This is a genomic window from Pseudonocardia spirodelae (assembly GCF_037727765.1).
Lineage (GTDB): Bacteria > Actinomycetota > Actinomycetes > Mycobacteriales > Pseudonocardiaceae > Pseudonocardia > Pseudonocardia spirodelae.
The window spans coordinates 112,891-166,509 of the sequence record NZ_JBBJUP010000008.1; the positions used below are offsets into that span (position 1 = coordinate 112,891).

66 protein-coding genes (2 of these 66 cut by a window edge) are annotated in these 53,619 nt (G+C 75.3%); 39 read left to right on the forward strand and 27 right to left on the reverse strand.

What is annotated here, in order from left to right; genetic code table 11:
* Positions 1–696, reverse strand: the 5' portion of a protein-coding gene (locus WJX68_RS11835) for an SDR family oxidoreductase (RefSeq protein WP_340289591.1). Its footprint begins 48 nt before the window's first position; only the first 696 of its 744 coding nucleotides appear in the window; it begins with the start codon at positions 694–696; its stop codon lies off the left edge, out of view.
* A 63-nt stretch (positions 697–759) separates the two neighbouring features.
* Here WJX68_RS11835 and WJX68_RS11840 point away from each other — a divergent pair, with 63 nt between their 5' ends.
* A complete protein-coding gene (locus WJX68_RS11840; protein ID WP_340289594.1) occupies positions 760–1,539 on the forward strand; it encodes a phosphotransferase in 780 nt (259 codons plus the stop codon).
* A 364-nt stretch (positions 1,540–1,903) separates the two neighbouring features.
* Here WJX68_RS11840 and WJX68_RS11845 read toward each other — a convergent pair whose 3' ends face one another.
* Complete coding sequence (locus WJX68_RS11845) at positions 1,904–2,884, reverse strand: AraC family transcriptional regulator (protein ID WP_340289600.1); 981 nt, start codon at positions 2,882–2,884, stop codon at positions 1,904–1,906.
* A gap of 134 nt (positions 2,885–3,018) precedes the next feature.
* On the opposite strand from WJX68_RS11845, the gene WJX68_RS11850 reads away from it, so the two are divergent.
* The 3 genes from WJX68_RS11850 to WJX68_RS11860 all read left to right on the forward strand — a co-directional run bounded on the left by WJX68_RS11850 (position 3,019) and on the right by WJX68_RS11860 (position 4,724).
* On the forward strand, positions 3,019–3,882 hold the full coding sequence (locus WJX68_RS11850; protein WP_340289603.1) for an NmrA family NAD(P)-binding protein: 864 nt from the start codon (positions 3,019–3,021) through the stop codon (positions 3,880–3,882).
* Positions 3,879–4,310, forward strand: coding sequence for an anthrone oxygenase family protein (locus WJX68_RS11855; protein WP_340289606.1), 432 nt, complete (start codon positions 3,879–3,881; stop codon positions 4,308–4,310). The genes WJX68_RS11850 and WJX68_RS11855 overlap by 4 nt, the downstream gene beginning before the upstream one ends.
* Positions 4,311–4,445: 135 nt before the next feature.
* On the forward strand, positions 4,446–4,724 hold the full coding sequence (locus WJX68_RS11860) for a hypothetical protein (RefSeq protein ID WP_340289609.1): 279 nt from the start codon (positions 4,446–4,448) through the stop codon (positions 4,722–4,724).
* A 65-nt stretch (positions 4,725–4,789) separates the two neighbouring features.
* On the opposite strand, the gene WJX68_RS11865 is transcribed toward WJX68_RS11860, so the two are convergent.
* Entirely contained in the window at positions 4,790–6,253 is a 1,464-nt protein-coding gene (locus WJX68_RS11865) for a peptide MFS transporter (RefSeq protein WP_340289612.1), read from the reverse strand.
* Between the two features lie 86 nt (positions 6,254–6,339).
* Complete coding sequence (locus WJX68_RS11870; RefSeq protein WP_340289615.1) at positions 6,340–7,329, reverse strand: Gfo/Idh/MocA family protein; 990 nt, start codon at positions 7,327–7,329, stop codon at positions 6,340–6,342.
* 125 nt (positions 7,330–7,454) lie between these two features.
* Between WJX68_RS11870 and WJX68_RS11875 the strand changes: the two genes are divergently transcribed.
* The gene (locus tag WJX68_RS11875; protein WP_340289618.1) at positions 7,455–7,862 is read left to right on the forward strand and encodes a VOC family protein; all 408 of its coding nucleotides are present in this window, start codon (positions 7,455–7,457) and stop codon (positions 7,860–7,862) included.
* Between the two features lie 46 nt (positions 7,863–7,908).
* Here the strand turns inward: WJX68_RS11875 and aroQ are convergent, their stop codons facing one another.
* From aroQ to WJX68_RS11890, 3 genes are read right to left on the reverse strand one after another with little or no spacing between them, the layout of a single operon-like run.
* A complete protein-coding gene (gene aroQ, locus WJX68_RS11880) occupies positions 7,909–8,382 on the reverse strand; it encodes a type II 3-dehydroquinate dehydratase (protein WP_340289950.1) in 474 nt (157 codons plus the stop codon).
* 23 nt (positions 8,383–8,405) lie between these two features.
* The gene (locus WJX68_RS11885; RefSeq protein ID WP_340289621.1) at positions 8,406–9,074 is read right to left on the reverse strand and encodes a response regulator transcription factor; all 669 of its coding nucleotides are present in this window, start codon (positions 9,072–9,074) and stop codon (positions 8,406–8,408) included.
* Positions 9,071–10,303 (reverse strand): sensor histidine kinase, encoded by a 1,233-nt coding sequence (locus WJX68_RS11890; protein ID WP_340289623.1) that lies wholly within the window; start codon positions 10,301–10,303, stop codon positions 9,071–9,073. The genes WJX68_RS11885 and WJX68_RS11890 overlap by 4 nt, the downstream gene beginning before the upstream one ends.
* 166 nt (positions 10,304–10,469) lie before the next feature.
* Between WJX68_RS11890 and WJX68_RS11895 the strand changes: the two genes are divergently transcribed.
* Genes WJX68_RS11895 through WJX68_RS11910 form a run of 4 tightly spaced genes read left to right on the forward strand, consistent with a single transcriptional unit; the run spans position 10,470 to position 12,259 of the window.
* On the forward strand, positions 10,470–10,955 hold the full coding sequence (locus tag WJX68_RS11895) for a DUF1707 SHOCT-like domain-containing protein (protein ID WP_340289626.1): 486 nt from the start codon (positions 10,470–10,472) through the stop codon (positions 10,953–10,955).
* Positions 10,952–11,455 (forward strand): hypothetical protein, encoded by a 504-nt coding sequence (locus WJX68_RS11900; RefSeq protein WP_340289629.1) that lies wholly within the window; start codon positions 10,952–10,954, stop codon positions 11,453–11,455. Before WJX68_RS11895 ends, WJX68_RS11900 begins: the two co-directional genes overlap by 4 nt.
* Before the next feature lie 8 nt (positions 11,456–11,463).
* Positions 11,464–11,787 (forward strand): ArsR/SmtB family transcription factor, encoded by a 324-nt coding sequence (locus WJX68_RS11905; RefSeq protein ID WP_340289631.1) that lies wholly within the window; start codon positions 11,464–11,466, stop codon positions 11,785–11,787.
* Positions 11,780–12,259, forward strand: coding sequence for an SRPBCC domain-containing protein (locus WJX68_RS11910; protein ID WP_340289634.1), 480 nt, complete (start codon positions 11,780–11,782; stop codon positions 12,257–12,259). The genes WJX68_RS11905 and WJX68_RS11910 overlap by 8 nt, the downstream gene beginning before the upstream one ends.
* Positions 12,260–12,281: 22 nt before the next feature.
* On the opposite strand, the gene WJX68_RS11915 is transcribed toward WJX68_RS11910, so the two are convergent.
* Positions 12,282–12,770: a DnaJ family domain-containing protein gene (locus WJX68_RS11915; protein WP_340289637.1), complete on the reverse strand. Its 489-nt coding sequence runs from the start codon at positions 12,768–12,770 to the stop codon at positions 12,282–12,284.
* 63 nt (positions 12,771–12,833) lie between these two features.
* Here WJX68_RS11915 and WJX68_RS11920 point away from each other — a divergent pair, with 63 nt between their 5' ends.
* The 3 genes from WJX68_RS11920 to WJX68_RS11930 are packed head-to-tail and all read left to right on the forward strand — an operon-like array spanning position 12,834 to position 16,555.
* Complete coding sequence (locus WJX68_RS11920) at positions 12,834–13,487, forward strand: nuclease-related domain-containing protein (RefSeq protein ID WP_340289640.1); 654 nt, start codon at positions 12,834–12,836, stop codon at positions 13,485–13,487.
* Between the two features lie 58 nt (positions 13,488–13,545).
* Positions 13,546–15,618 (forward strand): chorismate-binding protein, encoded by a 2,073-nt coding sequence (locus WJX68_RS11925; RefSeq protein ID WP_340289643.1) that lies wholly within the window; start codon positions 13,546–13,548, stop codon positions 15,616–15,618.
* A 25-nt stretch (positions 15,619–15,643) separates the two neighbouring features.
* Entirely contained in the window at positions 15,644–16,555 is a 912-nt protein-coding gene (locus WJX68_RS11930; RefSeq protein ID WP_340289646.1) for an alpha/beta hydrolase, read from the forward strand.
* Between the two features lie 25 nt (positions 16,556–16,580).
* Here the strand turns inward: WJX68_RS11930 and WJX68_RS11935 are convergent, their stop codons facing one another.
* Positions 16,581–17,294: an alpha/beta hydrolase gene (locus tag WJX68_RS11935; protein WP_340289649.1), complete on the reverse strand. Its 714-nt coding sequence runs from the start codon at positions 17,292–17,294 to the stop codon at positions 16,581–16,583.
* A gap of 20 nt (positions 17,295–17,314) precedes the next feature.
* Between WJX68_RS11935 and WJX68_RS11940 the strand changes: the two genes are divergently transcribed.
* The 4 genes from WJX68_RS11940 to WJX68_RS11955 all read left to right on the forward strand — a co-directional run bounded on the left by WJX68_RS11940 (position 17,315) and on the right by WJX68_RS11955 (position 21,062).
* Positions 17,315–17,923: a class I SAM-dependent methyltransferase gene (locus WJX68_RS11940; RefSeq protein WP_340289651.1), complete on the forward strand. Its 609-nt coding sequence runs from the start codon at positions 17,315–17,317 to the stop codon at positions 17,921–17,923.
* A 104-nt stretch (positions 17,924–18,027) separates the two neighbouring features.
* Complete coding sequence (locus WJX68_RS11945) at positions 18,028–18,906, forward strand: alpha/beta fold hydrolase (RefSeq protein ID WP_340289654.1); 879 nt, start codon at positions 18,028–18,030, stop codon at positions 18,904–18,906.
* Positions 18,907–19,917: a TIGR03617 family F420-dependent LLM class oxidoreductase gene (locus WJX68_RS11950; protein WP_340289658.1), complete on the forward strand. Its 1,011-nt coding sequence runs from the start codon at positions 18,907–18,909 to the stop codon at positions 19,915–19,917.
* Positions 19,914–21,062: an acyl-CoA dehydrogenase family protein gene (locus WJX68_RS11955; protein ID WP_340289661.1), complete on the forward strand. Its 1,149-nt coding sequence runs from the start codon at positions 19,914–19,916 to the stop codon at positions 21,060–21,062. The genes WJX68_RS11950 and WJX68_RS11955 overlap by 4 nt, the downstream gene beginning before the upstream one ends.
* Before the next feature lie 90 nt (positions 21,063–21,152).
* Here WJX68_RS11955 and WJX68_RS11960 read toward each other — a convergent pair whose 3' ends face one another.
* The 7 genes from WJX68_RS11960 to WJX68_RS11990 all read right to left on the reverse strand — a co-directional run bounded on the left by WJX68_RS11960 (position 21,153) and on the right by WJX68_RS11990 (position 25,471).
* The gene (locus WJX68_RS11960; protein WP_340289664.1) at positions 21,153–21,557 is read right to left on the reverse strand and encodes a transglycosylase family protein; all 405 of its coding nucleotides are present in this window, start codon (positions 21,555–21,557) and stop codon (positions 21,153–21,155) included.
* 376 nt (positions 21,558–21,933) lie between these two features.
* Positions 21,934–22,329 (reverse strand): hypothetical protein, encoded by a 396-nt coding sequence (locus WJX68_RS11965; RefSeq protein ID WP_340289667.1) that lies wholly within the window; start codon positions 22,327–22,329, stop codon positions 21,934–21,936.
* A gap of 14 nt (positions 22,330–22,343) precedes the next feature.
* The gene (locus WJX68_RS11970; protein WP_340289670.1) at positions 22,344–22,976 is read right to left on the reverse strand and encodes a class I SAM-dependent DNA methyltransferase; all 633 of its coding nucleotides are present in this window, start codon (positions 22,974–22,976) and stop codon (positions 22,344–22,346) included.
* A gap of 31 nt (positions 22,977–23,007) precedes the next feature.
* A complete protein-coding gene (locus WJX68_RS11975) occupies positions 23,008–23,415 on the reverse strand; it encodes a hypothetical protein (RefSeq protein WP_340289673.1) in 408 nt (135 codons plus the stop codon).
* The gene (locus tag WJX68_RS11980) at positions 23,402–23,833 is read right to left on the reverse strand and encodes a DUF1707 SHOCT-like domain-containing protein (protein ID WP_340289953.1); all 432 of its coding nucleotides are present in this window, start codon (positions 23,831–23,833) and stop codon (positions 23,402–23,404) included. The genes WJX68_RS11975 and WJX68_RS11980 overlap by 14 nt, the downstream gene beginning before the upstream one ends.
* Positions 23,834–23,901: 68 nt before the next feature.
* Positions 23,902–24,411 carry a PadR family transcriptional regulator gene (locus tag WJX68_RS11985; RefSeq protein ID WP_340289675.1) on the reverse strand — a complete coding sequence of 170 codons (510 nt, stop codon included), beginning with the start codon at positions 24,409–24,411 and terminating at the stop codon, positions 23,902–23,904.
* A gap of 16 nt (positions 24,412–24,427) precedes the next feature.
* Positions 24,428–25,471, reverse strand: coding sequence for a hypothetical protein (locus tag WJX68_RS11990; protein ID WP_340289678.1), 1,044 nt, complete (start codon positions 25,469–25,471; stop codon positions 24,428–24,430).
* A 271-nt stretch (positions 25,472–25,742) separates the two neighbouring features.
* Between WJX68_RS11990 and WJX68_RS11995 the strand changes: the two genes are divergently transcribed.
* Complete coding sequence (locus WJX68_RS11995) at positions 25,743–26,768, forward strand: NAD(P)-dependent alcohol dehydrogenase (RefSeq protein WP_340289681.1); 1,026 nt, start codon at positions 25,743–25,745, stop codon at positions 26,766–26,768.
* A gap of 89 nt (positions 26,769–26,857) precedes the next feature.
* Complete coding sequence (locus WJX68_RS12000) at positions 26,858–27,184, forward strand: putative quinol monooxygenase (protein WP_340289684.1); 327 nt, start codon at positions 26,858–26,860, stop codon at positions 27,182–27,184.
* A gap of 70 nt (positions 27,185–27,254) precedes the next feature.
* On the opposite strand, the gene WJX68_RS12005 is transcribed toward WJX68_RS12000, so the two are convergent.
* Complete coding sequence (locus tag WJX68_RS12005; RefSeq protein WP_340289687.1) at positions 27,255–27,728, reverse strand: hypothetical protein; 474 nt, start codon at positions 27,726–27,728, stop codon at positions 27,255–27,257.
* Positions 27,729–28,085: 357 nt separating this feature from the next.
* Here WJX68_RS12005 and WJX68_RS12010 point away from each other — a divergent pair, with 357 nt between their 5' ends.
* The 9 genes from WJX68_RS12010 to WJX68_RS12050 all read left to right on the forward strand — a co-directional run bounded on the left by WJX68_RS12010 (position 28,086) and on the right by WJX68_RS12050 (position 33,176).
* The gene (locus WJX68_RS12010; RefSeq protein WP_340289690.1) at positions 28,086–28,631 is read left to right on the forward strand and encodes a L,D-transpeptidase; all 546 of its coding nucleotides are present in this window, start codon (positions 28,086–28,088) and stop codon (positions 28,629–28,631) included.
* Positions 28,632–28,738: 107 nt separating this feature from the next.
* Positions 28,739–29,551: a class I SAM-dependent methyltransferase gene (locus tag WJX68_RS12015; RefSeq protein WP_340289693.1), complete on the forward strand. Its 813-nt coding sequence runs from the start codon at positions 28,739–28,741 to the stop codon at positions 29,549–29,551.
* Positions 29,552–29,659: 108 nt separating this feature from the next.
* The gene (locus tag WJX68_RS12020; protein WP_340289696.1) at positions 29,660–30,133 is read left to right on the forward strand and encodes a hypothetical protein; all 474 of its coding nucleotides are present in this window, start codon (positions 29,660–29,662) and stop codon (positions 30,131–30,133) included.
* 280 nt (positions 30,134–30,413) lie between these two features.
* A complete protein-coding gene (locus WJX68_RS12025) occupies positions 30,414–30,875 on the forward strand; it encodes an Asp23/Gls24 family envelope stress response protein (RefSeq protein ID WP_340289699.1) in 462 nt (153 codons plus the stop codon).
* Entirely contained in the window at positions 30,872–31,270 is a 399-nt protein-coding gene (locus WJX68_RS12030; RefSeq protein WP_340289703.1) for an Asp23/Gls24 family envelope stress response protein, read from the forward strand. Before WJX68_RS12025 ends, WJX68_RS12030 begins: the two co-directional genes overlap by 4 nt.
* A gap of 70 nt (positions 31,271–31,340) precedes the next feature.
* Entirely contained in the window at positions 31,341–31,553 is a 213-nt protein-coding gene (locus WJX68_RS12035; protein ID WP_340289706.1) for a hypothetical protein, read from the forward strand.
* The gene (locus WJX68_RS12040) at positions 31,550–32,038 is read left to right on the forward strand and encodes an Asp23/Gls24 family envelope stress response protein (RefSeq protein WP_340289709.1); all 489 of its coding nucleotides are present in this window, start codon (positions 31,550–31,552) and stop codon (positions 32,036–32,038) included. Before WJX68_RS12035 ends, WJX68_RS12040 begins: the two co-directional genes overlap by 4 nt.
* Positions 32,035–32,577, forward strand: a complete 543-nt coding sequence (locus tag WJX68_RS12045) for a DUF6286 domain-containing protein (protein WP_340289712.1) — start codon at positions 32,035–32,037, stop codon at positions 32,575–32,577. The genes WJX68_RS12040 and WJX68_RS12045 overlap by 4 nt, the downstream gene beginning before the upstream one ends.
* A complete protein-coding gene (locus WJX68_RS12050; protein ID WP_340289715.1) occupies positions 32,577–33,176 on the forward strand; it encodes an alkaline shock response membrane anchor protein AmaP in 600 nt (199 codons plus the stop codon). Before WJX68_RS12045 ends, WJX68_RS12050 begins: the two co-directional genes overlap by 1 nt.
* A 69-nt stretch (positions 33,177–33,245) precedes the next feature.
* Here the strand turns inward: WJX68_RS12050 and WJX68_RS12055 are convergent, their stop codons facing one another.
* Together WJX68_RS12055 and WJX68_RS12060 are read right to left on the reverse strand one after the other, a co-directional pair.
* Positions 33,246–34,103 (reverse strand): hypothetical protein, encoded by an 858-nt coding sequence (locus WJX68_RS12055; RefSeq protein ID WP_340289718.1) that lies wholly within the window; start codon positions 34,101–34,103, stop codon positions 33,246–33,248.
* Positions 34,104–34,196: 93 nt separating this feature from the next.
* Positions 34,197–35,159 (reverse strand): aldo/keto reductase, encoded by a 963-nt coding sequence (locus WJX68_RS12060; protein WP_340289721.1) that lies wholly within the window; start codon positions 35,157–35,159, stop codon positions 34,197–34,199.
* A gap of 86 nt (positions 35,160–35,245) precedes the next feature.
* On the opposite strand from WJX68_RS12060, the gene WJX68_RS12065 reads away from it, so the two are divergent.
* The 4 genes from WJX68_RS12065 to WJX68_RS12080 are packed head-to-tail and all read left to right on the forward strand — an operon-like array spanning position 35,246 to position 39,528.
* The gene (locus WJX68_RS12065; protein ID WP_340289724.1) at positions 35,246–35,818 is read left to right on the forward strand and encodes a Chromate resistance protein ChrB; all 573 of its coding nucleotides are present in this window, start codon (positions 35,246–35,248) and stop codon (positions 35,816–35,818) included.
* A 4-nt stretch (positions 35,819–35,822) separates the two neighbouring features.
* On the forward strand, positions 35,823–38,354 hold the full coding sequence (locus WJX68_RS12070) for a cation-translocating P-type ATPase (RefSeq protein ID WP_340289727.1): 2,532 nt from the start codon (positions 35,823–35,825) through the stop codon (positions 38,352–38,354).
* Positions 38,351–39,064: an alpha/beta hydrolase family protein gene (locus WJX68_RS12075; protein ID WP_340289730.1), complete on the forward strand. Its 714-nt coding sequence runs from the start codon at positions 38,351–38,353 to the stop codon at positions 39,062–39,064. The genes WJX68_RS12070 and WJX68_RS12075 overlap by 4 nt, the downstream gene beginning before the upstream one ends.
* A complete protein-coding gene (locus WJX68_RS12080; RefSeq protein ID WP_340289733.1) occupies positions 39,061–39,528 on the forward strand; it encodes an acyl-CoA thioesterase in 468 nt (155 codons plus the stop codon). Before WJX68_RS12075 ends, WJX68_RS12080 begins: the two co-directional genes overlap by 4 nt.
* A gap of 64 nt (positions 39,529–39,592) precedes the next feature.
* Here the strand turns inward: WJX68_RS12080 and WJX68_RS12085 are convergent, their stop codons facing one another.
* The 4 genes from WJX68_RS12085 to WJX68_RS12100 form a co-directional block, all read right to left on the reverse strand.
* Complete coding sequence (locus WJX68_RS12085; RefSeq protein WP_340289736.1) at positions 39,593–39,979, reverse strand: hypothetical protein; 387 nt, start codon at positions 39,977–39,979, stop codon at positions 39,593–39,595.
* A 326-nt stretch (positions 39,980–40,305) separates the two neighbouring features.
* Positions 40,306–40,653: a hypothetical protein gene (locus WJX68_RS12090; protein WP_340289739.1), complete on the reverse strand. Its 348-nt coding sequence runs from the start codon at positions 40,651–40,653 to the stop codon at positions 40,306–40,308.
* Positions 40,654–40,897: 244 nt separating this feature from the next.
* Entirely contained in the window at positions 40,898–41,299 is a 402-nt protein-coding gene (locus WJX68_RS12095; protein ID WP_340289742.1) for a YdhR family protein, read from the reverse strand.
* A 113-nt stretch (positions 41,300–41,412) separates the two neighbouring features.
* Positions 41,413–43,275, reverse strand: a complete 1,863-nt coding sequence (locus tag WJX68_RS12100) for a LuxR C-terminal-related transcriptional regulator (protein ID WP_340289745.1) — start codon at positions 43,273–43,275, stop codon at positions 41,413–41,415.
* A 204-nt stretch (positions 43,276–43,479) separates the two neighbouring features.
* Here WJX68_RS12100 and WJX68_RS12105 point away from each other — a divergent pair, with 204 nt between their 5' ends.
* Complete coding sequence (locus WJX68_RS12105; RefSeq protein WP_340289748.1) at positions 43,480–44,217, forward strand: SpoIIAA family protein; 738 nt, start codon at positions 43,480–43,482, stop codon at positions 44,215–44,217.
* A gap of 58 nt (positions 44,218–44,275) precedes the next feature.
* Here the strand turns inward: WJX68_RS12105 and WJX68_RS12110 are convergent, their stop codons facing one another.
* Positions 44,276–45,382 (reverse strand): sensor histidine kinase, encoded by a 1,107-nt coding sequence (locus WJX68_RS12110; RefSeq protein ID WP_340289751.1) that lies wholly within the window; start codon positions 45,380–45,382, stop codon positions 44,276–44,278.
* Entirely contained in the window at positions 45,376–46,071 is a 696-nt protein-coding gene (locus WJX68_RS12115) for a response regulator transcription factor (RefSeq protein ID WP_340289754.1), read from the reverse strand. The genes WJX68_RS12110 and WJX68_RS12115 overlap by 7 nt, the downstream gene beginning before the upstream one ends.
* A 165-nt stretch (positions 46,072–46,236) precedes the next feature.
* Here WJX68_RS12115 and WJX68_RS12120 point away from each other — a divergent pair, with 165 nt between their 5' ends.
* From WJX68_RS12120 to WJX68_RS12140, 5 genes are all read left to right on the forward strand, one after another.
* On the forward strand, positions 46,237–47,520 hold the full coding sequence (locus tag WJX68_RS12120; RefSeq protein WP_340289757.1) for a molybdopterin-dependent oxidoreductase: 1,284 nt from the start codon (positions 46,237–46,239) through the stop codon (positions 47,518–47,520).
* Entirely contained in the window at positions 47,520–47,984 is a 465-nt protein-coding gene (locus WJX68_RS12125) for a hypothetical protein (protein WP_340289760.1), read from the forward strand. Before WJX68_RS12120 ends, WJX68_RS12125 begins: the two co-directional genes overlap by 1 nt.
* Positions 47,984–48,655, forward strand: a complete 672-nt coding sequence (locus WJX68_RS12130) for a methyltransferase domain-containing protein (protein WP_340289763.1) — start codon at positions 47,984–47,986, stop codon at positions 48,653–48,655. Before WJX68_RS12125 ends, WJX68_RS12130 begins: the two co-directional genes overlap by 1 nt.
* Positions 48,656–48,744: 89 nt before the next feature.
* Positions 48,745–49,446, forward strand: a complete 702-nt coding sequence (locus tag WJX68_RS12135; protein WP_340289766.1) for a GAF and ANTAR domain-containing protein — start codon at positions 48,745–48,747, stop codon at positions 49,444–49,446.
* 340 nt (positions 49,447–49,786) lie between these two features.
* Positions 49,787–50,134 carry a hypothetical protein gene (locus WJX68_RS12140; protein ID WP_340289769.1) on the forward strand — a complete coding sequence of 116 codons (348 nt, stop codon included), beginning with the start codon at positions 49,787–49,789 and terminating at the stop codon, positions 50,132–50,134.
* A gap of 96 nt (positions 50,135–50,230) precedes the next feature.
* Here the strand turns inward: WJX68_RS12140 and WJX68_RS12145 are convergent, their stop codons facing one another.
* Together WJX68_RS12145 and WJX68_RS12150 are read right to left on the reverse strand one after the other, a co-directional pair.
* Complete coding sequence (locus WJX68_RS12145) at positions 50,231–51,214, reverse strand: ferritin-like domain-containing protein (RefSeq protein WP_340289772.1); 984 nt, start codon at positions 51,212–51,214, stop codon at positions 50,231–50,233.
* A gap of 123 nt (positions 51,215–51,337) precedes the next feature.
* A complete protein-coding gene (locus tag WJX68_RS12150; RefSeq protein ID WP_340289775.1) occupies positions 51,338–51,562 on the reverse strand; it encodes a hypothetical protein in 225 nt (74 codons plus the stop codon).
* 692 nt (positions 51,563–52,254) lie between these two features.
* Here WJX68_RS12150 and WJX68_RS12155 point away from each other — a divergent pair.
* Entirely contained in the window at positions 52,255–53,430 is a 1,176-nt protein-coding gene (locus tag WJX68_RS12155; RefSeq protein ID WP_340289777.1) for a serine hydrolase domain-containing protein, read from the forward strand.
* 82 nt (positions 53,431–53,512) lie between these two features.
* On the forward strand, positions 53,513–53,619 hold the 5' end (the start) of the coding sequence (locus tag WJX68_RS12160; protein ID WP_340289779.1) for an alpha/beta hydrolase. Its footprint extends 856 nt past the window's final position; the window shows 107 of its 963 coding nt (coding positions 1–107); its start codon is at positions 53,513–53,515; the stop codon falls past the right edge of the window.

The window sequence follows — 53,619 nt, forward strand, 5'->3', positions numbered from 1 at the left end:
CTGGACGTTGGCCTCCGGCGGCAGCCCGGCCATGTAGACGACGGCGTCCGCGACGTGGCGCACGTCGAACGTCGCCTCCGGCGCGACGGTGCCGTCGGCCTGCGTCGCCCCGGTCGCGATGCCCGCCGTCATCTCGGTGGCGGCGTTGCCGATGTCGATCTGCCCACAGGCGATGCCGAAGCGCCGGCCGTCGAGCGACAGCGACTTCGTCAGCCCGGTGACCGCGTGCTTGGTGGCGGTGTAGGGCGCGCTGCCCGGCCGCGGGACGTGCGCGGAGATCGACCCGTTGTTGATGATCCGCCCGCCCTGCGGGTCCTGCCGGCGCATCGCGCCGAACGCGGCGCGCGCGCAGAGGAACGAGCCGGTCAGGTTGACCGCGACCGCGGCCTGCCAGTCCTCGACGGAGATCTCGTCGACGGTGCCGCCCGCGCCGAAGGACCCGGCGTTGTTGACGAGCAGGTCCACCCGGCCCCAGCGGTCGCGGACCGCGTCGAACAGGGCGTCGACCGAGCCGGGGTCGGTGACGTCGGCGGCGACGGTCAGCACCGTGTCCGCGGGACGACCGGCGGCGACCTCGTCGAGCTTCGGGCGTCGGCGCCCGGCGAGGGCGACCCGCCAGCCGGCGTCGAGCAGCCCGCCGGTCACCGCCGCCCCGATGCCCGACCCGGCCCCGGTCACCACCGCCACACCGCTCATGGCCACCACCCTGTCACGGCCCGCCCCTCGACGACCCCACGTCGGCGCGGTTCGATCGTCGGTGTGGACGCGGCACGGGTCGACGCCGGGGGCGGCTGGGACAGCGCCGCCGTGCTGGTGGACGGGGTGTGGCTGGAACGCACCGCCCGCCGTCCCGACGTGGAGCCGTGGCTGCGGACCGAGACCCGGCTGCTGCCGTGGCTGGCGCCGCGGCTCCCGCTGCCCGTCCCCGTGCCGCACGTGGTGGGCGAGGACCCGCTGGTCGTGCGGCACCGGGTGCTGCCGGGCGAGCCGGTCACCGCGCCGGGCCCGGCCCTCGGGGCGGCGCTGGGCCGGTTCCTGCGGGCGCTGCACGCCGTCCCCGTCGCCGGCGCCGTCGCGCGTGGCGTCCCGGGGCCCGAGGACAACCGGGCGCTGCGGGCCGCGGCCCTGGCGCGGTTCCGCGGACCGGTCGCCGACCTGCTGCCCGGCCGGCTGCGCGGGCCGGTGGCGGCACTCTGCGACCGGCTGGCCGTGGCGCCGGTGGACACCCTGGTGCACGGCGACCTGAACCCCGACCACCTGCTCGTCGACGCCGCGGGCCGGCTGACCGGCGTCATCGACTGGAGCGACAGCCGCGCCGGGGACCCGGCCAAGGACCTGGCCTGGGCGCTGGTCGCGGCCCCGCGCGGGTGCGCCGACGCCGTGGCCGCCACCTACGGCGTCACCCCCGCGCTGCGGGCCCGGGCCGGGGACTGGCACCGGGCCGGGCCGCTGTTCGCCGTCGCGTTCGGCCTCGACACCGGCGACGACGGACTGGTCCGGGCCGGGTGCGCCGACGCCGCCCGGCTGCTCACCGCCTGAGCAGCGGGAGCCGGGGATGCCGTCGTCTGCGGCGGTCTAGGACGGGCACGAGACAGCCCGAGACAGTGCTCGACCGGGCTGCGGACGCACACGATCGCGCTCTCTACGGTTGTCTCGGATCAGCGCGAGACGACACCAGACAACGGCATCGTGCCGGCGATGCCGCCCTCTACTCTTCTCTCCGGACGCCGCTAGACAGCGCGATACGGAGCGAGGGGGCGCGGCCATACCGTCGACTACCGCTGTCTACGGTCGCCGCGATACACCCGGATACGCGGCGATCGATCCGCTCGACTCCCCTTCTCTCGGCCGCGTCGTCGCAGCGTAGCAGCCCTGCATCGAACGTGTGTGCGAGGGGTGCGGGTCAGTCGCCGAAGGCCGCGAACCCGGATCCGGCCCCGGTGCGGCCGCGCCGGCGCACCCGTCCGGCGGGCTCGCCGACCACCCGGGCGAAGGCCCGCGCGAACGCGGCCTCGGAGCGGTAGCCGAACCGGTGCGCCGCGTGCGCCACCGTGCCACGCCCCTCCGACAGGAACTCGGCGGCGGCGTGCATCCGCCAGCGCGTCACGTAGCCCATCGCGGGCTCGCCGACGAGCTCGGTGAAGCGGGCGGAGAACGCCGAGCGCGACATCGCCGCGGTCGCGGCGAGCACGGCGAGGCTCCACTCCCGTTCCGGCTCGCGGTGCACGGCGGCGAGCGCGCGGCCGATCCGGTCGTCGGCGAGCGCGCCGAGCCAGCCGGTGCGCGCCGCCCGACGCCCGGCCAGCACGCCGCGGACGGCCTGCAGCACGAGCACGTCGGCGAGGCGGGTGACCACCGCGTCGCTGCCGGGCCCGCCGTGCTCGATCTCGGCGGCCAGCAGCCGCAGCGTGTCCTGGACCCGGTCGCCCAGCGGCGAGGGCTCGACCCGGACGAGGTCGCCGAGACCGTCGACGAGGTCGGCCGCCGCCGGGTGGGAGAACCGCACGGCGCCGCACACCATGCGGGTGACCGGGCCGTCGCCGCCGTGCCGGAGCAGGGCGTAGCGCCCGTCGACCATCGGGTGCGGGATCGACCGGATGTCGGGTGCGGACACCCCCGGCGCGCTGCGCAGCACGTGCCCGGTCCCGCGCGGGACCAGGACGAGCTCGCCGGGGCGCAGCACGCGGTCGTCCTCGCCGTCGACGGTGAGCCGGCAGCCGCCGGAGGTCACGACGTGGAACCACAGGCAGCCCGGGGTCGCGGGCAGCGTCATCCCCCACGGCTCGCCGAGCTCGGAGCGGCAGTAGAAGACGCCGTCCATGCGCAGCACGTGCAGCGCCTCCCCGAGCGGGTCGGCGGCCGGGAACGGCGGCGCGGTGGACACGGTGCACAGCATGACAGTCCGTCCACAGCCCATCCCCACCTGTGGACGGATAAGCACCGAATGTGGATGAACGGCCATTCTGCGTCCGGTCCAACGCGGCGATCGTGGACGCACACCGACGAGAGGGGCTGGACATGATCACCGTTCTGGGAGCGACCGGGAACGTGGGCGCGCAGGTCGTCCGGGAGCTGACGGCGGCCGGGACGGAGGTCCGCGCCGTCGCCCGGCGGCCCGCCGCGGCCGCACCGGGCGTGCAGCCGTGGGCCGGCGACCTGGGCGACACCGCGTTCCTGCGCCGCGCGCTCGACGGCGCACGGGCCGCGTTCGTGCTGCTTCCGTTCGACGTCACCGCGGCCGGCCACGCCGCGCACCAGGCCCGGCTCGGGGGGTCGGTCGTCGCCGCGCTGCGCGACGCGGCCGTGCCCCGGGTCGTCGCGCTGAGCTCGCTCGGGGCGGAGGTCCCGGGCGGGCCGGACCTCGCCCGCACCGGCTACCTGGGCAGCCTGCACGAGCAGGAGCAGCGGCTCGCGACGCTGGACGCGCACGTCACCCGCCTGCGGCCGGGCCTGTTCCTCGAGTCGTTCCTGTGGTCGGCCGACGCGATGCGGGCGCACGGGGTGCACGCCGACTCGATCGACCCGGACGTCGCGCTGCCGATGGTCGCGACCCGCGACGTCGGCCGGGCCGCGGCCGCGGCGCTGCTCGACCCGGACGCACCGGCGGTCGTCGAGGTGCAGGGCGCGGCGGACCGGACGGTGCCCGACGTCGTCGCCGCGCTCGGGCCCGCCCTGGGCGTGCCGGACCCGGCCTACGTGCGCGTCCCGGACGACGAGATGGAGCAGCTGCTGCGCGGGGCCGGGTTGCCCGCGGACGGCGCGCGGCTGCACGTCGCGATGAACCGCGCCTTCAACGCGGGCCGGATCCGGGCGCACGGACCGCGCGGCAGCGCCGACGGCGTCCTGACCGTCGAGGAGTGGGCGGCGGGGGTGGCGGCGTGACCGGCCCGCTCGACGGCGCCCTGACCGGCGCGGCCGTCACCGGGGCGGGCCTGCTCGGCGGGATCTACCTGGCGTTCTCGGTCGCGGTGGTGCCCGCCCTGCGACGGCGGCCCGCGGCGGAGGCGGCCGCGGTGATGCGCGGGGTGAACCGGGTGATCGTCAACCCGGTGTTCGGGACGCTGTTCGCCGGCACCGCGCTCGTCGCGGGGGCGGTGACGGTGGCCGGGGTGCTCGGCGGCGCGCCGCTGCGGGCCGCGGGCGGGCTCGCCGTGCTCGCCGGGTTCGCGGTCACGGCGGCGGTGAACATCCCGCTCAACCACGCCCTCGACCGCGACGGCGACTGGGCGGCGTTCGCCCCGCGGTGGGCGGCCGCGAACCACGTCCGGGCCGGGGCGTCGGCACTCGGCGTGGTGGCCCTGCTGCTGTGAGTCGAACGTGTGTGCGACATCTCGGGGACGCGACTGGCCCGGGCCGGGGCGGGCGGGGCACGCTGGTCCGGCGCCCGCTCCCCCGGGTGCGACCGGCCGTCGTCCGCGACGGCGTCGCACGACGACCGGGGGAGCATGAACGCCCACGAACGACGACGGCTCTCGGCCCTGCGCAGCGACCGCGAGACGGTGCTCGCGGCCGCGTCCGCCCTGCGCCACGAGGCCGTGCAGGCGCGCTACGCCGGGCTCAGCAGCCCGGAGATCGCCTTCGGCCTGGCGTCGATCCTGGAGCTGCTGGCGATGCGGATCGCCGACCAGCCCCCGGACGTACGCGCACACGTGGTGCGGATCGCCCGGGAGATGGCCGGCGAGCCGATGGACTCACCGACGATCCGGCGCACCCGCCGTCGGTGATCCACACGAGTTGTCCACAGGTGTGTGCACAGCTGGGGACATCTCGAACCGGTGTTCGATGCGGGCTACCGCACGCCCTCCATCAGGACCTTCAGCTTCGGCACCATGGCGACCACGACGAGCCCGACCGCGATCGCCACCAGGCCGGTGACACCGAAGTAGGCCACCTCGTTCCCGGCGCTGTAGAACTCGGCGAGCAGGCCCGAGAGCACGGTGCCCATCGAGACCGAGAGGAAGAACAGGGCGACCATCTGGGTCTGGAACGCCTGCGGCGCCAGCTTGGTCGACAGCGACTGCCCCACCGGGGACGTGAACAGCTCCGCCAGGCAGAACACCAGCAGGATCCCGACCAGCACCAGCAGCGGCGTGCCGTTGGCGCCGGTGCCGGCGAACGGCACGAACAGCAGGACGGCCACGCCGACCACGATCGTGCCGATCGCCATCTTCAGCGGCGACGACGGCTGGCGCGGCCCGAGCTTGGTCCACACGGTGGCGTAGACCCCGGCGAGCACGATGACGAAGATCGGCTCGATCGACTGGGTCCAGGTCACCGGCATCTCCCAGCCGAGGATCGTGCGGTTCAGCCGCTCGTCGGAGTAGATGGTCAGCACGGTGAAGATCTGCTGGAAGATCGCCCAGAACACGGCGCTGGCGATCCACATCGGCAGGAAGGCGATGACCCGGCGCCGCTCGACGCCGTCCACCTTCGGGCTGGTCAGCATCAGCGAGAAGTAGCCGACGGTGGCGAGGACGACGATCCCGAACACGATCCACTTGAGCCGGTCGGCGGTGATCACCCCGGTCACGACCAGCACCGCGACGACGACGAGTGCCACGGCGGCACCGACGCCCACCCGCACCCGCGCCGCGGTGGGCAGCGGGTTCGGGACGACGAAGCCGGACTCGGGCAGCTTGCGGCGGTTGAGCGCGTACTGGGTCAGGCCCAGGGCCATACCGACGGCGGCGAGCCCGAAGCCGACGTGGAAGCCCCACGTCGACTGCAGCACGCCGGTGAGGATCGGGCCGCTGAAGGCGCCGATGTTGACGCCCAGGTAGAAGATCGAGAAGCCGGCGTCGCGCCGGTCGTCGCCCGGGCCGTAGAGGGTGGCGAGGATCGTCGAGGCGTTGGCCTTGACGCCGCCGCTGCCGAACGCGACGAGCACGAGGCCGGTCGCGAGCCCGGCGGCACCGGGGACGAGTGCCAGCGCGATGTGGCCGGCCATCACCGCCAGGGCGCTGCCGAACAGGACGCGTTCGGGACCGAAGAGCCGGTCGGCGGACCAGGCCGCGAGGATCGTCGAGAGGTAGACCGTGCCGCCGTAGGCACCGACGATGCCGGCCGCGACCGCCTGGTCGACGGCGAGACCGCCCTCGGCGACCGAGTAGTACATGTAGATGAGCAGGATCCCCTGCATGCCGTAGAAGGAGAACCGCTCCCACATCTCGACGCCGAACAGCGTCCCGAGCTGGGTGGGGTGGCCGAGAAAGGTCTTCTCCCGGCGCTGGGATGTGATCTGGGTGTCGGACACCCCGGCAGGTCTACTCCTCGGTACCCGCCGCGTAAAGCGCGTGACGAGATGGATTGCTCACAGCAACGATCGGCGATCGTCGCTGATCACAGCGTCGCGGAGCCCTCCTCGGGCACCATGCCGATCCGGTCGGCGACCGCGGCCATCACGTCCTGCACCGCGACGGTGTCGGCGAGCGGCATCACCGGGCTCTCGGTCTCCCCCGCCGCGACCAGCCGGGTGACCTCCTCGATCTCGTGCGTGTAGCCCCGGCCGGTGGCCGGCAGCACGATCTCCTCGGGGTCCGCGCCGTGGGCGTGCACGACGATCCGGTCCGGGTGGTGGAACCGGGGCGGGACCTCGATCCAGCCCTCGGTGCCGACCACCCGCGCCGAGCCGGGCATCGCGCACCGCAGGCTGACCTGCAGGGCGGCGCTGCGGCCGTCCGGCCAGCCCAGCAGGATCGACTCCTCGGAGTCCACACCGGACGGCATCAGGGCGCCGCTCGCGGCCACGGTCGACGGGCTGCCCAGCATCATCTGCGCGAACGACACCACGTAGACGCCCAGGTCGAACAGCGCGCCGCCGCCCAGCTCGGGGGAGAAGAAGCGGTCGTCGGGGTCGGTGCGGTTGCGCACCCCCAGGTCGGCCTGCACGGAGCGGACCTCACCGATCCGGCCCTCGGCGACCAGCTCCCGCAGCCGGACGACGGCGGGGAAGAACCGCGTCCACATCGCCTCCATGACGAACACGCCCCGGTTCCGCGCGGCGGCGGCGATCTCGCGGGTGGCGACGGAGCTGACCGTGAACGCCTTCTCGACCATCAGCGCCTTGCCCGCCTCGATCGCGGCGAGGGCGATGGCGCGGTGGTGCGGGTGCGGGGTGGCGACGTAGAGGACGTCGACACCGGGATCGTCGAGGATCGCCCGGTAGCCGGTGTGCACGCGGTCGATCCCGTGCCGGCGGGCGAAGTCGCGCCCGCGCTCCTCCGAACGCGACGCGACGGCGACGAGCTCGGCGCCGGGCACGTGCGCGAAGTCCGGCGCGACGGCGTCCGCGATGCGGCCCGGGCCGATGATCCCCCACCTCACGGTCATGGTCGCCGATCCTGCCAACACCGGCCCGGATCCGTCCGCGCGGGGCCGATGAGTTCCGCCACGACCACCGGTCGATCCTGCTGAACGGCACCGGGACCGGTGCCACCCGCCCGAGGAGCCCCGTGATGCCGAACATGATCTTCGTGAACCTGCCCGTGGCCGACCTGGACGCCGCGAAGGCGTTCTACTCCGCGCTGGGGTTCACCCTGAACGAGCAGTTCTCCGACGAGCAGACCGCGTCGTTCGTGGTCAGCGACGCGATCGTCGCCATGGTCATGACCGAGAAGCGGTTCGCGGAGTTCACGAAGCAGTCCGCGACCGCCGACGCCGGTACCGCCCGCGAGGTCATCAACGCGCTGGGCGTCGAGGCCCGCGACGAGGTCGACCGCCTCGCCGACGCCGGGCTGGGCGCGGGGGGCACGCAGGGCGGCGAGACCCAGGACCACGGGTTCATGTACGGCCGCAGCGTCGACGACCCGGACGGCCACCGCTGGGAGTTCGTCTGGATGGACCCCTCCGCGATGGAGGGCTGACCGGTCGCGGGTCGCCGCGCCGAGGGGTGCGCGGCGGCCCGGGCCGTCAGACCGCGCGCAGCGGGCGCACCTTGCGGACCAGCCCGTCGATCGCCAGTGCGTAGCCGTCGACGCCGAACCCGACGACGATCCCGGCCGCGACCGGCGAGACGTAGGAGTGGTGCCGGAAGGTCTCGCGCCCGTGCACGTTGGAGATGTGCACCTCGACCGTGGGCAGCTCGGCGCCCTCGATCGCGTCGTGCAGGGCGACCGAGGTGTGGGTGTAGGCGGCGGCGTTGAGCACGAGCCCGATCGCGTCGCCGCGCTTCACCGCGGCGCCGGCCTCGTGGATCCAGTCGACGAGCACGCCCTCGTGGTTGGTCTGGCGGAAGTCCAGCTCGAGGTGGTGCGCGGCGACGGTCTCCCGGCACAGCGCCTCGACGTCGGCGAGCACGGTGGTGCCGTACACCTCCGGCTTGCGGGTCCCGAGCAGGTTGAGGTTCGGGCCGTTGAACACGAAGACGGTGGTCACGCCCACGATCCTCGCAGGCCCGCCCGGCCCGCTCAGCCCCGCCAGCCGGGCCGGACCAGGCCCGACTCGTACGCGAGCACGACCAGCTGCGCGCGGTCGCGGGCGCCCAGCTTGGCCATCGTGCGGCTGACGTGCGTCTTCGCCGTCGTCGGGCTCATGTGCAGGCGGACGGCGATCTCGTCGTTGGAGCACCCGGCCGCGACCTCGGCGAGGACCTCGCGCTCGCGCTCGGTGAGGTCGCCGAGACGCACCGACCCGGCCGGGCCGGACCGCGACCGGGCGGCGAACTCCGCGATCAGGGTGCGGGTGACGGCCGGGGCCAGCAGGGCCTCGCCGCCGTGCACGACCCGGATGGCGTGGATGAGGTCGGCCGGCTCGGAGTCCTTGACCAGGAACCCGCTCGCCCCGCCGCGGATCGCGTCGAAGACGTAGGAGTCGTCGGTGAAGGTGGTCAGCACGATCACCCGGGTCGCCGCCAGGTCCGGGTCGGCGGTCAGGGTGCGGGTGGCGGTGATCCCGTCGGTGCCGGGCATGCGGATGTCCATGAGCACGACGTCGGGCCGGTGCTCGCGGGCCGCGGCGACGGCCTGCGCGCCGTCGGCGGCCTCGGCGACCACGCTCAGGTCGGCCTGCGACCCGAGCAGGGCGCGGAAGCCGGACCGGACGAGGGCCTGGTCGTCGGCGAGCAGGACACGGATCACCGCGCACCGCCCGGCGGGGCGGCGCCGCCCGGCGCGGGCCCGGCGGGCGCCGGGTCGTCCCGGACGGCGGGCAGGTGGGCGTGCACGCGGAACCCGCCGTCCGGCCCGGGGCCCGCGTCCAGGGTCCCGCCGACCGACCGGGCCCGTTCCCGCATGCCGGTCAGCCCGGTCCCGTCGGCGGACCCGGCCGGCGGACCGGCGCCGTCGTCGTCGACGGTCAGGCCGAGGGCGCCGTCTCCGTAGCGCAGGGTGACCACGGCGGAGGCCGGGCCGGCGTGGCGGCGGGTGTTGGTCAGCGACTCCTGCACGATCCGGTACGCGGCGAGGTCGGTCCCGGTCGGCAGCGGCCACGGCTCGCCCTCGACCCGCCTGCGCACCGGGAGCCCGGCGGCGCGCACCTCGTCGAGCAGCGCGTCGAGCCGGTCCAGGCCGGGGGTGGGCAGCCGCGGGGCGTGCTCGTCGACCCCGCGCAGCACCCCCAGGGTGGACCGCATCTCGCGCAGCAGGTCCCGGCTCGCCCGCTTGATCTCCGTCAGCGCGGTGCGGGCCTGCTCCGGGTCGTCGTCCATCAGGTACAGCGCGACCCCCGCCTGCACGTTGATGAGCGAGACGTGGTGGCCGAGCACGTCGTGCAGCTCCTGGGCGATGCGCAGCCGCTCCTCCCCGGTGCGACGGCGGCGCTCGGCCTCCGCGGCCCGGCGCGCCTGCTCGATGCGCTCGCGGCGGACCCGCCAGAGGGCACCGCCCGCGACCAGCGCCGCGGACCAGGCGAGCACCGGACCGGTGGCCGCCCAGAGGACCGCGCGGCCGGCGAGGACCCACCAGGCCAGGAGCACCACCAGCGCGACGGCGACCACGGCGACGGCCGCGCGGTGCCGGCCGGCCGCCACCGCCGACACCAGCGCGACGGCGGCGGCGAGCCCCACCGGGCCGGCCGGGGAGTACCCGAGCCCGAGCAGCACGACGACCGCGGCGGCGCACACCGCCAGCACCGCGATCCGGTGCCGGTGCCGGAACAGCAGCGCGACCGGCCCCACGGCGAGCAGCGTCACCGACACCGCGTCGAGGACCAGCGGCGCGGCCGAGGCGAACTCCGGGGCGGCCCCCGAGAAGCCCGGGCGGCGCAGCGCGGCGAACGCCGACCCGGCCGCCGTCACCAGGGCGACGACGAGCGGCGGGACGAGGACCCGGCCGGTCCCGACCCGCGCCGGACCTGCGTCGACGGGCACGGACGACACGGTAGCCCCGCCCACCGACGGTCACGTCGTCCGCGCGGCGACCGCCGGCGTACTCCCCCGGGAGTACGCCGGGCCCGCGGCCCGCACCGCGGGGGGCAGCCCGGTCCGCTCCCCCGGGCGGACGCGCCCGCGCCCGCCCGCGGCGACGCTGGGTCGCATGACCGCCACACCCGACACCACACCCGACACCGGCACCCCCGTACCGGTCCCCGCCGGCGCCGTCGCGGCCGGCGCCGTGCTCGCCTCGGACGCCGAGCGCGAGCACGTCACCGCCCGGCTGCGCGAGGCCGCCGCCGAGGGACGGCTGACCCTCGCCGAGTCCGACGAGCGCCAGGCCGCCGCCTACGCCGCCCGCACCCGCGACGAGCTCGTCCCGCTGCTCGCCGGCCTGCCCCGCCCACCCGCGCCCCGGCGCCCACGGCGCGGGCCGCTGACCCCGCGCGCCCGGCGCAACCTACGGGTCCACGCCGGTGTCACCGCGGTCGTGCTGGTGCTGCTGGTCCTCGCCGCGGTGCTCGGCCCGGCGCCGTTCTTCGTGCCCGTCGGGCCGGCGTTCTGGCTGGGCCTGTTCCTGTTCGTGCACGCCCGGCGCGCCGAGCGCGAGCCGGGCCCGGACGAGGCGCTTCCCGCGGAGCTGCGGTGACGGCCGCCGTCACGGCCCCGCGCCGGCTCTCCCGTCCGGTCCGGTCGGCACTGCGCACCGCACACGTCCTGCTCGCCGCGACCTGGACCGGCGCCGCCCTGGTCATGCTCGTGCTGCCGGCCGCGGTCCTGCTGCGCGACGCCGACGCGGGCTTCGCCGTCGCCGTGATGAGCACGGTCGGGAACGGGGTGATCCCGTTCCTCGCGGTGGGGACGGTGCTGAGCGGCGCGGTCCTCGGTGCCGGAACGGCGTGGGGGCTGTTCCGGCACCGCTGGGTCGTCGCGAAGACCGTGCTGTCGCTGGCCGTGATCGTCAGCTCGGTCGCGCTGAACACCGGCTGGGTCGACGCGGCCTCCGCCGGCGACCGGTCGGTGCCGGGGCTGCTCGTCGCGTCCTCGCTGCTGCACCAGGTGGCGCTGCTCGGATCGCTCGTGCTGTCGGTGGAGAAGCCCGGCGGACGGATCCGCACGCGGTTGACACGCAACCATCTGGTTGCATAATTGCGCTCGTGACCGACGTGGACGCCGTGTTCCGGGCCCTCGCGGACCCGACGCGGCGGCACATCCTCGACCGGTTGCACGCACGGGGAGGGCAGTCGCTCGCGGCGCTGTGCGAGGGGCTGGGGATGAGCCGGCAGGCCGTCTCCAAGCACCTGGCGCAGCTCGAGGCCGCCGGGCTGGTGTCCGTCCTGCGCCGCGGGCGGGAGAAGATCCACCACCTCGACCCGGTGCCCGTCCAGGAGATCCACGACCGGTGGATCGGGAAGTTCGAGCGCAGCCGGGTGCAGGCGGTCGTGACCCTGCGCGCGGCACTGGAGGAACCCGATGACTGAGCGCGCCTACGTCTACACGACCTACATCCGCAGCACGGCCGACCTCGTGTTCCGGGCGTTGACCACGCCGGAGTTCACGATGCAGTACTGGGGCGGCGCGGAGCTGACCTCGGACTGGCGGGTGGGCAGCCCGCTGGAGGCCGTGCACCCCGACCGGGACGACTTCATCGGCGAGATCCTCGCCGTCGAGCCGCCGCACCGGCTGTCCTACACCTTCACCGGCCGGGCCGAGCAGGCCGCGGGACGGGCGCCGACCGTCGTCGAGTTCACCATCTCCGGGTTCGGCGAGGAGGCGGTCAAGCTGCAGATCGTGCACACCGGCTTCGGCGACGACGAGCAGGGCGCGCGGGACGTCCGCGACGTCGGCGAGGGCTGGCCGGCGATCGTCGCCGCGCTGAAGACGCTGCTGGAGACCGGACGGCCGCTGGCCTCGCCCGGCCACTTCGCACCGCGGGTGCCGGCGACCCGCTGAGCGGCCCGGGCCGGCGGTCGGGTCAGCGGCGCAGCAGCCGCCGCCACCAGCTCCGCCCCGACGGCGCCGCGGGCACCGCGGGCGGGTCCGTCCGGCGGGCGGCGCGGCGGCGCTCGCGCGCCTCGTGCCAGCGCCCGACGACCTCGTCGGCGTCGAGGCGGCGGATCGGGACCCGCGGGCCCATCGGGTGGCGCATGTGGTCGAGTACCCGGGAGTTGACCTCCGCGACGTGCTCGCGCACCCGCCGCTCGTCGGCCAGGCGCGCGACCGTCCCGTCGATGCGGTCGAGCTCGCGGCGCAGCTGCAGCGACGGCGGCAGCATCGCCTCGCCCCCGACGCCCTCGCGCTCGAGGTAGCCGCGGATCCACCAGTTCTCGTCGACCGGGCCGGTCCGGCCCGCGCCGGGCAGGGGCCTGCCCTTGCCCGGCAGGTCGTCGAAGTCGCCGCGCTCGACGGCCTCGCGGATCGTCCGGTCGATCGCGGACTCGAACCTCGGGTCGTCACCGCCCATGACTGCACCACCCCCTCGCGACGATAGCGATTCCTGTCGGTGCCCGGGTGCACACTCCGGGCCATGACCACGCCTCTCCCGTCCGGGACCACCGACCGTTCGCGGGCGCTCGACCTGGCCCGCCACTACCCGGGGCGGCGCGCCGGGCACGTCGCGGCACTGCAGCGGCAGGCCGGGCGCCCGGACCGCAACTGGCGCCTGGGCGCCGACGGCGAGCACCGCACCGCGCACCTGCTGACCGAGCTGACCGGCCGCACCCGCCGGGACCGGCTGCTCGGCAGGCCGCCGCGCTGGCGGGTGCTGCACTCGGTCCCGCTCGACGGCGGGGCGGCCGACCTCGACCACGTCCTGATCGGTCCGCCCGGCGTCTGCGTGATCAACACGCGCCACCACCGCGGCCGGTCGCTGCTGCTCGACGGGGAGCGGCTCGTCGTCGCGGGGACGGCGACCGACGCGGTCCCCCGCGCCCGTGCCGAGGCGGCGCTGGTGCGGGAGCTGCTGCTGCCCCGGCTCGGGCCGGTCGCGGCCCGGGTGCCGGTGCGGCCGGTGATCGCGCTGGTCGGGGCCCCGGTCCGGGTCCGCCGCTGGCCGGACGACGTCGTGGTCGCCACCGAGGGCGCGCTGGTGTTCGCCCTGCGCGGGCTGACCCCGGTGCTCGACGCGCGGGAGGTGGAGCACGTGCACGCCGTCGCCCGGCGGCCCGCGAGCTGGGTCTGAGGGGTGCGCCGGGTCACGGCGGCTTCCCGGGGCGGGGCCGGATCAGCATGCTCTCCCGGTGACCTCGACCGCGCCCGCCCGCACCGGGCTGCACCGCGTCCCGCTGCCGGCCGTGGCGGCGCCGCCCGGTGTCGGCGAGGTCGTGCGGCGGCTCGCCCACCGGGCACGGCTGGTCGCGTTCGGCGGCAGCTGGGAGTGGGGTGCGCTCGTCGCCACCGACCCGGTGGCGACGGCCCCGGCGGGGGCCGACCCGTTCGCCGTGCTCGGCGCCGTGCCGCGGCTGCCCGCCGACCCGGGTGCGCCCGGCGCGGTGGGCGGCGGCTGGTTCGGGTTCCTCGACCACGCCCCGCCCGGACATCGCCCGGTGGCGGTGCTGTCCTGGTACCGCGACGTGCTGCGCCACGACGGCGACCGGTGGTGGTTCGAGGCCCTCGTCGCCGGGCCGGGCGTGCCCGCGGACCTGCCGGTGCACCCCGGCGTCGCGTCCGCGCGGCGCCGCTACGACGAGCTGTGCGCCGACCTCGCCCGCCCGGCGCCGCAGCGCGCGGCCCGGATCGCCGTCACCCGCTGGCCCGACCGCGACGTGCACCTGGCGGCGGTCGAGCGGTGCGTCGGCGAGATCCGGCGCGGGGAGATCTTCCAGGCCAACATCGCGACCCGGCTGGACGTGCGGCTCGACGGCGACCCGCACGAGGCGTGGGCCCGGCTGGTCGAGCCGGTCGCGCCGGCCCGGGCGGCGCTCGTCATGACCCCGGAGCGGGCCGCGGTGGGCGCGAGCCCGGAGCTGTTCCTGCGCCGCGACGGCGACGAGGTCACCACCGCCCCGATCAAGGGCACCCGGCCGCGCACCGGCGGCGACCCGGACGCCGACGCGGCCGAGCGGTCCCGGCTCGGCGCCTCGCTCAAGGACGCCGCCGAGAACGTGATGATCGTCGACCTGATGCGCAACGACCTGGCCCGGGTCGCGCGGGCCGGCGGGGTCCGGCCGGGGCGGCTGCTCGCCGTCGAACCGCACCCGGGGGTGTGGCACCTCGTGTCGCGGGTGCACGCGTCGCTGCGCGCGGGGGTCACCGACGCGGACCTGCTCGCCGCCACGTTCCCGCCGGGCTCGGTGACGGGGGCGCCGAAGATCCGGGCCTGCGAGGTGATCGCCGAGTGCGAGGACGGCCCGCGCGGGCTGTTCACCGGCGCCGTCGGCGGGGTGAGCCCGCTGGCCGGGGCGGCGCTGGACGTCGCGATCCGGACCCTGGACCTCGGCCCGCCCGGCGCCGACGGGTCCCGCACGGGACGGCTCGGCGTCGGCGGGGGCGTCACCGTCGACTCCGACCCGGCCGAGGAGTTCGACGAGTGCCTCACCAAGGCCGCACCGGTGCTGGCCGCGCTGGGCGGGCCGGCCCCGCCGTCGTGGTGGCACGGGACCCGGCCCGCGGACCGGTCGGCGGGCCTGTTCGAGACGCTGGCCTGCGTCGACGGCCGGCCCGCCCGGGTCGGCGAGCACGCGGCCCGGCTGCGCCGCTCCTACCTGGCGGTGACCGGGCGTGCGCTGGCCGCGCCGGTCGAGGCCGAGGTCGGCGCCGCGACGGCGGGCCTGCGCGGGCACCACCGGGTGCGGGTGGAGGCGGCGCCGGACGACCCCGGCCGCGTCGTGGTGCGGGCCGCGGGGTGGCCGGGCCCGGAGGTCCTCGACGACCAGGACGGCGTGGTCACAGCCGTCCGGCGCAGCACGGCCGGCGAGGCGCACAAGTTCGCCGACCGCCGCTGGCTCGACGAGCACGAGGCCGCCGCGGGCACCGCGACGCCGCTGCTGTGCGACCCGGCCGGCCGGCTGCTGGAGTCGACGCGGTCGGCGCTCGCGCTGGTGCACCGCGGGCGGCTGTGGGTGCCGCCGTTGGACGGCCGGATCCTGCCCGGCACCGGGCGCCGCGCGGTGCTCGACCTGCTCGGCCCGGGTGCGGTGCGGATCGCGCCGGTGCCGCTCGCCGCGCTCGCCGACGCCGACGGGATGTTCCTGGTCAACGCCCTGCGCGGGATCCGGTGGGTGCGCCGCGTCGAGGACGGCGGGCGCGTACTGGCCGAGTGGGCCGCCCCCGACCCGCTGACCCGCCGCCTCGCCGGTCGCCTGTCCCGCTGACCGCCCGCACGGCATGATCGGCGGGGTGAGCGCCGATCGGATCGCGGCGGAGCTGCGCCGTCCGCTGCGGTGGGTCCCCCCGCTGCCCCTGCACCGCCCCCGCCTGCTGCGGCTGCTGCAGCGGCTGTCGCGGCGGGGCCGTCCCGCCGCCGTCGACGGCGTCCGGTCCACCACCCACCCCGGGCCGCCGATGCTGCGCGTGCACGTCCCCGACCACCGCCGGGCACCGGCGGCGCTGCTGTGGGTGCACGGCGGCGGTCTCGTGCTCGGCTCACCGTGGATCGACGACGTCCGCTGCGGCGGGGTCGCGGCGGAGCTGGGGATCGTGGTCGTCTCGGTGGACTACCGGCTCGCGCCGGGGCACCCGTTCCCGGCCGCGCTCGACGACTGCCACGCCGGCTGGCGGTGGCTGCGCGACGACGCCGGGCGGCTCGGTGTGGACCCCGACCGGATCGCCGTCGGCGGGGCGAGCGCCGGGGCCGGGCTGGCCGCCGCGCTGGTCCAGCGCCTGCACGACGAGGGCGGCCCGCAGCCGGTCGCGCAGTGGCTGGTCTACCCCATGCTCGACGACCGCACCGCCGCCCGCCGCGACCTCGACCGGCCGCCGCACCGGGTGTGGAGCAACCGCAACAACGAGGTCGGCTGGCGCTCCTACCTGGGCAGGCCGCCCGGCACCGGCGAGCCCGCGCCGTACGCGGTGCCCGCCCGGCGCGCCGACCTGTCCGGGCTGCCGCCGGCGTGGATCGGCGTCGGGGACGCGGACCTGTTCCACGACGAGGACGTCGACTACGCCGCGCGCCTGCGCGCGGCGGGGGTCCCGGTCGAGCTCGACGTGGTCGCCGGGGCGCCGCACGGCTTCGACGGCTTCGGGGCGGGCACCGCGATCGCCGACGGGTTCACCGCCCGCGCGACCGCCTGGCTGCGCGACGCGCTCTGACCGGTCGCGCCCGGGCCGGCCGCGCTCAGGACACGAGCTCCAGCAGCAGCGCGGCCAGCTCGTGCGGGCGGTTCTGCGGCACCAGGTGGTGGGTGTCGATCTCGGCGTAGCGCCAGGCCGCGGACTCCCGCGCCCGCCCGGCGGCCGCGGTGAACGCGCCGCCGGTGACGTCCTCCCGGGTCGCGCGCACGTAGGTCCGGCCGAACGGCCACTCCTCGACCGGGCGCGACAGCCGTACCGGCTCGGTGAAGGTGCCGATCGGCTGCGGGGACCGGCGCGGCGCCGCCCAGGCGGCCTCGGCCGGGTCGTCGTAGTGCCGCTCCGGGCCCGGGACCAGCCAGGACGCGCCCAGCCCGGCCGTGCCCGGTGCGGGGACCGCGGCCGCGAGCGCCGGGGCCAGGGACAGGACCGAATCGCCGTCGCGGGGCACGAACGCGTCGAGGTGCACGAGCTCGCGGACCCGGTCGCCGATCTCGTCGAGCGCGCCGGTCACGACCATGCCGCCGTAGGAGAAGCCGAGCAGCACGATGTCGCGCAGGTCCTCGTAGAGCACGGCGTTGACGACGTCGCGCACGTGCACCGACAGGTCGATCCACGGGCCGGCGAGGTGCGAGCGCTCGCCGATCCCGGTCAGCGCCGGCGTCACCACCTCGTGCCCGGCCGCGCGCAGCAACGGCCGCAGCAGGTGGAAGCCGTGGGCGCCGCCCCAGGCCCCGTGGACCAGCACGAAGGTCGTCATGACGGCAGACTCCCACGACGATGAGCGATTTCCCCGACGGCTTCTTCGACCGCGCCGACCCCGGTGACGACCGCGAGTTCTACCTGCCGCCGCGCTTCGTCCAGCACATCGACGAGGGTGCCCTCGCCGCGGCGGCGGCGTTCTACGGCGAGCTCGGCACCACCGGGCGGGTGCTGGACCTGATGTCGTCGTGGGTGTCGCACCTGCCGCAGCGCCCCGGGCACCTGACCGTGCTGGGCATGAACCGTGCCGAGCTCGCGGCCAACGAGATGGCCGACGAGGCCGTGCGGCACGACCTGAACGCCGACCCGGTGCTGCCGCTGCCCGACGCCGCGTTCGACGCCTGCGTCTGCACCGTCTCGGTCGACTACCTGACCGACCCGGTCGCGGTGTTCGCCGAGGTGGGACGGGTACTGGTGCCCGGAGGGGTGTTCGCCTGCACGTTCTCCGACCGCTGCTTCCCGACCAAGGCGATCCGCGGCTGGCTGGCCGCCGACGACGCGACCCGGGTCCGGATCGTCGGGGAGTACTTCCGCCGCAGCGGCGCGTTCGGCCCGGCGCGGGCACGCGACTGCGGTGCCCCCGGCGACCCGCTGTACGCGGTCTGGGCGAGCACCCCTACCGGCTGAGGAACCCCAGCACCGCACGCTCGAACCGGCCGAGCATTGACCGCCTCCCCGCGGTGGCGCACGATCCGACGGAGATCGACCCCTCACCACTGGCGGTGCCGCGCATGCCCGAGACGTTCACCTTCACCGGCCGCGACGGCACGGCCGTCACCGCCTACCGGTGGCTCCCCGCGGGGCCCGCACGGGGGATCGTCCAGATCACCCACGGCATGGGCGAGCACGCCCTGCGCTACGTGGCGCTCGCCGACGCGCTGACCGCCCGCGGCTTCGCCGTCCACGCCCAGGACCACCGCGGCCACGGCGCCACCGCAGGCGGCCCCGAGAACTACGGCGTGCTCGGCGACGACGGCTGGGAGCAGCTCGTCACCGACATCGGCCTGCTCTCCGACCTGGCCCGCGCCGAGCACCCCGGCGTCCCGCTGGTGCTGCTCGGGCACAGCATGGGCTCGTTCGCCGTGCAGCAGTTCCTGCTCCGCGACGCGACCCCGCCGGACGCCGTCGTGCTGTCGGGCACCGCGCTGCTCGACCTCATGGAACAGGGCCTGGACCTGTCCGGGCCGCTGGACCTGTCCTCGTTCAACGCGCCCTTCGAGCAGCGCACCGGCTTCGAGTGGCTGTCGCGCGACACCGCGCAGGTCGACGCCTACGTCGCCGACGCCCGCTGCGGCTTCGGTCTCGACGTGCCCGGCACGCAGGCGATGTTCGCCGGCGGGCGCCCGCTCGCCGACGTCGCGACGCTGCGGCGGATCCCGGGCGGGCTGCCCGTGTACGTCGTCGTCGGCGACCGGGACCCGGTGAACGGCGGGCTCGCCCTGGTCCGCCCGCTGACCGAGCGCTACGCCGCGGCCGGCCTGCACGACGTCACCCTGCGGATCTGGCCGGGCGCCCGGCACGAGGTGTTCAACGAGACGAACCGCGACGAGATCGTGGCCGACCTGCTGTCCTGGCTGGACCGGGTCGTCCCGGCCCGGGAGGACGGCTGAGTGCGCGTCGACACCACCGGCGGCTTCGCCGCGACCCCGCTGGAGACCGAGGCCGCCGCCGTCGCCGCGGAGTCCGACGGCTACGACACCCTGTCGGTCCCCGAGACCGCGCACGACGTGTTCGTCTCGCTCGCGCTGGCCGCCCGCGCGACGAGCCGGGTCCGGCTGCAGTCCGCGATCGCGGTCGCGTTCGCCCGCAACCCGATGTCGCTCGCCTACCAGGCCAACGACGTGCAGGAGCTCTCCGGCGGCCGGTTCGAGCTGGGGCTGGGCTCGCAGGTCCGCCCGCACGTGGAGCGCCGCTTCGGGATGCCGTGGAGCCGCCCCGCGGCCCGGATGGAGGACTTCGTGTCCGCCCTGCGGGCCATCTTCGACGCCTGGGCCGGCGGCGGCCGGCTGCACCACCGCGGCGAGTTCTACAGCCACACCCTGATGACCGAGTTCTTCTCGCCGGGGCCGAACCCGCACGGGATGCCGCCGGTGATGCTGGCCGCGGTCGGCGAGCGGATGACCGAGGTCGCGGGCCGGGTCACCGACGGGCTGCTCGCGCACTCGCTGACCTCGCCGTCCTACCTGGGCGGGGTGACGCTGCCGGCGCTGCGCCGCGGGCGGGGCCGCGACGACCTCTCCGGCTTCGACGTCTGCCTGCCGGTGTTCGCCGTGCTCGGTGCCGACGCCGACGCGCGGGCCGCGGCCGAGGCCGGGGTGCGGCGCCAGCTGGCGTTCTACGCCTCGACGCCGCCGTACCGCCCGGTGCTGGAGCACCACGGCCGCGGCGAGCTGGCCGACCGCCTCGGCGGGCTGTCCCGGCACCAGGCGTGGGAGGAGATGGCCGGTCTCGTCGACGACGACCTGCTGGACCTGTTCGCCGTCGCGGGCGACCCCGCGCGGGTCGCCGCGGCGATCGTGGAGCGCTACGGCGGCCTCGTCGACCGCGTCTCGCTCAACACGCCCTACGACGCCGACCCGGCCCTGGTCCTCGACACCGTCACTCGCCTGCGGTCGGCGTGAACCACCCCGAGATCCGCGACGGCGTGCGCGCGGTCTGCTCCCGCTTCGGCCCGGAGTACTGGCGCGCCTGCGACCGCGAGCACCGGTTCCCGCACGAGTTCCACGACGCGATGGCCGCCGGCGGCTGGATCGGCGTCGCGATCCCCGAGGCCTACGGCGGCGGGGGCGCCGGGATCTCCGAGGCCGCGGCGGTGATGGAGGAGGTCGCCGCGTCCGGCGCCGCGATGAACGGCGCCTCGGCGATCCACCTGTCGGTGTTCGGGATGAACCCCGTGGTCCGGCACGGGTCCGAGCAGATGCGCCGCCGCTACCTGCCCCGGGTCGCCGACGGCTCGCTGCAGGTGGCGTTCGGGGTCACCGAGCCCGACGCGGGCCTGGACACCACCGCGATCACCACGACCGCGCGCCGCGACGGCGACCGCTACCTGGTCCGCGGGCGCAAGGTGTGGACGTCGAAGGCGCCCCTCTGCGACAAGGTCCTGCTCCTGGTGCGCACCACCCCGCGCGAGCAGGTGGCCAGGCGCACCGATGGGCTGTCGCTGCTGCTCGCGGACCTGCAGCGCCCCGAGGTGACGATCACCCCGATCGACAAGCTGGGCCGCAACGCCGTCGTGTCGTGCGAGGTGGTCTACGACGACCTGCCCGTCGACGCCGCCGACCTGGTCGGCGAGGAGGGCCACGGCTTCCGGATGATCCTCGACGGGCTCAACCCGGAGCGGATCCTGATCGCCGCCGAGGCGCTGGGCACCGGCCGGGCCGCGCTGGCCGCCGCCGTCGCGTACGCGCGCGAGCGCACCGTGTTCGGCCGGCCGATCGGGCAGAACCAGGGCATCGCCTTCCCGCTGGCCCAGGCGCACATGCAGTTGCAGGCCGCGGCACTGGTGATCGCCGACGCGGCGGCCCGCTACGACGCGGGCGAGCCCTGCGGCGAGCAGGCCAACACCGCGAAGTACCTGGCCGCCGAGGCCGCGTTCCTCGCCGCGGACCGGGCCGTGCAGACCCTCGGCGGGTTCGGCTACGCCACCGAGTACGACGTGAGCCGCTTCTTCACCGAGGCCCGGCTGATGCGCCTGGCGCCGCTGCCGCAGGAGATGGTGCTCAACCACGTCGCCGAGCACGTGCTCGGCCTGCCGCGCTCGTACTGACCCCGGCACACGGCGAACGGCACGGCCGTCGAGCGGGTCGACGGCCGTGCCGTTCGCGGGTCGTGCGCGGCGCGCCCGGGCGCCGGGGGCTCAGCGCAGGCCGAGCTTCTTGGAGCAGGCGGGCCAGGCCTTCCAGCCCTGGGCGTCCAGGACGTTCTCGGCGACGCGGATCTGCTCGGACTTGCTCGCGTTGTGCGCCTTGCCGGAGCCGCCGAAGGCCTTCCAGGTCGACGGCGTGAACTGCAGGCCGCCGGAGAAGCCGTTGCCGGTGTTGATGTTCCAGTTGCCGCTGGACTCGCACTGGGCGAGCTTGTCCCAGGTCGAGGTCGCGACCGACCCGGTCGGGACGGCGACCGCGGCCGGGGCGACGGCGGCGGAGGACTCGGGGGCGGCGGTCGCGGTGCCGGCCAGGGCGAGCGGGGCCCCGAACGCCAGGACACCGGCGACGAGAGAACCGACGAAACGCCCACGGATGGACATGCGCGTGCTGCTCATTCTTGATCACCTGAGGTCCGGACCCACGACTTTCCGGGCGGGCCGGTCGCGCGGGGAGGCGTCGTACCGGTGTCGTCGCGAGGGAGCTCGCGGCCCGCAGCCTCGTCCCGTCCGTGCGGATCGACTGGCCGGGGACCGCGGGACGAGGCCGTGGTGGCGTGGCGGTTCCGGCGCTTCGGTGTGTCCGGCCCGGGGAGGACCGCGACACGAACGAAGGTCGCCGAACGGCCGAGATCAGGTCAAGACGAGCGTCGGTGAGCTATCACACGCAGATCACGGCGGACAGCATCGTCGCAGCTCAGAGCACGGTCTGACAGATCACGGAACGGCCCGGCACTCGCATGATGCTTCCGATCCGGAGATGTTCCGGCGTCCGTCAGCGGTGTGGTGCGCCCTCGGCGCGGCGCAGGGTGAACACCGCGATCCGCACGACCATCGCGTCGACGAGCAGCGCCCCGAACGCCCGTGCGTCCAGCCAGGAGGCCGCGTCCTGGCCGCGGGCGACGGCGAGCAGGCCGGGCACGAGGAACAGCGCGACGCCGGCCCCGCCGGCGACGGCGCAGGCGAGCAGCGCCGGACCGTCCGGACGGCGCGCCACGAGGACCAGCGCACCGGCCGCGGCGGCGCCGACGAGCCCCTGGAGCCCGGCCAGGACCGGACCGGACGCCCCGGCGGCCAGCCACACGTGCAGCGCCGCGGCGAGCACGAGCAGCACGATCAGGATGCGGCGCCCGGTCGCGGTCCCGCGCCCGTCGCCCGGGGTGGAGGTCATGGCGCCATCCTCACCTACCGCACCCGCAGCACCAGCAGCCGGCAGTCGACCCGCTGCCCGGCACGGTAGGGCGCGATCTCGATCGAGACGGCCTCGAACACGTCGGCGGCCGCGAGCCGGTCGACCTCGGCGCGGTAGCCGCCGGACTCCCAGACGTCGTCCAGGACGGTGGCGACCAGGTAGCCGCCGGGCCGCACGACCCGGGTGAACTCGGCCAGCGCCGAGGGCCCGACGTGGGCGTGGGTGAGCGTGCCCACGCAGACGACGACGTCGTAGGTGTCGTCCGGCAGCGCGAGCGCCGCGGTGAGGTCGGCCTCGCGCAGGTCGCGGTAGACCCCGGTGGCCCGGGCCCGCTCGAGCATCCCCGGGGAGAGGTCGACGCCGTCGACGCGGGTGACGCCGCGCTCGTGCAGCGCCGCACCGACGAGCCCGGTCCCGCAGCCGGCGTCGAGGACCTCCACCGCGGTCCCGGCGGCGGCGACGACGGCGTCCGCGGTGACCGTCGGCGCGACGTAGCCCTGGGTCTCACCGGTGAGGTCGGCGTCGTAGGTGGGCGCCCACTCGTCGTAGAGGGCGCGGGCGTCGTCCGGACCGCTCAGCGTGTAGGCGCGCTCCAGGTGGGGGTCGCCCCCGGTACTCGTGGCCATCGCCCGATCATGGTGGACGCCCGGCGGGCTGTCATGCCCGCCCGGTGCGCCCGCGCCGCGGCGGGTCGGCCGCGAGCAGCGACAGGGCGCACAGCGCGCCCCAGGCCGCGGCGACCAGGGTCGCCTTCTCGCGCGCGTCGCGGTCGGGGAGCTGGGAGCCCAGCACCGCGAGGTCGACGACGTCGGCACCGACCCGGACCGCGATCGCGGCCTTCAGCGGGGTCCCGGCGGGGGCGAGCGCCATCGCCAGGCCGGAGGCCAGGTCGCGCCCGCCGACGGCCCGCGCGAGCGTCGCCGCCCCGGCCGGGGCGGGCCGGCCCTCGCCGGCGAGCTTCGCCGGCGCGAGCAGCACGTCCGGCTTCACGGCGACGGCGGCGCCGTACGCGGCGGTGGCCGCGCCCAGCAGGCGGGGGATCCAGGTCAGGTCACGACGGGGCATGGACCCGGTGTACCCGCGATCGGGCACGCCCGCACGGACCGGCGAGCGGCAGTCCGGTGAGCGCCCCGAGCGCCAGCAGCGCGCCCCACGGGCCGATCACCCAGATCGGCCAGAAGTACGTCCCGCCCCCGCCGAGGGCCACCGCGGCCCAGACCGTCAGGACGACCACGGCGGTCACCGCCCACGGACCCCAGGTCGCGGCGAGCGCCGCGCGGCGGACCCGGCGGTCGCGGTCCGGGTCCGGCGGCGGGGGCAGCCGCGGCAGGTCGGACTCGACGACGGCGAGCTCGGCGGCCGTCCGCGCGGCGGCGACCCGCTCGCTGCGGGCGGTGAACTCCGCCAGGTCCAGGCGCCCGTCCCCCACGTGCCGGCCGAGCCGCTCCAGGGCCCGCTCCCGCTCGGCGTCACCGATCCGCATGTCGACCACGACCCTCACCCCTCTCGTCGGATACCGGAACTATCCGCTATCCGGAGGAGGCGCGCAACTCAGAGCTCGTCGAGGAACGCCAGCGCGGCCTCGGCCGCGGTGCGACGCCAGGCGGCGAGCATCCGGTCGAAGTCGTCGCCGCCGCCGTCCTGCTCGGCCCGCAGCGCGGTGACGATCGGCTCCAGCACCCGGCGCTGGGCGTCGACGAGCGCGGCGGTCGAGCCGCCGCGGCGGTGCTGCACGGCGAGCTTGAGCAGGAACTCCGAGCGCAGGTCCCGCACGTGCGGCACGGGCGTGGCCAGCCAGGCCTCGACGTGCCCCTCCCCGGCCGGGGTGGCCGCGTAGAGGGTGCGGGGCGGGCCGCCCTGGGTCTCGACGGCGCCCGCGGTGATCAGACCGGCGTCGACCAGGCGGCCGATCGCCCGGTAGACGATCGGCCGCGGGATCTGCCAGACCCGGCCGAGCTCGCCGTCGGCGGCGGTGAGCGCGGCGATGGCGAAGCCGTGGACCGGGCGCTCGCCGGTCACCGCCAGCACGACCCACTCGGCCTGCCCGAGCCGCGGAAGCATCGGGCCAGCGTAGGGCTCAGCGGTTGACGGCCGCCCCGTTGCCGTAGGACCAGGAGAAGCCGCGGTCGTAGAGGAAGCGCAGCTCGGGGTCGCTCTCCAGCACGAGCCGCTGCCCGTCGCCGGAGAGGGTGACCCGGCCGTCGGGGCGGACCGACCAGGCCAGCTCGACGGTGCGGGCGGGCGGGGTGAGCAACGGCTCGGGCCCCGACCGCGGGGCGCGCAGCTCCGCGCGGACGAGGCCGTCGCGCACGGGCGACCAGGTGCCGGTGACCAGCTCGCCGTCGGCGGTGCGGATCGCGAGCGGAGCGGACCCGGTGGGCGGGGCACCGGGGACCGGCAGCGTCGGCCCGGCCCAGGTCCACCGGCCGACGGCGACCTGCTGCCAGCGCCGGTCATCGGCGAGCCGCGCGGCGGGGGGCGAAGGGTCCTCCACGACCCGGTAGACGCCGGCGAGCGCGACGTCGGTGCGCTGGTAGGCGGGCTGGAGCTGCTGGAACAGCACGCCCTGGGCGGCGATCAGCGCCAGCCCGAGCACCGGGACCAGCCACCGGGTCACCCGGCGCAGCCGCGGCCACGGCAGCAGCGGCGGGGCGCCGCGCGTCCCGGCGGTCGGGCGGCCGGCGAGGAAGCGGGCCACCCGGGGCAGCTCCGGTGCGGCGACGAGCGCGAACCCGGCCGTGAGCGCGAGTGCGAACTGCTTGACCGGCACGTCGTAGGTCATGTTCAGCAGGAACACGGTGCCGAGCGCGACGGTGCCGAGCAGGCCGCCGAGCCAGGCCGTGCGGCGGAACACCAGCAGCAGCACGACGACGAGCTCCGCGGCCCCCGCGAGGAACTGGACCACCGGCGAGTACGCCATGAACGTCCACAACAGCCCCATCGGGCTCTTCTCCCCGGTGGCGACCAGCGCCTCGGAGTAGTCCATCCGGCCCATCTGGGTCAGGTTCAGCTTCGACCAGACGTACCCCTGCATGGCCATGATCAGCACGAAGCGCAGCAGCGCGTGCAGCACCCAGCCCGTCCGGATCCACCAGCGCGGCCCCGCCGTCGTCTCGACCATGCCGACGACGCTAGGGCCCGGCGGGCGCGCTCCGGATCCTCCGCAGGACCGATCTCGCCCGGTCCGGCCCCCGTCGTACGGATGAGACGTGACCGCCGTCGCAACCATGAGTCGTGCACAACCATGCGTGGGTAGCCATCCGGTGATGCGGCCGTCGCGCCGCACCCCGGATCCGCCGCGGCACCGGCGCCCGGCCACACCGTCCGCACCCGATCCCCGGCGCCCACCAGGGCGCCGGCCAGGAGGAACCGTGCCCACCACCGTGTCCGCCATGACGACCGCAGGCCCGAACAAGCCGTTCGAGCGCGGGACGATCGAGCGCCGCGACCCCAAGCCGCACGACGTCGTCATCGACATCCGGTACGCCGGCATCTGCCACTCCGACATCCACCAGGCCCGCGACGAGTGGGGCGAGGGCATCTACCCGATGGTCCCCGGCCACGAGATCGCCGGCGTCGTGTCCGCCGTCGGCGGCGAGGTGACCCGCTACGCGGTGGGCGACCGCGTCGGCGTCGGCTGCTTCGTCGACTCCTGCCGCGAGTGCGAGAACTGCCGGGCCGGCGAGGAGCAGTACTGCCTGCAGGGCGAGGTGCAGACCTACAACGCGGTCGACCACGACGGCGAGAACACCTACGGCGGCTACTCGACGCAGATCGTCGTCGACGAGAACTACGTACTGGGGATCCCCGACGGTGTCGAGCTCGACGTCGCCGCGCCGCTGCTCTGCGCCGGCATCACGCTCTACTCGCCGCTGAACCACTGGAAGGCGGGCCCCGGCACGAAGGTCGCGATCGTCGGCATGGGCGGCCTCGGCCACATGGGCGTCAAGATCGCGAAGGCGATGGGCGCCGAGGTGACCGTCCTGTCCCGCACGCTGTCCAAGCAGGAGGACGGCATGCGGCTCGGCGCGGACCACTACCACGCCACCGAGGACGAGGCGACGTTCACCGAGCTCGCCGGCAGCTTCGACCTGATCGTCAACACCGTCGCCGCGGTCGTCCCGGTCGACGACTACCTCGGCCTGCTGAAGCTGGACGGCTCGATGGTCAACGTCGGCGTCCCGGAGGAGAAGCTGTCCTACCACGGCTTCTCGCTGGTCGCGGGCCGTAAGAGCCTGTCCGGCTCGAAGATCGGCGGCATCCGCGAGACCCAGGAGATGCTGGACTTCTGCGCGCGCCACGGCCTGGGCGCCGACGTCGAGACCATCTCCTGCGACCAGGTCGACGAGGCATGGGAGCGGGTCGTGAAGGGCGACGTGCGCTACCGGTTCGTGATCGACACCGCGACGTTCGGCTGACCCGCGTCCCGATGTGAGACGCACCTCGCGCGCCGATCCGTGGAACGATCGCGCACGACGTTCCCGACGACCGTGAACCGGAGGCTCACGTGATCCTCATCGTGCTCAAGGCCCAGATCCGACCCGACAAGCGGGAGGAGTGGCTGTCCGGAATCTCGCAGTACAAGAAGGACGTGAACTCCGAGCCCGGCAACATCTCCTTCGACTACCACGAGAACGTCGAGAAGGAGAACGAGTTCGTCATCGTGGAGGTCTTCCGGGACAGTGCCGCGGGCGACGCGCACGTCAAGACCGACCACGCGCAGAAGTTCTTCGACTTCATGGGGTCCGTGGTGCCGGAGAAGCCGCTCATCAACTTCCAGAGCGAGGACGGCAAGGACGCCTGGGTCGAGATGGGTGAGGTCACCCCGCACTGACCGTCCGCACGAGTCCCGGCGACGCCGGCGGTCCCCCTCGGGCCGCCGGCGTCGCCGTGTCCGGGGCCGCTCAGCCGGTGCCGGTCGTCGTCCCGGTGCCGCCGGTGGTGCCCGTCCCACCGGTGGTGCCCGTCCCGCCGGTCGTGCCGCCGCTCCCGCCCTGGACCGAGGAGGTGCCGGGCGGGCCACCGGGCCCACCGGGACCGCCGCCCGGGCCCCCGGGGCCGCCGAGCAGCCCGCCGCCCAGGGCGCCGAGCGCGACGCCGACTGCGAGGGCGACCGCGGCGATCGCCGCGGCCACGCGGACCCCCACGGTGCGCCGCGGCGCGGCCGGGGCGGGTCCGCCGGCCGTCGCCGGGGCGGCCGGCGCGGGACCGGCCGCCGGGGCGGGTGCGGGGGTGTGCGCCCGGCCGCCGGCCTGCGGGAGCACCGTGGTGTCGTCGACCCGGGCCGCGGCCCGGGCGTAGGGGTCGGCGTGCGGGACGAGGGCACCGGGGGTGCCCGCGGCCGGGGCCGCCGGTGTCGGCGAGGTCGGGGTGGTCACTGCGTCCTCCGTGCGATGCGGGGTCCGGCTCGGTGGCCGGTGTCGGGACCCACCGTCGTCGGCGCACCCGTCCGTGCCGTGTGGTGCGCCTGTGGTTCCGCTGTGCAGGCACGCGGGCGCGGCGCCGGGCCGGACGGGCGGAGCGGGCGGACCGGACGACCCCGCCGAGACGGGCGTTCCGGGTGATCGGGACGGGAGCGCACCGCGTCCGGGGTGCCGCGGACCGGGGTGCAGACTGGTCGCACACGGCAGGTCCTTTCGTCACGCAACCCGGACGCTCCCCAGACGTCTCACACCGTGACGGACCGAGCACGTGGCGTCGCCACCCCGAGCGACGCGGACGAACAGGAGCACCGCATGGACACCGATCGGCAGCGCCCCCGCCGCCTCGTCGCGCTGGGCCTCGGACTGGCCACCGTCGCGGGCGTGGGCCTCGCCGGGACGGCCGTCGCCGGGTCCCCCGCCGCCGAGCAGACCCGCGCGGAGCCGCTGGTCCCGGGCACGCCGTGCTCGGTGTCGGCGAAGGCCTGCGTGGACCTGGACTCCCAGCGGTCCTGGCTGATCCAGGACGGCAAGGTGATCCGCGGCCCGATCGGCATCTCCTCCGGCGGCAACGGCCAGGAGACCCCGGTCGGCCACTCGCTGCGGGTCTACCGCAAGGACGCGACCCACAAGAGCGAGGAGTCGCGCCTGCCCGACGGCAGCCCGGCGCCGATGCCGTGGTCGGTCTTCTTCAACGACGGCGGCATCGCCTTCCACAGCGGCGACCCGAACCGCTCGTCGGCCGGCTGCATCCACGTCCCGCCGGACGAGGCCAAGGCCTACTTCGACTACCTGCAGATCGGCGACCAGGTCCAGGTCGTGAAGGCGTCGGAGGAGCAGGCGGCCCGCAAGGGTTCCTGACCACCGACCACCGCATCGGGGGTTGCTCCGGCGGTCGGAGTAACGCCGGGACGGTCACCGCGCGACACACCGGACGTACTCCCCGTCCCCGTACTCCGGAGCGCCCGATGGCCGACAGCCGGCACCCCCGTCGCACGCCGACCGAGCTCGCGCGCCGGGTCGCGCGGCTCTCCCTGAGCGGGAGCGCCCGTGCGGCCGCGGTACCGGTGCGCGGGCTGGCCCGGCTGGGCCGGGCGGCCGACGACCCGCGGTGGACCGGGCAGACCTGGCTCTGGCAGCCGGGCTGGGGCCGGCGCATGCACGACCGGCTCTACCGCAGCCCGGACCCGTACGCGATCGGCCTCTCCCCCTACGAACAGCACAAGTACGGCACCGTCATGGACGTCCTCGCCGGGCGCCGGTTCGACCGGGTGCTGGAGGTCGGCTGCGGCGAGGGGGACCTGTCGGTCCGCCTGGCCGGGCACACGACGGCGCTGCTCGGCGTCGACATCTGCGGTGCCGCCGTCGACCGGGCGGCCGCGCGGGTCCCGTCCGGGACGTTCGTGCGCCGGACGCTGCCGCACGAGATGCCCGAGGGCGGGTTCGACCTGATCGTCGCCACGGACGTCCTCTACTACTGGGAGCCGGTCACGCTGCGCGTCGGCCTCGCGACCCTGCTGGACCGGCTGCGCCCCGGCGGGATGCTCCTGGCCTACCACTACCGCGGCGCGTTCGGCCAGGCCGGGACGGCCGACCGGGTGCACGCCGAGCTGACGGCCGCCGCCGCGGAGCGGGGCCTGCACGTGCGGGCCGACACCACGCACGACGGCGTCGGTCCCGGCGGCGACGGCGCGCGGCTCGGCGTCGTCGTGCGCCCCGTGCTCGCCCTGCCCGCGCCCCGGCGCCCGCAGCCGGACGCCGCCCGCGCCCGCCGTTCCTGAGACGGCGCTGCACCGGTCGGCGGGGTCCCGGCTGCGCCGTCCGGTCGTTCTCGTCAGGGCGACGTGGACCTGTCGTGAGCTGGGTGCGCATCACTACCGTCCGGAGTCATGACGGTCGAGTCCGACGGGCCCGCCGGGATGGCCGCCGCCCAGCGCGTGGTCACGATCCCCGAGCTCAGCGCGCCCAGCTACCTGCAGGCGGTCCTCTCGATCGCCTACCGCGACGAGCGCAACAGCGTCCCGCTGACCGTCGCGACCCCGGCCGGGCTGGTGTTCGGCAACGCCGTGCACCCCGCCGCCTGGCTGCGCGGGCTGGGCGACCAGCTGCGCCGGCTGACCGCCGACGACCCCGGCAACGCCTCGGCGCAGTCCATGGCGGAGATGTTCGACGACATGGCCGACGGGCGCGGCGACGAGCGGCCCGGCGCCGACATCCCGACGAAGGACATCCACTGGATCTACTTCACCGAGGCGCTCGTCGTGCCGACCGCAGCGGCCGGCCCGAACTACGTCGAGCCGGCCTGCTGGCAGGTGGCACTGCGCGACGTCACCGGCTGGACGATCGGGCTGCCGCCGGCCTGAGCACCCGTCCGGTGATCATCCGAAGTGATGATCGCAAAACGGGCCCCCGCCGGGGCCGCGCGAGCCGCTCCGTCGCAGGTCGCGCCGCAACCCGCAGGTCACGGACCCGGGCCGCGGCGGAGGGTGTGACGACGGCCACCCGAATTCGTGCGTGAGGATCCGGCGGCCCGCGACCTCCCATGTGTGTCGAGCGGATCGACGGGGCACAACCGGTGCGAACCGGCTCCCCCGATCCGGAACCACACGAGGCCCGACCCCGGGCCACGCACTGGAGGCGCAGATGAGCACCGACACCAAGGCCCCGGCCACCACCGGCACCCCCTCGGCCCTGCAGTCCGAGCACGGCAGCACCCGGATCGCCGAGACCGTCGTCTCGAAGATCGCCGGGTTGGCCGCCCGCGAGGTCAGCGGCATCCACGCCCTCGGCGGCGGCGCCGCCCGCGCGTTCGGCGCGCTGCGCGAGCGCATCCCGGGCGGCACGACCAACGCCTCGCAGGGCGTCTCGGTCGAGGTCGGCGAGAAGCAGGCCGCGGTCGACATCAACGTCGTCGTCGAGTACGGCGTCTCGATCGCCGACCTGGCCAAGGCCGTCCGCCGCAACGTCATCTCCGCCCTGGAGCGGATGACCGGGCTCGAGGTCGTCGAGGTCAACATCTCGGTCGACGACGTCCACCTGCCGTCCGAGGACGACGGCAAGGACGAGGAGCCGAAGAAGATCGAGAACACCTCGCGGGTGGCGTGAACGCCCTCCCCGCCGCGGGCGGCGCACCCGTCGCCGCCGGTGGCATCGACACCGACCGGATCGCCGACGCGGTCCTGAGCTGCCCCGGGGTGGCCCAGCTGCACGCCGGCCGGTTCGGTGAGATCGCCACCTACCTGCCCGGACGCCGGGTCAGCGGCATCCGCGTGGACCCCACGGCCCAGGCCGTCGAGATCCACGTGGTCGGCCGCTACCCGGCGTCGGTGGCCGCGATCGCCGACCAGGTCCGCGCCGCCGTGCTCCCCGTCGTCGGGGACACGCGGGTGGACGTGGTGGTCGGCGACTACGCCGGACCGGCCGAGACCGCGCCGATCCGGCGCTCGGACTCGGCACCGGCCACCGGTGAGATCGAGGCCCCGCCCGCGACACACGCCTGACCCGCCCGGACGCCCGCTCTCGCCCCGACCGGGGAGTCCGGTACCTCCTCTCTCGAAGGACGTGACTGCGATGTCCCTGTCCAGCAACACGCAGATCGGCCTGCTGGCCGGCCTGCTCCTCGCCATCGCCGGCATCGTCGGCGGCTTCGGCGGGTTCGTCCTCGCCCTGATCCTCGGCGCGCTCGGCCTCGCCGTCGGCCGCTGGCTCGACGGCGAGCTCGACCTGTCCGAGCTCTCCGAGCGCTCGGGACTGTCCGGGCGCGGCCGCGACAAGGTCCGGTGACCGCGGTGAACGCCGCGAGCACCGCGACGGGGGACCCGGACACCGTCCGCGTCACCCCGTCCGCGCCGCCACCCCCGGACGACAGCCCCACCCGGTCCCTCGACGCCGGCGCCAGCAGCGCGGCCGAGGACCGGGGCCGGGTCGACGTCGCCGACCAGGTCGTGCAGAAGATCGCCCTCGGCGCGCTCGAGGAGACCGACGGCGTCGGCGGCACGACCGGCACCGTCGGCCGGATGCTCGGCCGCGACGAGTCCGCGGGCCGGCCCCGGGTCGACGCCACCGTCTCCGGGCACACCGCCAGGATCGACGCGCGCATCTCCGTGGCCTACCCCTCGCCCGTCGCGTCGGTCTGCGACCGCGCCCGCGCGCACGTCGTGCGGCAGGTCGAGGCCCTGACGGGGCTCTCCGTCGCGCGGGTGGACGTCACCGTCACCGCGCTCACCACCCCGGGCTCGGCCCGCCCGGCCGGGAGGGAGCTCGAGTGATCCGCCGCCCCCGCAAGTCCCTGGCCGCGGGCATCGTCGCGCTGGTGCTGCTCGCGCTGTGCGCGCTCGTCGCCGTCGCGGTCGTGCAGCTGATGCTCGGGCAGCAGCCCGTCGTCGACCTCGCCGGGCTGAACGCCCTCGTCGCCGGGCTCACCGGCGCCGACCTGCCGGTGCTGATCGCCTCCGGCGTGGTCGCGCTGCTCGGGCTGGTGCTCGTCGTGGTCGCGCTGCGGCCCGGCACGCCGACCGTGCTGCCGCTGGCCCCCGCCGACGGCGCCGAGCGGCTCGACACCGGCATCACCCGGCGCAGCCTGAACCGCGCTCTGTCCGACGCCGCCACCGGCGTCGACGGCGTCACCAAGGCCTCGGTGAAGAGCAGCGGGCGCAGGGCCGCGGTCACCGCGCACGCCGCGTTCGGCGACCCGAAGGACCTGCGCGAGCAGGTCCGCGGCGCGGTCTCCGAGCGGCTCGCCGCGGTCGGCCCGGCCCGCAGCCCGCGCGTCACGGTCTCCGTGACCGGCACGAAGCAGGAGGCGTGATGGCCAGCGCGAACCCCCCGGCCCGGCTCAACCGGACCCTGCTGTTCCTGATCGGGCTCGTCCTGCTCGCCGCCGGCGTGTTCGGGCTGCTGTTCGGCCTGGGCGTGCTGCGCCCGGTGCTGCCGATGCTCGACCCGTCCGTGCCGCTGCTGCCGGCGAACCCCGTGTTCGACGCCTGGGTGCCCTGGGTCGTCGTCGTGGCCGCCGTCGTGGTCGGGCTGCTGGCGCTGCGCTGGCTGCTCGCCCAGGCCCGCCGGCGCCCGCGTACCTCGTCCTGGACGCTGCCGTCGGCCCAGGTCGCCGGCCGCGACGCCGGCGTCACCCGGATCCACTCCGACGACGCCGCCGACGCGCTGGCCGCCGACATCGAGGGCTACGAGGGCGTCCAGCGCGCCGCGGCCGCACTGGTGGGCGACCGTCGCCGGCCGCAGATCCACCTGGAGGTCACCGCCGACGACGGCGCCGACCTCACCGCGCTGCGGGCCCGCATCACCGACCACGCGCTGCCGCGCCTGCGCTCCGCGCTGGACATCGGGTCCGACCACGCGGACCTGGTGCTCCGCCTCGCCGAGGAGAAGCAGCGCTCCCGGGTGGGCTGACCGGACCGCACACGACGACGGCGGGGCCCCGGGAGATCCCGGGGCCCCGCCGTCGTCGTGCGTGGGGCCTCAGCGCGACCGGTCGACGAACCCGGCGCCCGCCATCCGCAGCCCGCTGCCGCCCGCCGTGCGCAGCAGCCCGGCCATGGCGATGACCAGGCCCGCCATCTCACAGGTCTCCTCGGTGCCGGCCAGCACGTTGTAGCCGAAGGACTGCACGTCGCCGGTCTGCTCGAACACCGCGCCGCCGACGGACTCCAGCCCGACCGCGCCGAACAGGAACACCGCCGCACCCGCGATCACGAGGTAGCCGCCGGGGCGGCGCAGCAGCATCGGCAGGCACAGCGCCGCGACGACCACGACCAGCGCCGCCGCCGGGATGATCCAGGCGTAGGTGAGGAAGCCGGTGGTGCGGAACGTGGTGTGGATGATCCAGCCGACCTGCTCGTGGTTCGCCGCGACCTCGTCCATCGACACGACCGCGCAGGACACCGCGAGCAGGACCCAGCGCCAGCGCTCCCGGCGCACCGAGTTGACCGCGACCAGCGCGAGCAGGCCCGCGTTGACCAGGTGCAGGACGGAGCTGAACCAGGTCGAGATGTTCAGCTCGGTGCCCAGCCGGATCGGCGCCGGGATCTGGAAGCCCGGGCGCCCGATGCCGTACACGGCGGCGCCGTAGTGCGCGAGGGCCAGCAGCGCGACGATCGCGGCGGCGGTGCCGACCACCGGACCGCGCCGGACGAGCGCGAGGTGAGGCGCACCCGGCGCGGCGGGCTGCGGTTCGGGCGACGGCTCCGGCCGCGCCGGGGACGCGGCGCCGGCGGCCGGGGACCCGTCGTCGGCCAGGCGCGGGATGACGACCGTGGCCGGGTCGTCGTCGGCGCGGTGCGAGCCGCGGCCCCGCGTGATGTGGTCCTGGGCGGTCATGTCCCCTCCTCCTCGCCGCGCGGCCGGAGTCGTGCGGGGGGCCGCGAGATGGCTGGAAGGTAAACGAGCGTCCGTCCGCGGGGAAACGCCCGGTCAGCTCCAGGGGCGGGCCGAGCGGGTCGCCCAGTACTGCTCCGCGGGCTCGGCGAGCTCCGCGAGCCCGTCGCGCACCGCGGGCGTCAGTCCGGTCGCCGCGCCGGCCAGGTTGGACGCCAGCTGCTCGGTGCCCACCGGCCCGAGCAGCACCCAGCGGGCCCACGGGTTGGCCAGCGCCGCGGCGACGGCGATCCGGTCCAGCGGCACCCCGCTCCGCTCGGCCAGGCGCGCGGCGGCCCGGGCCCCGGGGGAGCCGTCGTCGCCGCCGGGGGCCAGGCGGCCGTTGGCGAAGACCTCCTTGAGGATCACCCGGGCCCCGGTGCCGGCCGCCTCGGCCAGCGCGGGACCGGCGGAGGGTTCGAGCGGGTTCCAGGTGCTCTGGAACGAGGTGAACAGCGCCTCGCCGCCGACCCGCACGTCGAGGGCGCGCCGGATCGCCTCGGCCTGGGCCGGGCCGGACGTCGAGATCCCCACCCGCACCCCGCGGTCGCGCAGGTGGGCGAGCGCGCGGTGGACGCGGTCGTCGTCGAGGACGCCGGTGTCGAGCGTCGCGGAGTGCACGTGGTAGGTCCCGAGCCGGTCCCCGAGCAGCTCGTGGCTCTGCGCGTACTGCTCGGTGAAGGCGTCGAGGGAGTGGTCCTTGACCTCGTGGGTCGCCGCGTCCATCCGCCACCCGCCCACGTAGCGGTAGCCCCACTTGGAGCCGATCTCGACGTCGCCGGCGCCGGGGTTCGCCGCCAGCCAGCCCGCGAGGAACTCCTCGGCCCGGCCGTAGGACCGCGCGACGTCGACGTAGCGCACGCCCGCGGCGTAGGCCGCGTCGAGCAGCGCGCAGGTGCGCTCGCGCAGGGCGTCGACGTCGCGGTCGTCGCCGAGCTCCCCGGCGCGGCCGGAGGTGATGTAGGCGGGGCGGGCGATCGCGGCCAGGCCGAGACCGAGCCGCGCGACGGGGTCGGGCATGGCCCCAGCCTGCCCGACCGGACGCGCGCCGCCCAGCCGGCGAAACACCTGTTGCGTCCCGACGGCGGCCGGTAGCGTCCCGGGGCATGACCGACGCGCCGTCCGGTGGCTGGGTCCTGCTGCTCGCGCAGCTGCCGGCCTCCCCCTCCAGCCCGCGGGTCACGCTGTGGCGGCGGGCCCGGGCCGCCGGCGCCGTCGGCCTGCAGAACGGCGCCTGGGCGCTGCCCGCCACCCCGGGGCACCGCGACTTCGTCGAGGGTCTGGCCGCCTACGTGCGCGAGCAGGGCGGCACGGCGTACGCCCTGGACGTCACCGGCGACGACGACGGCATCGTCGCCCGGTTCCGCGCCGAGCGCGGCAAGGAGTTCGCCGAGTTCGCCGAGCGCGGCCACGCCCTGCTCGCCGAGCTGGAGAAGGAGTCCTCGCGGGACAACTACACCTTCGCCGAGCTGGAGGAGAACGAGCAGGACCTCGACCGGCTCACCGGCTGGATCGCGAAGATCGCGGCCCGGGACTTCTTCCCCGACGAGCGCGGCAAGGACGCCGAGGAGCTGCTCGACCGGTGCCGGCGGGCCCTGGAGGCGTTCACCGCCGCCGTCTACCGGGCGGAGGGCGTCGCGCCGGACCTCCCGCCGCGCACGGACCCGCCCGCCGGGTGAGCGGGTGACCCCGCACTCCACGCCGGCCGCCGCCGTCGTGGACGCGCTCGGCACCGACACCGTCCGCGGGCTCGCCGCGGGCGAGGCCGCCGCCCGGCTCGCCCGGCACGGGCCGAACCGGTGGGTGACCCCGCGCCGCGTCACGTTCGGCCGGGTGCTGGCCGACGAGGTCACCGAGCCGATGATGCTGCTGCTCGCGGCCATCGCGGTGCTCTACGGCGTGTGGGGCCGCATCGACGACACCGTCGCGGTCGTCGTGATCATCGCGGCGGTGGTGGCGGTCGAGGTGTTCGCCGAGTTCCGGGCCAAGGCGGTGATCGCCTCGCTCGGCGAGCTCACCGCCCCGACCACCCCGGTCGTGCGCGACGGCCGCACGGTGTCGGTGCCCGTCGCCGACGTCGTGCCGGGCGACCTGGTGCCGCTGTCGGCCGGCGCCCGGGTCCCGGCCGACCTGCGGCTGGTCGAGACGTGGGGGCTGCGGGTCGACGAGTCCGCGCTGACCGGGGAGTCCGCGGCCGCCGCGAAGGACGCGGCGCGCGTCGTCGACGACGGCGCCGCCCTCGGCGAGCGCGCCACCCTCGCCTTCGCCGGGACGACCGTCGCGGCCGGGCGGGCGCGGGGCGTCGTCGTCGCCACGGGAACGGCGACCGAGCTGGGCACGCTCACCGGGCTGGTCGTGGCCGCGAAGCCGCCGCGCACCGCCCTGCAGCAGGCCATGCGCGACCTCGCCGGCAGCCTCGCGACGCTGGCGATCGCGTTCAGCGTGCTCGTCCCGCTGATCGGGGTGCTGGCGGGGCGCCCGTGGCGGGAGATGGTGCTGACCGGGCTGACCCTGGCGTTCGCGACGGTCCCGGAGGAGCTTCCGATCATCGTCAGCCTGGTGCTCGGGCTGGGCGCCCACCGGCTGTCGCGGCGCCGCGGCCTGGTGCGGCGGCTGCGCGCCGCCGAGGCCCTCGGCACCGTCACGGTGCTCGCCACCGACAAGACCGGGACGCTGACGTGCAACCGGATGGCCGTCGTCGTCGCCGAGCCCGCGCCGGGCACCGGTGAGGACACGCTGCTCGCGCTGGGCGCGGCCTGCACCGAGGCCGTCCCCGAGCCCGACGGCGGCTGGTCCGGCGACCCGACCGACGTCGCGTTCCTCCTCGCGGCCCGCGAGCGCGGCCTGCCCGCGCCCCCGGCACCGCTCGCGCGGTTCCCGTTCGACCCGTCCCGCGAGACGATGACGGTGGTGCTGCCGGGCGGGCGGGTCGTCACCACCGGCTCGCCCGAGTCCGTGCTGCAACGCTGCCCCGGCGCCGGCCCGGCGACGGCGGCCCGCGCGGCGGAGCTGGCCGGGCGCGGGCTGCGGGTGATCGCCGTCGCCACCCGGACGGCGGCGGCCGTGCCGGGCACCGCGGAGGAGGCCGAGCGCGACCTCGTCGCGGCCGGGCTCGTCGGCCTGTCCGACCCGCCGCGCCCGGGCGCCGCGGACGCGGTCGCCGCGGCCCGCACCGCGGGCGTGCGGGTGCTGATGGTGACCGGCGACCACCCCGCCTACGCCCGCGCCGTCGCCGCCGAGGTCGGCATCGTCGACGGCACGGGCGCGGACGCGGTCCTCACCGGCCGCGACCTCGACGCCCTCGACGACGCAGGGCTGGCCGACGCCGTCGTGCGCCGCCCGGTCGTCGCCCGCGCGACCCCCGCGCACAAGCTGCGCCTGGTCGAGGCGCTGCAGGCCCGCGGGGAGGTCGTCGCCGTGACCGGCGACGGCGTCAACGACGCCCCGGCACTGGCCCGGGCCGACGTCGGCGTCGCGATGGGGTCCTCCGGCACCGACGTCGCGCGCGACGCCGCGGGCCTCGTCCTCGCCGACGACGACGTCTCCACCCTCACCCGCGCGCTGCGCGAGGGCCGCACCCTGCACGGGAACCTGCGCAAGGGCGTCGCGTACTACCTGGCGTGCAAGGCCGGGCTGGTCGCGACCGTCGCCGCCGGCGTGCTCGCCGGGATGGCCGTGCCGTTCGCGCCGATCCAGATCGTGGTGCTGGAGATGTTCATGGACGTCGCCGGGAGCGCCACGTTCGCGGCCGAGCCCGCCGAGCGCGACGCCATGACCCGCCCGCCGCGTGACGCCGGCGCGCGCTTCCTCGACCGCGCGCTGCTCACCGACCTGGCGGCCGGGGCCGTGGCGTTGTTCGTGGCCGTCGGCGGTCTCTACCTGGTCACCGCCTCGCAGACGGTGGCGTTCGTCGGCTGGCTGTCGGGCTACCTCGCGCTGGCCTGGGTGATGCGCACCGAGCGGACCCCGCTGCTGCGTGCGGGCCTGCTGGCGAACCGCTTCCTGCCGGCCTGGACCGTGCTGAGCTGCGCGGCCGTCGTCGTGATCATGACGGTGCCGGTGCTGCGCGACACCCTGCGGCTGACCCCGCTGAGCGGGCCGCAGTGGGCGGCGGCCGTGCTCGTCCCCGTCGCGGCGGTCGCCGTGCTGGAGGTGCGCAAGGTCGTGCGCAGACGGCGCGCCGGCGGCCCGGCCGTGCTAGATAACCGGGCGTGAACGGATCGATCCTGACCCGGTCGGCGCCCGAGCCGCCCCGCACCGTCGCCGTCGGCGACGACCCCGACCAGGTGCTGGAGCTGTGGCCCGACGGCGACGCCGGCCGCCCGCTCGTCGCGCTGGTGCACGGGGGGTTCTGGCGGCCCCGGTTCGACCGCGCGCACCTGCGCCCGATGGCGGCGGCCCTGAACGCGCTGGGCCTGCCCGTGGCGTCGGTGGAGTACCGGCGCCGCCCCGGCCACCCGGACGCGGCGGTGGCCGACGTCCTGGCCGGGCTGCGGGCCGCGCACGCGCACGCCGGGCCGGTCGTCGCCGTCGGGCACTCGGCGGGCGGGCACCTGGTGCTGCACGCGGCGGCCGTCGAGCCGTCGCTGCTGCGGGCCACGGTCCCGCTCGCCCCGGTCGCGGACCTCGCCCTGGCCGACGCCGACGACCTCGGCGACGGCGCGGTCCGCGCGTTCCTCGGCACGGCGGCCGACGACCGTCCGGACCTGGACCCGGCGGCCGGGCCGTCACCGTCCGGGCCGGTGACGATCGTGCACGGGGACGCCGACGACCGGGTCCCGCTGTCCGTGTCGCGCTCCTACGCCGGCCGGCACCCGTCGGCCCGGCTGGTCGAGCTCGCCGGCTGCGACCACTTCGCGCTGGTGGACCCGCTGTCCCCGGCCTGGACGACGGTGACCCGGGAGATCCTGGCGGCGGCGGCGTGACCGGCGACGGCGACGACCTGCCCCGCCACCAGCTGGCCATGACCGTGCTGATGACGCCGGACATGGCCAACTTCTCCGGCAACGTGCACGGCGGCACGATCCTGAAGCTGCTCGACCAGGTCGCGTTCTCCTGCGCGAGCCGGTGGGCCCGGACCTACGTGGTGACGCTGTCGGTGGACCGGGTGCGCTTCCGCGAGCCGATCTACATCGGCGAGCTGGTGACGTTCCGGGCGTCGGTCAACCACACCGGCCGCAGCTCGATGGAGGTCGGGATCCGGGTGACGACGGAGAACATCACCGAGCAGACCCAGCGCCACGCCAACAGCTGCTACTTCACGATGGTCGCGATGGACGAGCACCGCAGGCCGGTGCCGGTCCCGGAGCTGGCGCCGGCCACGGACGACGAGCACCGCCGGTGGGCCGAGGCGCGGCGACGGTCGGAGGTGCGCCGCTCCGCGGGCTGACCGGCCCCGCACACGACGGCGCCCCGGGACCGTGTGGTCCCGGGGCACGTCGCAGGTGCGGTGATCAGTTGATCGAGTCGCCCGCGCCCGAGGTCTGCCCGCAGTTGTCGGACTGGTCGGTCGCCGAGTCGCCGGAGACGGCCTTGGCCTTGCCGCCCAGGCCCAGGGCACCGGTGATGCCGTCGAGCAGGCTGGCGTCCTCGACCGGGACCTGCACGCCGAGGGCGTTGACCGGCACGTTGTTGTTGCAGACCTGGATCGGCACGTTGACGTTGTTGCCGTTCAGACCGGAGATCAGGCCCTTGGCGTCCTTGTCGATGTGGCCCGACTCGTGCTTGCCGTGGTGCTTGCCGTCGTGGTCGCCCGAGTAGTCGCCGGCGAACGCCAGCGGGGACACGGCGAGCAGGGACGCGGCCGACGCCGCGACGATGATTCCGGCCTTCTTCAGCACAGTTCTTCTCCTGTTGGGTATCGGGGCACGGACGACGGCCCCGTTCCATGACGGCACGTTGACAAAGCGGGGGAGCCCGTACCGACTGCCGACGAATCTAGCGCCGCGATCGGTGCCCGAACAATTCCGGTACCACCATCGGGTGGCCCGATTACTTTCAGTGGGGTTATTCCCTCGATGGGGTTCGATCGTCATCGGCCGAATCCGGTGCGATCCGGACACCGGCCACGGTCCGGTCGGCACGAGGGGTCACGACCGCCCAGCCCCGGACACGAACGTGCCCCGGGACCGCGAGGGTCCCGGGGCACGTCGCGACAGGGAGTCGGTCAGTTGACCGAGTCGCCCGCGCCGGCCTCCTGGCCGCAGGTGTCGGACTGGTCGGTGGCCGAGTCGCCCGAGTGCGCCTTGGCCTTGCCCAGCACGCCCGCCGCACCGGTCACGCCGTTGCCGGCGGCCGCGTCCTCGACCGGGACCTGAACGCCCAGGGCGTTGACCGGGACGTTGTTGTTGCACGCCTGGATCGGGGCCTGCAGGTTGTTGCCGTTGGCGCCCGCGACGATGCCCTTGGCGTCCTTGTCGATGACGCTGTCCTCACCGGCGAAGGCCAGCGGGGACAGGCCGATCAGGGCGACGGCGGACGCGGCGGCGACGAGGCCGACCTTCTTCTTCTGCACAGTCTTCTCCTGGAGGTTTCGGATCCACACGGATCCGGCACGTGCCGGCCCGACGACGAAAAGGGGGAGCCCGAACCGGCTGAGCAGAACCGTAATGGCGGGAAAGAGCGGGCGGCAAACCGCGCAACACCATCGTGCGGAACAATCACCGAGGGTCAGTTATTCACACCTTCCGGTTCCGGCGCCGAGTCGACCCCCACGCACGCCGACCGACGGCCGCCCGGCCGGCCCGCGGGTGCACCGGCTACGGGACCTCCGCGGCGGGCCGGGTGCCGCGCGGGCGGGTGCCGGCCGCGCCGGTGCGGGTCGGCCAGAGCGTGACCGCCCGGGTCGGGACGACGCCGAGCCCGGGCTGCGTACGCCGGGTCGTGGCCTCGTCGACGGTGAAGCGGCGGACCGTCATGTCCGCCAGGTGCGGGTGGAACACGACGGTCCGGAACAGCCGGGACCCCACGAACGCGTCGGCCGCGCCGGAGTCGCCGAACAGGTGCACCCCGCCGTAGGTGCCGGACGCCGGGTCGGCGAGCCAGATCGTCGCGAGCAGCCCGGGCAGCTCGGCGAAGGCCGGGGCGAGCTCGCCGCAGAGCGCCCGGTGCTCGTCGTCGGTGATGCCGTCGAGGCGGTGGGTGGTGAGGAAGGTCTGCATGCCAGGAGTCTCGGGCGGCCGGGCCCGGTGGCGCCTCGGCCGGTCACGCCGACATCGGTGGCGTGACCGGCGCGGCCCGTCCGGCCCAGTCCGCTGCGCCGGACGGGCCCCGTTCAGACGTCCGCGACCCCGCGGGCGACGGCGATGCCCGCCGCCTCGGCGCGCGTCCGCGCGCCGAGCGCCAGCAGCAGGTTCGAGACGTGCCGGCTCGCCGTGCGCTCGCTGATGTGCAGCGTCGCGCCGATCTCCCGGTTCGACAGCCCGGCCGCGACCAGGCGCAGCACCTCGGTCTCGCGGGGCGACAGGCCCGCCGGCCCCACCGGCTCCCGGGTCTCGGACTCGACCAGGCGGGCCAGCCAGCCGTCGACGCTGCCGGGGCCGAAGTCCAGCACGACACACTGGTGGGCGACGCCGTCCACCTCGACCGGCGCCCCGACCGGGGCGAACCCGAGCGGCAGGAAGATCGGGCCGAGCTCGCCCAGGTCGACGACGACGGAGTAGAGCCGCCGCAGCCGCGGGCGCAGCTCCATGTAGACGCGCTTGACGTCGAGCCAGCACGCCGACACCGCGGGCGAGCGCAGCTCCCCCGACCCGCGCCCGAGCCAGCGGCGCATCAGCAGAACCCGGTCCGCCGGCGACGGCGGCACCGCGCGCAGGTGCTCGGTCCAGGGCCGGGTGACCGGGTCGGCCGCGAGCACCGCGGGGTCGACGGCCGACAGCTCGACGATCTGGACGAACGCCTCGACCGTCCCGTCCGGTCCGCGCGCCACGGCGAACGTCTCCGGGTGCCGGTCCCACCAGCGGGCCAGCGCCTCGGCGCAGGGCCGCGGCTCGTGCCGGGCGACGATGTCGGCGACGGCCCGCCCGTCCTGCGGGCGGGCCTGCTCGACGGCGTGGTCCGGCCGGGTGCTGGGGAAGCAGGCGTCGCGCACCACCGGGTTCTCGATGAGGAACATCAGGTCCGCGGTGTGGCGCCACAGGCCGCCGGCGGCGGGTTCCGGACGGTCGGCGTAGTAGCGGACGGCGCGCTGCCGGTAGCCGCGGCGGGTGTCGGGGTCGCGCACGGCGAGCTCCCGGCCGACGGTGTCGCGCACGACGTCGTGGAGCAGCAGGCCGTCGGGGACGGTCTCGGCGAAGGGCAGGGTCCGCAACGCGTCGTAGGCGGGGCGGGCGCGGTCGTCGCCGAGCAGGGCGCGCAGCACCGGTTCGGTCACCCGGCGGACGGTCGACGCCGCCTCGACGGCCCGCACGACGTCGTCGTCGAGGCCGCCCAGGAACGCGTCGGTCAGCTCGGGGACGACGGCGGTGCCGTCCGCCCCTGCGCGGGCCCCCGCCGCCCCCAGCTCCAGGGCCAGGGGGTGACCGCGCGCGAACGCGTTCAGCCGCCGCGCCGCCGCGTCGTCGAGGCCGCGGGCGCGCAGGAGCGCGAGTGCGTCCGCCTCCGGCAGCGGGCCCAGCGGGAAACCGGCGACGAGACCGGCCCATCCGGCGGCGGTGTGCCACGCGGCGGCGGGACGGTCGCGCCCGGCGACGACCGTCAGCACCGACGCCGGCAGCGCGGGCAGGAAGCGGGTGCGCAGCCACCCGTCGAGCAGGCCGAGCACCTCGTAGGTGTCGACGACCAGCAGGATCCGCGCCGCGCCGCGCTCCCGCAGCGCGCCGACGACGGCCTGGGTCCCCGGGTCGTCGGCCGCCGGGAGGCCCAGCGCCGCGGCGAGCGCCCGGCGGAACCCGCGGGGCGTCGGCTCCACGTCGCGGCCGTCGAGGACGACGGCGTCCACCCCGTCCGGGACGCCGGCCACGAGCCGTCGCAGCAGGCTGCTCTTCCCGATCCCGCCGGGGCCGTGCACGAACGCGACCAGGAACGGCGGGTCGGGGTCCGACACGGCGGCCGTCAGCGCGGCGAGCTCGCGCCCGCGCCCGACGGGGCCGCGCCCGGCACCCACCGCGAGGCGCTCCCCGATCGTCCCCGTCATGGCGGACCTCCGTCGGTCGGCGACGACAACCGCACGACGGTACGGCCGCGGGACCGGCCGCGTCAGCCCTCGTGACCGGAACGGCGGCACGGCGGCGTCCGGAACGGGCCGGACGCCGTGCGGACCGCACGACCTTCGCCCCTACGTCGTGGCCGTCGCCCCGGGGCAGGCTCTCCCCCCGTCCCCCGACCGCCGGAGGCCGACATGATCGAGGTGCTGCACGACCTGCCCCGCGGCGTCTTCGGTCTGCGTGTGGACGGCAGGCTCACCGCCCAGGACTACGAGCAGGTCGTCGAACCGCTCGTGGCGAGCGCCCGGAGGGCCGACGACCGGCTGCGCTGCCTGGTCGAGATCGACGAGGGCTTCCGCGGGCTGACCCCCGGCGCGATGCTCGACGACCTGCGGCTGGGTCTCGACACCGTCGGCGCCTACGACGGGGTCGCGGTGCTGACCCGCAGTGCCGGGCTCCGGCGCGCGGCCGAGTGGACGGCCCGGCTGGTCCCCTTCCCCGTCCGGGTCTTCCGTCCCGGTGACCGCTCGCGCGCCGCGCAGTGGCTCGCCGACCTGCCCGCCGGATCCACCGTCCACGTCGAGATCGACGCCGCCGACGTCGCCCGGGCCGACATCGGCACCGCGCTGCGCGTCGAGGACTTCGAGCGGCTCGCCGCCACCGTCGACCCGTGGATCCGCGAGCACGGTGAGCTGCGCGGCCTCGTGCTGCACCTCGCCCGCATCCCGGGCTGGACGAGTCCGGGGAGCCTGGTCCGGCACCTGATGTTCGCCGTCGGGCACCACCGGCGGATCCGCCGGCTCGCGATGGTCGGCGACCCGCACCTGCTCGCCCTGGCCGCCCGCGCCCTCGACCGCGTCGCGCACCCCGAGGTGCGGGCCTTCGCCGGTGACGGGTCGGCGGCGGCGCACGACTGGGCCGCCGGGGACTGACACCACGCACGGGAGGGACGCCGGGATGGTGCAGCAGGCGTCGCCGGGCCGTGATTCCCTACCGCGCCGCCCGGGGCGGTACGTCCCGTGGAACGGGTGTCGGCACGCGCGGCGCATCGGCGCGCCCCGCGGGGGCTTCCGAGGACGGCCGGTGCCCCTCCGGGTGGAGCAGCCTGACCTCCGCCCGGCAGCCGGGTCCGTGGTTGACCACCGAGAGGGTCCCGCCCTGGGCGTGCACGAGGCCGCGAGCGACGGCGAGGCCCAGTCCGGCTCCGGCGCGGTCGGTCGGGGTGCGGGCTCCGGTCCCGCGGAAACCGACCTCGAAGATCCGCGGCAGTTCGACGTCGGGGATGCCACCGCAGCCGTCGTCGACCCGGACCCACGCCATGCCCTCCGTCGCGCCGGCGGTGAGGAGGACCGAACCCCCGGGCGGCGTGTGCCGTACGGCGTTGCCCAGCAGGTTGGCGAGGACCCGCAGCAGGTCGGTCTCGTTGCCCAGGGCGTGCGGCCAGTCGTGGGGCCGGTCGGCGCCCACCACGACGCCTGCGGCACGCGCGACCTCGGCCGCGGAGGCCACGGCCTCCGACGCCACCTCGGCCAGGGACACGCGTCCCAGATTGAGCTGCAGGGTGCCGGAGGTGGCCCGCGAGAGCTGGAACAGGTCGTCGACCATGTCCGACATCCGCAGGGTCTCGCGACGGATCCGGGTGACGTACTCGCGGATCTCGGCCGGGTCGCTGACCACGTCGTCGAGCACGGCGTCGGTCATCGCCCGCATCCCGGCCAGCGGCGAGCGCAGGTCGTGGCTCATCCCGGCCACCAGATCCCGGCGGGACTGCTCGGCCCGCCGCTCGGCGGCATGCGCCTCGTGCTGCCACAGCGCCTCGCGGGCGAGGGTGCGTCCCAGCACGAGCGCCGCCGGCACGGTCACGACCGCGGCGACCAGGCAGGCGACGAGCGTGCCGAGCAGCTGCGGGGTGTACATGAACCCGGAGACGACGACGACTCCGGAGAACGCCGCGACCAGCGGCAGGATCACCAGCGCCGTCGTCGCCGCGGACAACGAACGGCGCCGCAGGCGCTGCAGCAGTGCGACGCCGAGTCCGGTCACGGCCAGGGTGATCAGGACGGCGGGCAGCGCGGCCAGCAGGATCTCGCTCAGCACGGCGGGTCCGTCCGGTCGTAGCGGTAACCGACGCCCCAGACCGTGGTGATCCGGCGGGGACGGGTCGGATCCGGCTCGATCTTCTCCCGGAGGCGGCGCACGTGGACGGTGACGGTGGACTGGTCACCGAACTCCCAGCCCCACACGCCGGCCAGCAGCTCGGGCCGGGTGAACACCCGGCCCGCATGGAGCAGCAGGTACTCGAGCAGGTCGTACTCCCGGCCGGTGAGGCTCAGCGGGACGTCGTCGAGCACGGCCCGGCGGGCACCGCGGTCCAGGGTCAGGTCACCGTCGACGACGATGCCGGAGCCCACCGTGGGCGCGGCCCTGCGCAGCACCGAGGCGACCCGCAGGACGAGCTCACGGGGGCTGAACGGCTTGGTCACGTAGTCGTCGGCACCGATCTCGAGTCCCCGGACGCGGTCGTGCTCCTCCCCGAGCGCGGTGAGGAGCACGACCGGCAGGTCCGGGCGGTGGACCTTCAGCTCACGGCAGACCGCGAGCCCGTGCCGGCCGGGCAGCATCAGGTCGAGGACGACCGCGTCAGGGGCGCGCTCCACCGCCGTGCGCAGCCCGGTGACGCCGTCGGCGGCCTCGATCACCTCGTGTCCGCTGTCGCCGAGGTAGCGCCGCACGACCTCGCGGACGTTGTCGTCGTCCTCGACGAGCAGTACCCGTGCGGCAGCCACGGCGCCGAGGGTAGGCCGTCCCGCCGGGATCCCGTGGATCCGTCACACATCGGTAAGAACCGTCCTCGGGTGAGTTGTTAGGGGTTTCTTACGGACCGGTCCGACGCCGCCGCGGCCGGGTCCCCGCTCCCTACGTTCGGCTCCGTCCCCGACGAAGGAGCCACCATGACCGAGACGGACACCGCCCCACCCGTCGGTGGGGACCTGCGGGCGGGCCCCCGCTTCCGCAGCCCCATCCGGGGACCGTGGCTCACCGCGGTCCTCGGCGTCGTCCTGCTCGTGGGGCTGCCGGTCGTGGCGGTCACCGGCCTGCTGGACTACGTCGCCTACGGCGCCGGCCAGCAGATCCCGGCCGAGGTCGGGCTGCTGCGCCCGCCGGACTTCGTGTTCCCGCTGGACCCGCCGTGGCTGTTCCGGCTCACCCAGGGTGTGCACGTCGGGCTGGGGCTCGTCCTGATCCCCGTCGTGCTGGCCAAGCTGTGGTCGGTGCTGCCGGCGTTGTTCGCGTCACCACCGGTCCGCAGCGCCGCCCACCTGCTGGAGCGGCTGTCGCTGCTGCTCCTCGTCGGGAGCATCCTGTTCGAGATCGTCACCGGCGTTCTCAACATCCAGTACGACTACGTGTTCGGCTTCAGCTTCTACACCGCGCACTACCTCGGCGCCTGGGTGTTCATGGCTGCCTTCGCCGTCCATGTCGTCCTGAAGCTCCCCTCGGCGGCCCGGGCCCTGCGGTCACGGTCGCTGCGCACCGAGCTGCGCACGCCGCTGTCCCGGACACGCCCGGAGGAGGGCGGCGGGGACCTCGTCGCGGACCGGCCCGCCGCACCGACCGTGAGCAGGCGGGGAGCCCTGGCCGTCGTCGGCGGGGGCTCGCTGCTCATCGGGGCGCTCACCGTCGGGCAGACCGTGGAACCGCTGCGTCCGCTCGCCTTCCTGCTGCCGCGGGGGCGGGTACCCGACGGCCCTCCCGGCAACGACTTCCCGGTCAACCGCACGGCGGCCGCAGCGGGGATCGACCCGTCCGCCGTCGACCCCGGGGGGTGGCGACTCGAGCTCACCGGAGGACCGGCCCCCGTGCTCCTCGACCGGGCCCGTCTGCTCGCCGGGGGGCCGGAGCTCCCGTTGCACACCGCGACCCTGCCCCTCGCCTGTGTCGAGGGCTGGTCGGCGGTGCGCACGTGGACGGGGGTGCGGCTGCGCGACCTCGCCGCGGTCGCCGGGGTCGCCGCTCCGACGGCCGCGATCGTGACGTCGTTCGACCCGGGCGGGTTCGGCCGGGCGGCGCTGCCGGGAGCGCGGGTCCTCCACCCCGACAGCATGCTGGCCCTGCACGTGGAGGGCCACGACCTGTCGCTCGACCACGGCTTCCCGGCACGGATCATCACCCCGTCCACCCCCGGCGTGCAGTGCACGAAGTGGGTCCGGGCGATCGACTTCCGGACGACGTGATGATGCGCTTCCGTCGCCTCTACGGTGCCGGGCCGGGTCACCTGCTCGTGCTCCTCGCCGGCTTCGCCGTCGCCGGCTACGCGGCGCAGCTCCTGCTCGACGACCCGTCCGCGCTGCGCATCCTCGTCTGGTTCGTCGCGGTGGCCGTCGTGCACGATCTCGTCCTGTTCCCGCTCTACTCCGCGGCGGACCGGGTGGTGACCACCGTGTCCGGACGGGTCCGCCGCGCCCGGGTCCCGGTCGTCAACCACGTCCGGCTTCCGCTGATGGGCGCGGGACTCACCCTGCTCGTCTTCCTGCCCGGGATCATCCGCCAGGGTGAGGAGACCCACCTCGCCGCCACCGGCTTCGACCAGCAGCCCTATCTCGGGTCGTGGCTCCTGCTCGTCGCGGTGCTCGCCGGCGTCTCCGCTCTGCTCTACCTGCTCCGCTGGGCGCACGCCGCCGCGACGGGGAGCCGCTGATGCCCGCGGTGGTGCCGTCCACCCCCTTCGACGGCCTGCTGTGCGGCGCCGCGATCGAGATCCGGGACGACGCCGGGTCGGTACAGCTCCTCGACCCGGCGCGCTGGCGGGCCGGGCCGGACCTCACCGACGCCGAGGTGGTGCGACGGTGCACCGGGCCGACCCTGGACCTCGGCTGCGGACCGGGCCGGCTGGTACGGGCGCTGCGCGAACACGGCGTCGTGGCCTGGGGGGTCGACAGTTCCGCGGTCGCGGTGGAGCTGTGCCGCAGCCGGGGAACGCCCGTCCTGCACCGGAACGTGTTCGCCCCGCTCCCCCGCGAGGGACGCTGGCACCACGTCCTGCTCCTCGACGGCAACATCGGGATCGGTGGGGACCCGCACCGGCTGCTGGCGCGCGCGGGTGCGCTGACCGCCACCGGCGGCACGGTGATCGTCGAGACCGACCCCGACCCCGGTCTCTGCTGGACCGGCTGTCTCCCGGTGCCCGACGTGGGCGGCGAGTGGTCCACGAGGTGGGCCCGCGTCGGGGTCCGGGCCCTCGAGGATCATGCGGCCGGCCTGGGCCTCGCCGTCGTCGGCAGGTGGCCCGCCCGGCCGGGCCGCGGTGACATCGTCGAGCTCGGAGCTGTCGGCAGGAGGTCGTCCGTCCGCGGCAGGCCCCCGGGATGACGACGGGACGGGAATCGTGAGCCGGGGCGGGCCGCGGCGCACCCGGAGGTGGGGAAACCGGATGAGGGTGAGCTTTCGAACACCATGCGATGGAGAACTCGGCGGAGATCGGCGCAGCGGTCCTGGGGCTCGTCGCGGCCGGGGGCGGGGGCCCTGCAGCGGTGCTGGCAGATCTCGTCGGATCCGTCGAGCGCGTCGTCGGGCTCACCGCCGGTGCGGCCCTGCTGTCGGACGGGGCGGTCGGCGGGGTCGTGGCGTCCGGGGCCGCCGAGCCGCGTGCGGCCCTGGCCGCGGGGTTCGGTCAGGGGCCCGGCGGGGAGAGCGCCCGGTCCGGCCGTCCCGTGCTCTGCCCGGATCTCGGCCGCGAGCGTTCCCGATGGCTCGTGTTCGCCGCGAAGGCACTCGCCGCCGGGGTCGACGCCGCATGGGCGTTCCCGCTGAGCCACGGACCGGACACCGTGGGAGCGCTGCTGGTGCTGGGGCGCGCCGGCGCCGAACCGGACCCGCAGGTGCTGGGCCTGTTCGCCGAAGCGGCCGCGGTCGCCATCCTCCACTCCGCGGCATCGGACCGCACCGCGACGGAGCTGAGGCAGCTCCGGACGGCGTTGACGAGCCGGGTCGTCGTCGAACAGGCGAAGGGGATGCTCGCGGTGCACGGCGGTGTCGACGTGGGCACGGCATTCGAGCTGCTGCGCGGTCACGCGCGTCGGAACGGACGTCCGCTGGGCGAGGTGGCGACAGCACTGATCTGCGGCGACACCGATCCCGCGATCATCATCGAGCACCGTTGACACGTTTTCTCAGAGGTCTCGGACCATTCCTTCGTCTCTCCCGCGACGAGCGGTTTTCACTCCATCGTGTGACACTATTTCCGATGCATGGCGAAACCTGACGCCGATCCCACGCCAGCCGAGGAAAGTGCAGCTCAAAGCCCTACTGGCGCCTGCCGTCCACAGTTTCGAACCCGTCCGTTCACCGAGATCGGGCGATTTTCCTCACCAGCCCCGCGAGCGCGTACCGCGGATACGAGGATAACGTCGGGATCAGCACTCCGGCGCTACCCCGGGGTGCATCACCGAATGAAGGAGAACATTCATGCGCAAGTCCGTGCGTACCGTCATCGCCTCTGCGATGGCCGTTCCGATGACCCTCGGTGTGGCCGGGATGGCCTTCGCCGACGAGGGCGACTCCACCCGTGAGCAGACCCAGACGACCGAGGGCACCGTCTCGGGCGAGCAGGGCGCGTCCACCGAGCAGGGCAACTCCAGCTTCGCCCCCGTCACGCAGCTCAACCCGGCGTTCAACGTCTCCGACGTCCTCGGCCTGAGCGACTTCGCCAACGAGGACTCCGAGGGTGGCGACGGCCAGTCCGTCGTCCAGGACAACTCGATCGACTCGACGACCGAGCAGGGGTCGTCGGCTACCACCGAGCAGGCGCAGAAGAGCGTCCTCGACCAGGCCACCGGCCTCGGGGGCTGACAGGTCCCGGACACGCGACGGGGCCGGGCCACCAGGGAGTGGCCCGGCCCCGTCGTCGTGTGTCAGGCCGGTGTCCGCCGACGGCGGAGCGCAGGGTCAGCCGTTGGCGTCGCTGGTGTCGACGTCGCCGTTCACGCCCTCCGGGAAGAACCCGCCACGGGTGACCGCGCGGGGGTCGAGGTAGACGATGTTCAGGACCTGGCCCGGCGTGCGGGAGAAGGCGATCGAGTTCTCGTCGGCCGGGACGATGTTCGCGTTCCCCGACCGGTCGACGATGCCCTGGTCGAGGTCGGCGGGACCGTCGAGCGAGTCACGGGCGTCGGAGATCTTGCCGACGGTCTCGGCGGCACCGCCCTGCAGCAGCAGGGTCCGCACGAGGCCGGCGTGGTACGCCTCGACCGCGAGGATCCCGGCCGCGGCCTCCAGGAAGGTCTTGTTCGACACGAGCGGCGCCGCACCCTTGTAGGCGGTCACGCCGACGTCCTCGAAGATGAAGGCGCCCAGCAGGAAGCTGGTCTCGTCCTTGAAGGGGTCGAACGTCTCGTTCCTGCCCACGACCCCGGCCGCCTGCGCCGCGGCGGTGAACGCCTCCTGCAGGTCGATCTCGGGCCGGGCGACCTTCGCGTCGCCGAGCGCCGCGCGCAGGAAGTCGACGTGGGCCCGCTCGTCCTGGGCGATCTCCTCGGCGTACTGGCGGCCGAGCTTGGTCTCGAACGAGACCTTGTAGCCCCCGGTAACGCCGCCCAGCTCGCCCTTCCCGTCGATCTGGGAGTCCTTCAGGCCGTTGCCCGTGACGGCGCGCAGGTAGAACTCGGCCTCCAGGTACTCGAGGTTGAGGGCGAAGTTCAGCACGGCGGCGTCGGAGACGCCGCCGTCCTCGCTGTCACTCCCGCCCAGGCCGAGGCCACCGAGCAGGCCGCCCTCGCTCGCCGAGGCGATACCGCTGCCGAGGACGCCGAGACCGGCGACGCCGGCCCCGGTCAGACCCGCCGCGCGCAGGAAGCGCCGGCGGTCCATCGCGTTGTCGGTGCTGCGCTCGATGGAGTCGTTCAGGAACTTCTTGCTGAATCCGTGGAACACGAGAACTCCTCGTGTCGGCCCGACGGGACGGCCGGGTCCGGGGCCGTGGTCCGAGGTCGGGCTCGGAACGGGCGCCGTACCGGCGCACCTGACACGTCAACGACACGCAGCCCGCCCCCGTGATCACCCCATCGGGTGATGACGCGGGCGCGTCGGGCGGAGGCCGCGCCCCGCCCCCCGGACGCCGTCGGTCGCGATTCGCGCCTGGAGCACGAGACGGGCGCGCAGGACGATCTCCCGGGCCTCCGGCGCTGTCAGCAGGCCCGCGGCGACGGCAGCGGTGATCCGGTACGGGAGTTGGTCGACCAGTGCGAGATGTGTCTCGAGCGGGATGTCGCCCTCCGCCATGCCACTCCGTCTATCGCGCGTGTGCTCGCGGCACAGAGACCGGCCACGGTGCGGGTCCGGGCACGCGTGACGGCCGACGGTCTGCTGGATCACGAACGTACTTCAGCGGCGGAGAGGCCGATCGGGACGGGCGGCACGTCCGACCGGACTCGGGCTGAACCCGGCCCGTCCGGTGGGATCGCCGGGCCACGCCCCCGCCGGGCCACGGTCGTGACCGAGCGAGACCGAGCGAGACCGGCAGTCGGGGTAGGACGGTTCAGGAGGTGTACGAAGAAGCCCCCGGCAGCGGCGCTACCAGGGGCTTCGCGGAGCCGCCTTGGGGAGTCGAACCCCAGACCTACGCATTACGAGAACTCGTGTCTCCGGACACACCGTCCCCGCCGAGTCCGTTCGTGCACGTCGCGCGGTTCATCGTGCGCACCGCACACCTCCGTGCGCCTGCGTTGGAGGCCACGAAGGAGGCCACACGGAATCGAGTTCTCGCCGGACCGGGACCCCGCGTCCCTGTGGTCGGCCGTGGTCGACCTGCCCGGCCGGCGCCGGACCGCCACATGGCGGGCGACAGGTCGAGATTCTCGTCGCGCCGTCGGTTACCAACTGATGTGGTTCCGACCACACTCGAGACCGTCGTCGGAAGGCGTCCCGCAGGCCTATCGGGCATCGGCGACCAGATCTGAGCCAACGGAGGTTCCGTGTCGAGAAACATTGAAGGATCCCGCATCGACCAGGTGCTGCAGGGGGCAGTGGACGCCGGTGCCGTACCGCACGTGGCCGCGATCGCCGCGGACGCCGACGGCGTGTTCTACGAGGGGGCCGCCGGAGTTCGGCTCGACGACGCCGGTGCGAAGCCTGTGTCGACGTCGACCCATTTCCGCATCATGTCGATGACCAAGATGGTCGCCACCGTGGCCGCGCTGCAGCAGGTGGAGCGCGGTGAACTCGATCTCTCGGCCCCGGTCGAGCGCTACGTTCCCGACTTCGCCGAGCTGCAGGTCCTCGACGGCTTCGACGGTGACACCCCGCGCCTACGCGCACCGAAGTCGAAGGCCACCGTCAAGCAGCTGATCACCCACACCTCGGGACTGACGTACTGGTTCTGGAACGAGGACCTGGTCAAGTACGAGCAGGTCACCGGCATCCCCAACGTGGTGCCAGGAGACATGGCCGCGTTCAAGGCGCCACTGGTCGCCGACCCCGGCACGAAGTTCGAGTACGGCATCAACACCGACTGGCTCGGCCGCGTCATCGAAGCCGTCGCCGGCTCGACCCTCGACGTGGTGATCAAGGAGAACATCACCGGTCCGCTCGGCATGGACGACACGATGTTCGCCCTCGACGAGGCACGTCAGGCGAACAAGACGCCCGTGCACGTCAAGGGCGAGGACGGCAAGTGGATCTCGGCGGGCAACGTCCTGCCCGACGACCCGCAGTGGTGGGCGGGTGGCCACGGTCTGCACTCGACCCCGCGTGACTACATCCGCTTCGAGAGGGCGTTGCTGCGCGGCGGTGAGCTGGACGGTGTACGGATCCTGAGCCGGGAGACCGTGGACGCGGCGTTCACCGACCAGCTCGACGGCGCTCCGATGCCGACGGAGATCAGGACGGCAGACGCTCCGATCACCGACACGCTGAAGCTCGGTGAAGGGTGGACGTGGGGCTACGGGCTGCTGATCAATACCCAGGACGTCCCCGGCGCCCGGCGGGCCGGGACGGGCGCGTGGGCCGGGCTGTTCAACACCCACTTCTTCATCGACCGCACCACCGGCATCTGTGCGTCGATCTACACGAATTCGCTGCCGTTCATCACCGAGCACGAGGCGTGGAAGCTCTACGGGGATTTCGAGGCCGCCCTCTACGCTTCGCTGTGATCGCCGACCCGCCGCGACGCTGCACTCGCCGGCAGCGTCGCGGCGGTCGTCGCCTCGCCGCCGAACCCTGTCGGAGGAGCCTGTGTCGTCCAGAGCCCGGCCGGAGTTCGACCCGGAGCTGAAGGCCGGCCTCGCCGTGGTCGGTGGTGTGTTCCCGCCGACCATCACCCCGAACCTGATCGCGTTCAT

What these genes read in the sequence shown, in the direction of transcription:
- WJX68_RS11850 (WP_340289603.1), top strand. Translation starts at nt 3,019, where the DNA reads ATGATCACCGTTCTGGGAGCGACCGGGAACGTGGGCGCGCAGGTCGTC.
- WJX68_RS11860 (WP_340289609.1), top strand. Translation starts at nt 4,446, where the DNA reads ATGAACGCCCACGAACGACGACGGCTCTCGGCCCTGCGCAGCGACCGC.
- WJX68_RS11870 (WP_340289615.1), bottom strand. Translation starts at nt 7,329, where the DNA reads ATGACCGTGAGGTGGGGGATCATCGGCCCGGGCCGCATCGCGGACGCC.
- WJX68_RS11875 (WP_340289618.1), top strand. Translation starts at nt 7,455, where the DNA reads ATGCCGAACATGATCTTCGTGAACCTGCCCGTGGCCGACCTGGACGCC.
- WJX68_RS11895 (WP_340289626.1), top strand. Translation starts at nt 10,470, where the DNA reads ATGACCGCCACACCCGACACCACACCCGACACCGGCACCCCCGTACCG.
- WJX68_RS11910 (WP_340289634.1), top strand. Translation starts at nt 11,780, where the DNA reads ATGACTGAGCGCGCCTACGTCTACACGACCTACATCCGCAGCACGGCC.
- WJX68_RS11915 (WP_340289637.1), bottom strand. Translation starts at nt 12,770, where the DNA reads ATGGGCGGTGACGACCCGAGGTTCGAGTCCGCGATCGACCGGACGATC.
- WJX68_RS11920 (WP_340289640.1), top strand. Translation starts at nt 12,834, where the DNA reads ATGACCACGCCTCTCCCGTCCGGGACCACCGACCGTTCGCGGGCGCTC.
- WJX68_RS11935 (WP_340289649.1), bottom strand. Translation starts at nt 17,294, where the DNA reads ATGACGACCTTCGTGCTGGTCCACGGGGCCTGGGGCGGCGCCCACGGC.
- WJX68_RS11940 (WP_340289651.1), top strand. Translation starts at nt 17,315, where the DNA reads ATGAGCGATTTCCCCGACGGCTTCTTCGACCGCGCCGACCCCGGTGAC.
- WJX68_RS11945 (WP_340289654.1), top strand. Translation starts at nt 18,028, where the DNA reads ATGCCCGAGACGTTCACCTTCACCGGCCGCGACGGCACGGCCGTCACC.
- WJX68_RS11960 (WP_340289664.1), bottom strand. Translation starts at nt 21,557, where the DNA reads ATGAGCAGCACGCGCATGTCCATCCGTGGGCGTTTCGTCGGTTCTCTC.
- WJX68_RS11965 (WP_340289667.1), bottom strand. Translation starts at nt 22,329, where the DNA reads ATGACCTCCACCCCGGGCGACGGGCGCGGGACCGCGACCGGGCGCCGC.
- WJX68_RS11970 (WP_340289670.1), bottom strand. Translation starts at nt 22,976, where the DNA reads ATGGCCACGAGTACCGGGGGCGACCCCCACCTGGAGCGCGCCTACACG.
- WJX68_RS11975 (WP_340289673.1), bottom strand. Translation starts at nt 23,415, where the DNA reads ATGCCCCGTCGTGACCTGACCTGGATCCCCCGCCTGCTGGGCGCGGCC.
- WJX68_RS11980 (WP_340289953.1), bottom strand. Translation starts at nt 23,833, where the DNA reads ATGCGGATCGGTGACGCCGAGCGGGAGCGGGCCCTGGAGCGGCTCGGC.
- WJX68_RS11985 (WP_340289675.1), bottom strand. Translation starts at nt 24,411, where the DNA reads ATGCTTCCGCGGCTCGGGCAGGCCGAGTGGGTCGTGCTGGCGGTGACC.
- WJX68_RS11990 (WP_340289678.1), bottom strand. Translation starts at nt 25,471, where the DNA reads ATGGTCGAGACGACGGCGGGGCCGCGCTGGTGGATCCGGACGGGCTGG.
- WJX68_RS11995 (WP_340289681.1), top strand. Translation starts at nt 25,743, where the DNA reads ATGACGACCGCAGGCCCGAACAAGCCGTTCGAGCGCGGGACGATCGAG.
- WJX68_RS12010 (WP_340289690.1), top strand. Translation starts at nt 28,086, where the DNA reads ATGGACACCGATCGGCAGCGCCCCCGCCGCCTCGTCGCGCTGGGCCTC.
- WJX68_RS12015 (WP_340289693.1), top strand. Translation starts at nt 28,739, where the DNA reads ATGGCCGACAGCCGGCACCCCCGTCGCACGCCGACCGAGCTCGCGCGC.
- WJX68_RS12020 (WP_340289696.1), top strand. Translation starts at nt 29,660, where the DNA reads ATGACGGTCGAGTCCGACGGGCCCGCCGGGATGGCCGCCGCCCAGCGC.
- WJX68_RS12025 (WP_340289699.1), top strand. Translation starts at nt 30,414, where the DNA reads ATGAGCACCGACACCAAGGCCCCGGCCACCACCGGCACCCCCTCGGCC.
- WJX68_RS12035 (WP_340289706.1), top strand. Translation starts at nt 31,341, where the DNA reads ATGTCCCTGTCCAGCAACACGCAGATCGGCCTGCTGGCCGGCCTGCTC.
- WJX68_RS12050 (WP_340289715.1), top strand. Translation starts at nt 32,577, where the DNA reads ATGGCCAGCGCGAACCCCCCGGCCCGGCTCAACCGGACCCTGCTGTTC.
- WJX68_RS12055 (WP_340289718.1), bottom strand. Translation starts at nt 34,103, where the DNA reads ATGACCGCCCAGGACCACATCACGCGGGGCCGCGGCTCGCACCGCGCC.
- WJX68_RS12060 (WP_340289721.1), bottom strand. Translation starts at nt 35,159, where the DNA reads ATGCCCGACCCCGTCGCGCGGCTCGGTCTCGGCCTGGCCGCGATCGCC.
- WJX68_RS12065 (WP_340289724.1), top strand. Translation starts at nt 35,246, where the DNA reads ATGACCGACGCGCCGTCCGGTGGCTGGGTCCTGCTGCTCGCGCAGCTG.
- WJX68_RS12095 (WP_340289742.1), bottom strand. Translation starts at nt 41,299, where the DNA reads ATGCAGACCTTCCTCACCACCCACCGCCTCGACGGCATCACCGACGAC.
- WJX68_RS12100 (WP_340289745.1), bottom strand. Translation starts at nt 43,275, where the DNA reads ATGACGGGGACGATCGGGGAGCGCCTCGCGGTGGGTGCCGGGCGCGGC.
- WJX68_RS12105 (WP_340289748.1), top strand. Translation starts at nt 43,480, where the DNA reads ATGATCGAGGTGCTGCACGACCTGCCCCGCGGCGTCTTCGGTCTGCGT.
- WJX68_RS12120 (WP_340289757.1), top strand. Translation starts at nt 46,237, where the DNA reads ATGACCGAGACGGACACCGCCCCACCCGTCGGTGGGGACCTGCGGGCG.
- WJX68_RS12125 (WP_340289760.1), top strand. Translation starts at nt 47,520, where the DNA reads ATGATGCGCTTCCGTCGCCTCTACGGTGCCGGGCCGGGTCACCTGCTC.
- WJX68_RS12130 (WP_340289763.1), top strand. Translation starts at nt 47,984, where the DNA reads ATGCCCGCGGTGGTGCCGTCCACCCCCTTCGACGGCCTGCTGTGCGGC.
- WJX68_RS12135 (WP_340289766.1), top strand. Translation starts at nt 48,745, where the DNA reads ATGGAGAACTCGGCGGAGATCGGCGCAGCGGTCCTGGGGCTCGTCGCG.
- WJX68_RS12140 (WP_340289769.1), top strand. Translation starts at nt 49,787, where the DNA reads ATGGCCGTTCCGATGACCCTCGGTGTGGCCGGGATGGCCTTCGCCGAC.
- WJX68_RS12150 (WP_340289775.1), bottom strand. Translation starts at nt 51,562, where the DNA reads ATGGCGGAGGGCGACATCCCGCTCGAGACACATCTCGCACTGGTCGAC.